Origin of the sequence: Bradyrhizobium sp. CCBAU 11386 (assembly GCF_028128955.1) — a bacterium.
Classification (GTDB): domain Bacteria; phylum Pseudomonadota; class Alphaproteobacteria; order Rhizobiales; family Xanthobacteraceae; genus Bradyrhizobium.
Genome location: NZ_LBKA01000240.1, coordinates 1 through 55,908, shown reverse-complemented (window position 1 = coordinate 55,908; position 55,908 = coordinate 1). Strand labels below are relative to the sequence as shown.

The 55,908-nt window shown below is 65.2% G+C and carries 57 protein-coding genes (1 of these 57 only partly in view); 27 read left to right on the top strand and 30 right to left on the bottom strand.

All coding sequences use genetic code 11. From position 1 onward, the window contains the following. The 7 genes from XI09_RS26445 to hemJ form a co-directional block, all read right to left on the bottom strand. Positions 1-418, bottom strand: the 5' end (the start) of a protein-coding gene (locus XI09_RS26445; RefSeq protein WP_271569453.1) for a ParB/RepB/Spo0J family partition protein. Its footprint begins 467 nt before the window's first position; the window shows 418 of its 885 coding nt (coding positions 1-418); its start codon is at positions 416-418; its stop codon lies beyond the left edge, outside the window. 158 nt (positions 419-576) lie between these two features. Further along, positions 577-1,443 carry a ParA family protein gene (locus XI09_RS26440; protein ID WP_271569452.1) on the bottom strand — a complete coding sequence of 289 codons (867 nt, stop codon included), beginning with the start codon at positions 1,441-1,443 and terminating at the stop codon, positions 577-579. Between the two features lie 28 nt (positions 1,444-1,471). Further along, entirely contained in the window at positions 1,472-2,155 is a 684-nt protein-coding gene (gene rsmG, locus XI09_RS26435; RefSeq protein WP_442869620.1) for a 16S rRNA (guanine(527)-N(7))-methyltransferase RsmG, read from the bottom strand. Between the two features lie 99 nt (positions 2,156-2,254). Then, complete coding sequence (gene mnmG / locus XI09_RS26430; protein ID WP_271569451.1) at positions 2,255-4,135, bottom strand: tRNA uridine-5-carboxymethylaminomethyl(34) synthesis enzyme MnmG; 1,881 nt, start codon at positions 4,133-4,135, stop codon at positions 2,255-2,257. 523 nt (positions 4,136-4,658) lie between these two features. Next, positions 4,659-6,017: a tRNA uridine-5-carboxymethylaminomethyl(34) synthesis GTPase MnmE gene (gene mnmE / locus XI09_RS26425; protein ID WP_271569450.1), complete on the bottom strand. Its 1,359-nt coding sequence runs from the start codon at positions 6,015-6,017 to the stop codon at positions 4,659-4,661. Between the two features lie 314 nt (positions 6,018-6,331). Beyond that, positions 6,332-7,597 (bottom strand): transcription termination factor Rho, encoded by a 1,266-nt coding sequence (gene rho / locus XI09_RS26420; RefSeq protein ID WP_011083462.1) that lies wholly within the window; start codon positions 7,595-7,597, stop codon positions 6,332-6,334. Between the two features lie 249 nt (positions 7,598-7,846). Further along, the gene (hemJ, locus tag XI09_RS26415; protein WP_271569449.1) at positions 7,847-8,269 is read right to left on the bottom strand and encodes a protoporphyrinogen oxidase HemJ; all 423 of its coding nucleotides are present in this window, start codon (positions 8,267-8,269) and stop codon (positions 7,847-7,849) included. A 520-nt stretch (positions 8,270-8,789) separates the two neighbouring features. Here hemJ and XI09_RS26410 point away from each other — a divergent pair. Genes XI09_RS26410 through dnaQ form a run of 4 tightly spaced genes read left to right on the top strand, consistent with a single transcriptional unit; the run spans position 8,790 to position 11,616 of the window. Then, positions 8,790-9,629: a pyruvate, water dikinase regulatory protein gene (locus XI09_RS26410; protein ID WP_271569448.1), complete on the top strand. Its 840-nt coding sequence runs from the start codon at positions 8,790-8,792 to the stop codon at positions 9,627-9,629. Positions 9,630-9,638: 9 nt separating this feature from the next. Then, positions 9,639-10,247 carry a Maf family nucleotide pyrophosphatase gene (locus XI09_RS26405; RefSeq protein WP_271569447.1) on the top strand — a complete coding sequence of 203 codons (609 nt, stop codon included), beginning with the start codon at positions 9,639-9,641 and terminating at the stop codon, positions 10,245-10,247. A 23-nt stretch (positions 10,248-10,270) separates the two neighbouring features. Continuing rightward, positions 10,271-10,870: a dephospho-CoA kinase gene (gene coaE, locus XI09_RS26400; RefSeq protein WP_271569489.1), complete on the top strand. Its 600-nt coding sequence runs from the start codon at positions 10,271-10,273 to the stop codon at positions 10,868-10,870. A gap of 26 nt (positions 10,871-10,896) precedes the next feature. Continuing rightward, complete coding sequence (dnaQ, locus tag XI09_RS26395; protein WP_271569446.1) at positions 10,897-11,616, top strand: DNA polymerase III subunit epsilon; 720 nt, start codon at positions 10,897-10,899, stop codon at positions 11,614-11,616. Here dnaQ and secB read toward each other — a convergent pair. Continuing rightward, on the bottom strand, positions 11,613-12,098 hold the full coding sequence (gene secB / locus XI09_RS26390; protein ID WP_027543786.1) for a protein-export chaperone SecB: 486 nt from the start codon (positions 12,096-12,098) through the stop codon (positions 11,613-11,615). The genes dnaQ and secB overlap by 4 nt on opposite strands. Before the next feature lie 416 nt (positions 12,099-12,514). On the opposite strand from secB, the gene XI09_RS26385 reads away from it, so the two are divergent. Genes XI09_RS26385 through XI09_RS26375 form a run of 3 tightly spaced genes read left to right on the top strand, consistent with a single transcriptional unit; the run spans position 12,515 to position 15,328 of the window. After that, a complete protein-coding gene (locus XI09_RS26385) occupies positions 12,515-13,210 on the top strand; it encodes a Tim44/TimA family putative adaptor protein (protein WP_271569445.1) in 696 nt (231 codons plus the stop codon). Next, positions 13,188-14,741: a murein transglycosylase A gene (gene mltA, locus XI09_RS26380; protein ID WP_271569444.1), complete on the top strand. Its 1,554-nt coding sequence runs from the start codon at positions 13,188-13,190 to the stop codon at positions 14,739-14,741. Before XI09_RS26385 ends, mltA begins: the two co-directional genes overlap by 23 nt. Further along, positions 14,738-15,328, top strand: coding sequence for a Smr/MutS family protein (locus XI09_RS26375; RefSeq protein ID WP_271569443.1), 591 nt, complete (start codon positions 14,738-14,740; stop codon positions 15,326-15,328). The genes mltA and XI09_RS26375 overlap by 4 nt, the downstream gene beginning before the upstream one ends. On the opposite strand, the gene XI09_RS26370 is transcribed toward XI09_RS26375, so the two are convergent. From XI09_RS26370 to hslV, 5 genes are all read right to left on the bottom strand, one after another. Then, complete coding sequence (locus XI09_RS26370) at positions 15,325-16,449, bottom strand: hypothetical protein (RefSeq protein ID WP_271569442.1); 1,125 nt, start codon at positions 16,447-16,449, stop codon at positions 15,325-15,327. The genes XI09_RS26375 and XI09_RS26370 overlap by 4 nt on opposite strands. A gap of 179 nt (positions 16,450-16,628) precedes the next feature. Continuing rightward, positions 16,629-17,933: an ATP-dependent protease ATPase subunit HslU gene (gene hslU, locus XI09_RS26365; protein WP_271569441.1), complete on the bottom strand. Its 1,305-nt coding sequence runs from the start codon at positions 17,931-17,933 to the stop codon at positions 16,629-16,631. A gap of 52 nt (positions 17,934-17,985) precedes the next feature. Next, positions 17,986-18,603: a DUF2585 domain-containing protein gene (locus XI09_RS26360; RefSeq protein WP_271569440.1), complete on the bottom strand. Its 618-nt coding sequence runs from the start codon at positions 18,601-18,603 to the stop codon at positions 17,986-17,988. Then, positions 18,600-19,085, bottom strand: a complete 486-nt coding sequence (locus XI09_RS26355; RefSeq protein ID WP_271569439.1) for a GNAT family N-acetyltransferase — start codon at positions 19,083-19,085, stop codon at positions 18,600-18,602. The genes XI09_RS26360 and XI09_RS26355 overlap by 4 nt, the downstream gene beginning before the upstream one ends. Before the next feature lie 3 nt (positions 19,086-19,088). Next, positions 19,089-19,649: an ATP-dependent protease subunit HslV gene (hslV, locus tag XI09_RS26350; RefSeq protein ID WP_271569438.1), complete on the bottom strand. Its 561-nt coding sequence runs from the start codon at positions 19,647-19,649 to the stop codon at positions 19,089-19,091. Between the two features lie 191 nt (positions 19,650-19,840). Between hslV and hisB the strand changes: the two genes are divergently transcribed. The 7 genes from hisB to coaA all read left to right on the top strand — a co-directional run bounded on the left by hisB (position 19,841) and on the right by coaA (position 24,639). Continuing rightward, on the top strand, positions 19,841-20,434 hold the full coding sequence (gene hisB / locus XI09_RS26345) for an imidazoleglycerol-phosphate dehydratase HisB (protein ID WP_212431554.1): 594 nt from the start codon (positions 19,841-19,843) through the stop codon (positions 20,432-20,434). 65 nt (positions 20,435-20,499) lie between these two features. After that, positions 20,500-21,030 (top strand): DUF2628 domain-containing protein, encoded by a 531-nt coding sequence (locus tag XI09_RS26340; RefSeq protein WP_271569437.1) that lies wholly within the window; start codon positions 20,500-20,502, stop codon positions 21,028-21,030. Beyond that, positions 21,027-21,677, top strand: a complete 651-nt coding sequence (hisH, locus tag XI09_RS26335; RefSeq protein ID WP_271569436.1) for an imidazole glycerol phosphate synthase subunit HisH — start codon at positions 21,027-21,029, stop codon at positions 21,675-21,677. Before XI09_RS26340 ends, hisH begins: the two co-directional genes overlap by 4 nt. After that, complete coding sequence (hisA, locus tag XI09_RS26330; RefSeq protein WP_271569435.1) at positions 21,674-22,411, top strand: 1-(5-phosphoribosyl)-5-[(5-phosphoribosylamino)methylideneamino]imidazole-4-carboxamide isomerase; 738 nt, start codon at positions 21,674-21,676, stop codon at positions 22,409-22,411. The genes hisH and hisA overlap by 4 nt, the downstream gene beginning before the upstream one ends. 10 nt (positions 22,412-22,421) lie before the next feature. Further along, positions 22,422-23,195, top strand: coding sequence for an imidazole glycerol phosphate synthase subunit HisF (gene hisF / locus XI09_RS26325; RefSeq protein ID WP_092189207.1), 774 nt, complete (start codon positions 22,422-22,424; stop codon positions 23,193-23,195). A 79-nt stretch (positions 23,196-23,274) separates the two neighbouring features. After that, a complete protein-coding gene (locus XI09_RS26320) occupies positions 23,275-23,598 on the top strand; it encodes a phosphoribosyl-ATP diphosphatase (protein ID WP_271569488.1) in 324 nt (107 codons plus the stop codon). Positions 23,599-23,682: 84 nt separating this feature from the next. Beyond that, the gene (coaA, locus tag XI09_RS26315; RefSeq protein WP_027543772.1) at positions 23,683-24,639 is read left to right on the top strand and encodes a type I pantothenate kinase; all 957 of its coding nucleotides are present in this window, start codon (positions 23,683-23,685) and stop codon (positions 24,637-24,639) included. Between the two features lie 60 nt (positions 24,640-24,699). Here the strand turns inward: coaA and XI09_RS26310 are convergent, their stop codons facing one another. From XI09_RS26310 to XI09_RS26290, 5 genes are all read right to left on the bottom strand, one after another. Beyond that, positions 24,700-25,758 (bottom strand): AI-2E family transporter, encoded by a 1,059-nt coding sequence (locus XI09_RS26310; RefSeq protein ID WP_271569434.1) that lies wholly within the window; start codon positions 25,756-25,758, stop codon positions 24,700-24,702. 112 nt (positions 25,759-25,870) lie between these two features. Then, positions 25,871-26,500: a histidine phosphatase family protein gene (locus XI09_RS26305; protein WP_271569433.1), complete on the bottom strand. Its 630-nt coding sequence runs from the start codon at positions 26,498-26,500 to the stop codon at positions 25,871-25,873. Positions 26,501-26,606: 106 nt separating this feature from the next. Then, on the bottom strand, positions 26,607-28,832 hold the full coding sequence (locus XI09_RS26300; protein WP_271569432.1) for a PAS domain-containing hybrid sensor histidine kinase/response regulator: 2,226 nt from the start codon (positions 28,830-28,832) through the stop codon (positions 26,607-26,609). A 126-nt stretch (positions 28,833-28,958) separates the two neighbouring features. After that, positions 28,959-29,426 carry a hypothetical protein gene (locus XI09_RS26295; protein WP_271569431.1) on the bottom strand — a complete coding sequence of 156 codons (468 nt, stop codon included), beginning with the start codon at positions 29,424-29,426 and terminating at the stop codon, positions 28,959-28,961. A 97-nt stretch (positions 29,427-29,523) separates the two neighbouring features. Further along, the gene (locus XI09_RS26290) at positions 29,524-31,062 is read right to left on the bottom strand and encodes a YifB family Mg chelatase-like AAA ATPase (RefSeq protein WP_271569430.1); all 1,539 of its coding nucleotides are present in this window, start codon (positions 31,060-31,062) and stop codon (positions 29,524-29,526) included. A gap of 224 nt (positions 31,063-31,286) precedes the next feature. Here XI09_RS26290 and XI09_RS26285 point away from each other — a divergent pair, with 224 nt between their 5' ends. Both XI09_RS26285 and XI09_RS26280 read left to right on the top strand, forming a co-directional pair. Next, a complete protein-coding gene (locus XI09_RS26285) occupies positions 31,287-31,532 on the top strand; it encodes a PilZ domain-containing protein (protein WP_130364001.1) in 246 nt (81 codons plus the stop codon). 78 nt (positions 31,533-31,610) lie between these two features. Continuing rightward, positions 31,611-32,387, top strand: a complete 777-nt coding sequence (locus tag XI09_RS26280) for a tetratricopeptide repeat protein (protein ID WP_271569429.1) — start codon at positions 31,611-31,613, stop codon at positions 32,385-32,387. A gap of 82 nt (positions 32,388-32,469) precedes the next feature. On the opposite strand, the gene XI09_RS26275 is transcribed toward XI09_RS26280, so the two are convergent. From XI09_RS26275 to rsmI, 7 genes are all read right to left on the bottom strand, one after another. Continuing rightward, entirely contained in the window at positions 32,470-33,759 is a 1,290-nt protein-coding gene (locus XI09_RS26275; RefSeq protein WP_271569428.1) for an AAA family ATPase, read from the bottom strand. Continuing rightward, the gene (locus tag XI09_RS26270) at positions 33,756-34,490 is read right to left on the bottom strand and encodes a CpaD family pilus assembly protein (RefSeq protein ID WP_271569427.1); all 735 of its coding nucleotides are present in this window, start codon (positions 34,488-34,490) and stop codon (positions 33,756-33,758) included. Before XI09_RS26270 ends, XI09_RS26275 begins: the two co-directional genes overlap by 4 nt. Before the next feature lie 56 nt (positions 34,491-34,546). Then, a complete protein-coding gene (locus tag XI09_RS26265; protein ID WP_271569426.1) occupies positions 34,547-36,064 on the bottom strand; it encodes a type II and III secretion system protein family protein in 1,518 nt (505 codons plus the stop codon). A gap of 10 nt (positions 36,065-36,074) precedes the next feature. Further along, positions 36,075-36,887 (bottom strand): Flp pilus assembly protein CpaB, encoded by an 813-nt coding sequence (gene cpaB, locus XI09_RS26260; RefSeq protein WP_271569425.1) that lies wholly within the window; start codon positions 36,885-36,887, stop codon positions 36,075-36,077. A gap of 534 nt (positions 36,888-37,421) precedes the next feature. Next, entirely contained in the window at positions 37,422-38,366 is a 945-nt protein-coding gene (gene gshB / locus XI09_RS26255) for a glutathione synthase (protein WP_271569424.1), read from the bottom strand. 10 nt (positions 38,367-38,376) lie between these two features. Then, positions 38,377-38,778: a YraN family protein gene (locus tag XI09_RS26250; RefSeq protein ID WP_271569423.1), complete on the bottom strand. Its 402-nt coding sequence runs from the start codon at positions 38,776-38,778 to the stop codon at positions 38,377-38,379. After that, positions 38,765-39,715: a 16S rRNA (cytidine(1402)-2'-O)-methyltransferase gene (gene rsmI / locus XI09_RS26245; RefSeq protein WP_271569422.1), complete on the bottom strand. Its 951-nt coding sequence runs from the start codon at positions 39,713-39,715 to the stop codon at positions 38,765-38,767. The genes XI09_RS26250 and rsmI overlap by 14 nt, the downstream gene beginning before the upstream one ends. Before the next feature lie 362 nt (positions 39,716-40,077). Here rsmI and XI09_RS26240 point away from each other — a divergent pair, with 362 nt between their 5' ends. Continuing rightward, positions 40,078-41,313 carry a penicillin-binding protein activator gene (locus XI09_RS26240; RefSeq protein WP_271569421.1) on the top strand — a complete coding sequence of 412 codons (1,236 nt, stop codon included), beginning with the start codon at positions 40,078-40,080 and terminating at the stop codon, positions 41,311-41,313. A 117-nt stretch (positions 41,314-41,430) separates the two neighbouring features. Here the strand turns inward: XI09_RS26240 and hemW are convergent, their stop codons facing one another. Genes hemW through rph form a run of 3 tightly spaced genes read right to left on the bottom strand, consistent with a single transcriptional unit; the run spans position 41,431 to position 43,932 of the window. Next, positions 41,431-42,585, bottom strand: coding sequence for a radical SAM family heme chaperone HemW (gene hemW / locus XI09_RS26235; protein WP_271569420.1), 1,155 nt, complete (start codon positions 42,583-42,585; stop codon positions 41,431-41,433). Then, on the bottom strand, positions 42,572-43,207 hold the full coding sequence (rdgB, locus tag XI09_RS26230) for an RdgB/HAM1 family non-canonical purine NTP pyrophosphatase (protein ID WP_271569419.1): 636 nt from the start codon (positions 43,205-43,207) through the stop codon (positions 42,572-42,574). The genes hemW and rdgB overlap by 14 nt, the downstream gene beginning before the upstream one ends. Before the next feature lie 11 nt (positions 43,208-43,218). After that, the gene (rph, locus tag XI09_RS26225) at positions 43,219-43,932 is read right to left on the bottom strand and encodes a ribonuclease PH (protein ID WP_092193461.1); all 714 of its coding nucleotides are present in this window, start codon (positions 43,930-43,932) and stop codon (positions 43,219-43,221) included. Positions 43,933-44,095: 163 nt separating this feature from the next. Between rph and hrcA the strand changes: the two genes are divergently transcribed. Next, entirely contained in the window at positions 44,096-45,184 is a 1,089-nt protein-coding gene (gene hrcA, locus XI09_RS26220) for a heat-inducible transcriptional repressor HrcA (RefSeq protein ID WP_027543757.1), read from the top strand. 97 nt (positions 45,185-45,281) lie between these two features. Further along, positions 45,282-45,899: a nucleotide exchange factor GrpE gene (gene grpE / locus XI09_RS26215; protein ID WP_271569418.1), complete on the top strand. Its 618-nt coding sequence runs from the start codon at positions 45,282-45,284 to the stop codon at positions 45,897-45,899. A gap of 60 nt (positions 45,900-45,959) precedes the next feature. On the opposite strand, the gene pncA is transcribed toward grpE, so the two are convergent. Both pncA and XI09_RS26205 read right to left on the bottom strand, forming a co-directional pair. Next, a complete protein-coding gene (gene pncA, locus XI09_RS26210) occupies positions 45,960-46,685 on the bottom strand; it encodes a bifunctional nicotinamidase/pyrazinamidase (RefSeq protein WP_271569417.1) in 726 nt (241 codons plus the stop codon). Between the two features lie 294 nt (positions 46,686-46,979). After that, entirely contained in the window at positions 46,980-47,921 is a 942-nt protein-coding gene (locus tag XI09_RS26205; RefSeq protein WP_271569416.1) for a hypothetical protein, read from the bottom strand. 397 nt (positions 47,922-48,318) lie between these two features. On the opposite strand from XI09_RS26205, the gene dnaK reads away from it, so the two are divergent. From dnaK to XI09_RS26165, 8 genes are all read left to right on the top strand, one after another. Beyond that, the gene (gene dnaK / locus XI09_RS26200) at positions 48,319-50,220 is read left to right on the top strand and encodes a molecular chaperone DnaK (protein WP_271569415.1); all 1,902 of its coding nucleotides are present in this window, start codon (positions 48,319-48,321) and stop codon (positions 50,218-50,220) included. Between the two features lie 245 nt (positions 50,221-50,465). Continuing rightward, on the top strand, positions 50,466-51,599 hold the full coding sequence (gene dnaJ, locus XI09_RS26195; protein WP_271569414.1) for a molecular chaperone DnaJ: 1,134 nt from the start codon (positions 50,466-50,468) through the stop codon (positions 51,597-51,599). An 88-nt stretch (positions 51,600-51,687) separates the two neighbouring features. Then, positions 51,688-52,287, top strand: coding sequence for a class I SAM-dependent methyltransferase (locus XI09_RS26190; protein ID WP_092190255.1), 600 nt, complete (start codon positions 51,688-51,690; stop codon positions 52,285-52,287). A 57-nt stretch (positions 52,288-52,344) separates the two neighbouring features. Further along, complete coding sequence (locus XI09_RS26185; protein ID WP_027543752.1) at positions 52,345-52,923, top strand: NADPH-dependent FMN reductase; 579 nt, start codon at positions 52,345-52,347, stop codon at positions 52,921-52,923. A 6-nt stretch (positions 52,924-52,929) separates the two neighbouring features. Then, positions 52,930-53,640: an orotidine-5'-phosphate decarboxylase gene (gene pyrF / locus XI09_RS26180; RefSeq protein WP_271569413.1), complete on the top strand. Its 711-nt coding sequence runs from the start codon at positions 52,930-52,932 to the stop codon at positions 53,638-53,640. A gap of 23 nt (positions 53,641-53,663) precedes the next feature. Next, the gene (locus tag XI09_RS26175) at positions 53,664-53,969 is read left to right on the top strand and encodes a DUF1330 domain-containing protein (protein ID WP_271569412.1); all 306 of its coding nucleotides are present in this window, start codon (positions 53,664-53,666) and stop codon (positions 53,967-53,969) included. 266 nt (positions 53,970-54,235) lie between these two features. Then, the gene (gene dapB / locus XI09_RS26170) at positions 54,236-55,051 is read left to right on the top strand and encodes a 4-hydroxy-tetrahydrodipicolinate reductase (RefSeq protein WP_271569411.1); all 816 of its coding nucleotides are present in this window, start codon (positions 54,236-54,238) and stop codon (positions 55,049-55,051) included. 23 nt (positions 55,052-55,074) lie between these two features. After that, positions 55,075-55,698, top strand: coding sequence for a 2,3-bisphosphoglycerate-dependent phosphoglycerate mutase (locus XI09_RS26165; protein WP_027543748.1), 624 nt, complete (start codon positions 55,075-55,077; stop codon positions 55,696-55,698). The last annotated feature ends 210 nt before the right edge of the window (positions 55,699-55,908 follow it).

Below are 55,908 nucleotides of genomic sequence, written 5' to 3'. Positions count from 1 at the left end.
AGCCCTGCGCCTCCTCCATCGGATTGAGGTCTTCGCGCTGCACGTTCTCGATGATCGCGAACTCCAGCGCATCGCTGTCGCTGATGTCGACCGGCACGATCGGCACTTCATGCAGGCCGGCCATTTGCGAAGCGCGCCAGCGCCGTTCGCCGGCGATGATCTCGTAGCGATCCTGCGCGCCCTTCACCGGACGCACCACGATCGGCTGGATCACGCCGTGCTGCCTGATGGAATCGCTGAGCTCCTTGAGCTCGGTTTCCGAAAAGGTGCGGCGCGGGTTGCGCGGATTGGGCTTGATGAATTCGATCGGCACCTTGCGCTGCGCGCGCGGACGATCGACGTGCTGAGCCTCGCCGCCGACGTCACCGATCAGACTTGCAAGACCCCGGCCCAGTCGCGAACGCGCTTCGTCGGCCATCGCCAGCTCCCTTGGATTCACGGTGCAGCACTCCAGAACTGAATTTCGAAATCGTCGAATCGTAGGGTGGGTTAGCGCAGCGTAACCCACCACTGGTTAGCTCGGGGCGAGAGACTTGGTGGGTTACGCTGCGCTAACCCACCCTACGGACAGCAGCGTCAATGCGAGACACGCAGCTCGCGCTCGCGCTGGATCACTTCGGTGGCGAGCCGCAAATAGGCTTCGCTGCCGACGCATTTGAGATCGTAGACCAGCACCGGCTTGCCGTAGGACGGCGCCTCCGAGATGCGCACGTTGCGCGGGATCATGGTCTTGTAGACCTTCTCGCCCATGAACTGGCGGACGTCGGCAACGACCTGGTTCGAGAGGTTGTTGCGCGAGTCGAACATGGTCAGCACGATGCCGTGGATCGACAGGTTCGGATTGAGCGTCGAGCGCACCTGCTCCACCGTCTGGAGCAATTGCGACAGACCTTCCAGCGCGAAGAACTCGCACTGGAGCGGCACCAGGATCGCATCGGACGCCGCCATCGCGTTCACCGTCAGAAGGTTGAGCGAGGGCGGGCAGTCGATCAGCACATAGGTGTAGTCGGCATCCGGCGAGACGTTGTTGTTGAGCGCGCCGATCGCATCGCGCAACTTGAAGGCGCGGCCGGGCGTGGTGCCGAGCTCGAGCTCGAGACCGGAGAGATCCATGGTCGAGGGCGCGATGTGCAGCCGCGGCACCGCGGTCGAGACCACGGCTTCGCGCAAGGCCGCTTCGCCGACCAGCACGTCGTAGGTCGAACAGGAGCGGTTGCGGCGATCGATGCCGAGACCGGTCGAGGCGTTGCCCTGCGGATCGAGATCGACGATCAGGACGCGCTCGCCAATCGCGGCGAGCGCCGTGCCGAGATTGATCGCTGTGGTTGTTTTTCCCACGCCGCCTTTTTGATTCGCCAGCGCGAGGATGCGCGGATGGCCCTGCGGGACCACAGCCTGTTCCTGGGCGGTCTGCTCTTGCTGCGGCCCGTCAATCACGCTCATCGCAATTCCCCATTCGCCCCTGAACGTCTCAGCTGCGCCGTTCGGCGGCATTGAGCTCCACGATCCAGCCGTCACCCGTGCGGCTTTGGTGGAGCTGCGGCTGAATATTCCAATATTTAGCGGCTTCGGTCAATTCAGCCTCTACATCTTGACCCTTCGGAAATAACGCCTTTGCGCCCTGGCGCATCAGCGGCTCCGCAAAGCCGATGAGTTGATGTAGCGGAGCCAGCGCACGCGCGGTGACGCAATCGACGGGACCGGTGATTCTATCCACATTATCCCCGATCTCAGCGAGATGTACGACTCCCGGAGATGCGGTGATGCGAATTGCTTCGCGCAGGAACGCCGCCTTCTTGGCGATTCGCTCGACGAGATGGACACGCGCGCCCGGTGTCTCCGCCATGGCGCAGGCCAGGACGACGCCCGGAAAGCCACCGCCGCTTCCGAGGTCGGCCCAGCGCTTGGCCGATGGGGCGAGATCGACGAGCTGAAGCGAGTCGGCGATGTGCCGGGTCCAGAGGTGCGGCAGCGTCGAGGGGGCGACGAGATTGGTCTTCGCCTGCCACTCCCGCAGCAGCGCGATGTAACGATCGAGCCGGGCCTCGGTTTCACGTGAAACGGGTGCGAGCTTCAGTGCTGCGACTTTGTCGGCGGCGATGACGGTGTCCAGCGATTGATCGTTCGCGCTGGCCTTGTCGATTTTCGGTGCGATCGGTGCAAGTTCGGCTCGGCGTCGAGCACCCTCACCCGCCGAGGGTTTCCCTGATGACGGTCTGCCGCCGGCCGGTCCGCGCTGTTTCACGTGAAACGCCTATGCAATTGCTTTGGAAGTCTTCCGTGCTTCGCGCCGGAGATAGGCCGCGAGGATGCCGAGCGCCGCCGGCGTCATGCCGTCGATGCGGCCGGCCTGGCCGACGGTGAACGGTCGCGCCTTCTCCAGCTTGGCCCTGACCTCATTGGAGAGACCGGGGACCAGCTGATAGTCGACCTCTGACAGCACCAGCCCCTCGTCGCGCCGGAAGGCTTCGACGTCCGCACTCTGACGCTCCAGATAGACGTCGTATTTGGCGTCGATCTCGAGATGGGTGGCGATCACGGGGTCGATCGCCGACAGCTCCGGCCAGATGGCGCGGACCTGGCTCCAGCCGATGTCCGGATAGGCCATCAGCTCGAAGACCGAGCGGCGCTGACCATCCCGGTTCAGGGACAGGCCGTGCTTGATCGCCTCGTTCGGGGTCATGGTCAGGGACTTGGAGAGCGTCCGGGCCGCATTCAGGGCGTCCATCTTGGCGCGGTGATGCCGGGTTCGGGCACCACCAACGCACCCGAGCGCGATCCCCTTCTCGGTCAGGCGCTGATCGGCGTTGTCAGCCCGCAGAGTCAGCCGGTACTCGGCCCTGGAGGTGAACATCCGATAGGGCTCGCTGATTCCGCGGGTGACGAGGTCGTCGATCATCACCCCGAGATAGCCATCGGCGCGGTCGAACACCGTCAACGCGGCACCACTCGCCGCCAGCGCGGCGTTCAGGCCGGCGACGATGCCCTGGCCGGCAGCCTCCTCGTATCCGGTGGTGCCGTTGATCTGCCCGGCCAGGAACAGGCCGCGCAGACGCTTGGTCTGGAGGGTCGGATCGAGCTCGCGGGGATCGACATGGTCGTATTCGATGGCGTAGCCCGGACGCACCATCTCCACCCGTTCAAGACCGGGAATACTGGCGAGGATCGCGAGCTGGACCTCCTCCGGCAGTGAGGTCGAGATGCCGTTGGGATAGACGGTGCTGTCGTCGAGCCCTTCCGGCTCGAGGAAGATCTGGTGGCCATCACGATCGCCGAAGCGGACGATCTTGTCCTCGATCGAGGGGCAATAGCGGGGGCCGGAGCTCTTGATCTGCCCGGAGTACATCGGCGAGCGATGGACATTGGCCCGGATCACCTCATGGGTCTCAGGCGTGGTCCGGGTGATTCCGCACTGGATCTGCGGGGTCGTGATCCGCTCGGTCATGACCGAGAATGGCTCAGGCGGCTCGTCTCCGGGCTGCATCTCCACCGCGGACCAGTCGATCGTGGTGCCGTCCAGGCGCGGCGGCGTCCCGGTCTTCAGCCGTCCAAGGGTGAAGCCGGCGCGCTCGAAGGAGCCTGAAAGGCCCATCGCGGGGGCTTCACCGACCCGGCCGGCGGGCCAATTCTTCTCGCCGAGATGGATCAGACCGCGCAGGAAGGTGCCGGTGGTGACGACAATGGCCCCGGCCCCGAACTCCCGGCCATCGGCCAGGCGAAGTCCGGTCACCCGGCCCTCGACCACGATCAGCTCGTCCGCCTCGCCCTCGATGACGGACAGACCCTCGGTGTCCCGGATCGCGGCCTGCATCGCGGCGGCATAGAGCTTCCGGTCGGCCTGGGCCCGGGGGCCGCGGACCGCGGGGCCCTTGCGGCGATTGAGAACGCGAAACTGGATGCCGCCGGCATCGCCGACCCGGCCCATGAGACCGTCCAGGGCATCGACTTCACGGACCAGATGGCCCTTGCCGAGACCGCCGATGGCGGGATTGCAGGACATCGCGCCGACAGTGGAGAAACGATGCGTCACCAGGGCGGTCGTTGCGCCCATTCGGGCGGAGGCGGCCGCAGCTTCACAGCCGGCGTGGCCGCCGCCAATCACGATGACGTCGAAACTCTCTCGCTCTGTTCGCATGGGCCGATCTTCTAGCTCAGAGGCGAAGAAGCCGGAAGTGGAAACTCGGTGAGCCGGTTGTTTCACGTGAAACAGAGGCCGGTCGGTCAAAAGCAATTTTCTGAAAAACAACCCCATGCGCAGTAGAACCAGGTTTGAAATCATTACGTTTCACGTGAAACGAAATCGGACGGCGGGGGCGGGGTTTAAGGGCCTAGCGCCGCGGCACGTTGGCGTATCGAATGGGACGTTTACCGGCGACGCCTGTCATTGCGAGCGCAGCGAAGCAATCCAGGATCCTTCCGCGGAGACAGCCTGGATTGCTTCGTCGCAAGGGCTCCTCGCAATGACGGGGTTGAGGCGGCATACCCCTCACAACGGTCAGCGCAGGCGTTGGGAGATCGGATCAGCTGCACGAGCGCACAATCTCGGCGCACCATTCGAAGCCTGCCGTTGTTTCACGTGAAACAACCCTTCCCGGCCCGTTTCACGTGAAATCAACAAGGAATGGAACAAGCGCTAGTTCTACAATGAAGAACTAGCACTACTTTCCAATACAGAATTTCTGGAAGATCGCCCCGAGGACATCTTCGACGTCCACCCGGCCCAGCAGCCGACCCAGGGCATAGGCGGCGGAACGAAGTTCCTCGGCCGCCAGCTCTTCGCCCTCTTCTACAAGCTCGAGACTCCGGCGCAAGCTGTCTGATGCCTGGCGCAACAGATCGCGTTGGCGGGCCCGGGTCACCAATGCACCCTCACTGGTTCCAAAGAACTCGGCGGCGAACGTCACGAGGGCGTCGACCAGCTGGCGAATGCCATCGCCCCGGCTCGCCGAGATCCCGAACTCTCCCAGCCGTCCGGCTTCCCCGCCCCCGCCGAGATCAATCTTGTTGCGTACGACCCAGACCGAGCCGCCGGACGGATGGCTCCCCTCGCCGGACGTCCACAACGAACGCATCGCCTCCGGATCGGCGGCCTGCTCTCCCTCCACCAGCCACAGCACGAGGTCGGCGTCCTCGGCTCGGGCTCGCGCGCGGCGCACACCCTCCTGCTCCACCGGATCATCGGTCTCGCGAATGCCGGCGGTGTCGATCACCGTGACGGGATAGCCGTCGAGATCGAGCTGCACCTCGATCACGTCGCGCGTGGTGCCGGCATGCGGCGAGACGATCGCGACCTCGCGACGCGCCAGCTGGTTGATCAGCGTCGACTTGCCGACATTCGGCTCGCCGGCAATGGCGACCACCAAGCCATCGCGTAGACGTTCAGCTTGTCCCTGTGCCGCAAGGACTTCTGCAATTTCGCCGTGCAGCACCTTGATCGCCTTGACCGCCGGCGCCATCAACTCGGCGGGTACATCGCCCTCGTCCGAAAAATCGATGCCGGCCTCGATCAGCGCCGAGGCCTCGATGATGCGCTCGCGCCAGTCGCGCGCGCGGTTGCCGAGCAGTCCTTGCAATTGACGCAACGCCTGGCGGCGCTGGCGGTCGGTGTCGGCATGGATGAGATCGTCAAGGCCCTCGGCTTCGGTCAAATCGAGCTTGCCGTTCTCGAAGCCGCGCCGCGTGAACTCACCAGGCTCGGCCGCCCGTGTATTCGGAATTATAGAAATAGCAGCCAGGAGCGCCGCCAGCACCGCGCGGCCGCCATGGACGTGGAATTCGGCGATGTCCTCACCGGTCGCGCTCGCCGGCCCTGGAAACCAGAGCACGACCGCATCGTCGATCGGCTGGTTGGCGGCGTCACGGAGCAGCCGGCGACTGGCCTGCCGCGGTGCCGGCAGCTTGCCCGTGAGCCTCGTCAGCACCGGGCCGGCCTGGGCGCCCGAGACCCGCACCACGGCGATCGCGCTCGGCGGACGGCCGGACGACAGCGCAAAGATGGTCTGGTCTCGCGGATGCATGGCCTATTTGTCCAGCCGCCGGGGAAAAGGCAAATATCCGTTTCGGCCGATACGCCGGACGATTTTGCTGCACCTTTTCCCGCAGCAAAAGCGTTTATTGCATCGCAGCATAGCCGCAGCATTCTGTTGTAAAAGTCTCCTCGCCCCGGCTAAAAGACCCATCTAAATTCAAGTATTATTTAGTTATATCAAAATCTTAATATGAAATCAGATCAGACAGCGAACCTCTCGCCATGCTCCACCTTCGCTGCAACAAGGCTCCACAAAAGAAAAGGGCGCCCGAAGGCGCCCTCCAATCCTTTGCTGCACTGCACTCAGGTGTTCATCGAGTCGAAGAACTCCGAATTGCTCTTGGTCGAGCGCAGCTTGTCGAGCAGGAAGTCGATCGCGTCCATGGTGCCCATCGGGTTCAGGATGCGGCGGAGCACGTACATCTTCTTGAGCACCTGCGGATCGGTGATGAGCTCTTCCTTGCGGGTGCCGGAGCGCGAGATGTCGATCGCCGGGAAGGTCCGCTTGTCCGAGACCTTACGGTCGAGGATCAGTTCGGAGTTACCGGTGCCCTTGAACTCTTCGAAGATGACTTCGTCCATGCGGCTGCCGGTATCGACCAGCGCGGTCGCGATGATGGTCAGCGAGCCGCCCTCCTCGATGTTGCGGGCGGCACCGAAGAAGCGCTTCGGGCGCTGGAGCGCGTTGGCGTCGACACCGCCGGTCAGCACCTTGCCGGATGACGGCACCACGGTGTTGTAGGCGCGGCCAAGACGCGTGATCGAATCGAGCAGGATCACGACGTCGCGGCCATGCTCGACCAGGCGCTTCGCCTTCTCGATTACCATCTCGGCGACCTGGACGTGACGCACCGCCGGCTCGTCAAAGGTCGAGGACACGACCTCGCCCTTCACCGAGCGCTGCATGTCCGTGACTTCTTCCGGACGCTCGTCGATCAGAAGCACGATCAGATAGCATTCGGGATGATTGTGCGTGATCGAATGCGCGATGTTCTGCATCAGCACGGTTTTACCCGTGCGCGGCGGCGCCACGATCAACGCGCGCTGGCCCTTGCCGATCGGCGCGACGATGTCGATCACCCTTGCAGAAAGGTCTTTCCGCGTCGGGTCGTCGATTTCCATGCGGAAACGCTGGTTCGGAAACAGCGGCGTGAGGTTGTCGAAATTGACCTTGTGCTTGGCCTTTTCCGGGTCCTCGAAATTGAGCGTGTTGACCTTCAGCAACGCGAAATAGCGCTCGCCCTCTTTCGGGCTGCGGATGTGGCCTTCGATGGTGTCGCCGGTACGCAAGCCGAAACGGCGGATCTGCGAGGGCGAAACGTAGATGTCGTCCGGGCCCGGCAGATAATTGGCATCGGGTGAACGAAGAAAGCCGAAGCCGTCGGAGAGCACCTCAACGACGCCTTCGCCGACGATGTCGGTCTCAGCGAGCGAGAGCTGCTTGAGGATGGCGAACAGCAGCTCCTGCTTGCGCATGGTGCTGGCATTCTCGACCCCGTTCTCTTCCGCGAACGAGACGAGCTCGGCCGGGGTCTTCGACTTGAGGTCCTGGAGTTTAATTTCCCGCATTGGGGTGGTCCTGTGGGGTAACCTTAGGGAGGGGGTGCGAGGAGGCTCTGAAATGCGGACGTGAGAAGATAGGGTCCGCAGGTCTGGCAAGGTGAGTGCCGGTGGGGGCTTCAAACCTGATGCGGTATCCGGCCTCTGGAAAGCTCGGACACAACCACATCCGCCTGCGTTGGGTGGGATATCGCCAATATAGAAAATCGCCCTTCACTGCGCAAGCCGAAGCGCTGAGCGATCAATCGAGATCGCTGCCTAGAACGGTTTCACGATCACCATGATGACAATGAAGATCATCAGGACAGTCGGCACCTCATTGATAATCCGATAGAATTTCTGACTTCGCGGACGCCGGTCGGCAGCGAAATCCTTCAGCCAGCGCGAAAAAAAGCCGTGGACCGCGGACAGCGCCAGGACCAGTGCCAGTTTTACGTGCAGCCAACCGGATGCAAACCAATGGCCGGACCAGGCGAGATAGAGCCCGGCGAGCCAGGTGATGATCATGGCCGGGTTGACGATCGCCTTGAGCAGCCGGCGCTCCATGATCTTGAACGTTTCCGACTGCCTGGAGCCGATTTCAGCCTCGCAATGATAGACGAACAGCCGCGGCAGATAGAGCATGCCCGCCATCCAGGAGATGACGGCGATCACGTGCAGCGCCTTGATCCACTCGTACATGCCGGCGGCTTCCTTTTTCTTGTTTCGACGCGTTTTCGTGGGGCGAACCGGAATCCGCTTCGCTCGATAACGCTTCTGCTCACCAAACGGTGGATGGAATGAGCCCGGTAAGAGTTCATTCATAGATGGGAGGGCAGACTTATCCGAGCGCTCGGCTTATCTAAACCTAAACTTTTAGAATCTTAAGGTTTGAGTCTTAGTGACCGTGGATTGGACTCACACAATTCCGTCCGCCACTTCGTGTGCGCTTGTTCACATCCATCAACATATCCCGCGCAGGCCCTGGCTGTTCCGATAAGTCGTCCGGGCTCAAGGGCTTGCGTGCGCCTGTCTTCAGCTTATCAAGGGCGTTATCCGCGCAATCCCGCTTCGCTCTCGGCGGGCTGCCGGACTTGTTCTCACGGCCAGTGGTGTGAAGAAAATTGGCCGTTGTCCCGCCCCTGGTGTCGCGCAACCCTTTCCGAGGGGTTAAGCTCCACAGAAATCCACACACCACACCGCCCTCATACAAAGAGTTTTTGTGCCGACCTCGAGCAATTATTTCCATCTGCACCTCGTGTCCGACTCCACCGGCGAGACGCTGATCACCGTCGCGCGCGCCGTCGCCGCGCAGTACGCGAACGTAACGCCGGTCGAGCATGTCTATCCGCTGGTGCGCAGCCAGAAGCAGCTCGACCGGGTGCTCGACGAGATCGAGGAGGCGCCGGGCATCGTGCTGTTCACGCTGCTCGAGAAGGATCTGGTCTCCCGGCTCGAGGACAAGTGCAAGGGGATCAATGTTCCGAGCCTGTCGATCATCGGCCCGGTGATGCAGCTGTTCGAGGCGTATCTTGGCGCCGCGACGACGGGGCGCGTCGGCGCGCAGCACGTGCTCAATGCGGAATATTTCAAGCGCATCGATGCGCTGAACTACACGATGATCCATGACGACGGTCAGCATGTCGAAGGCCTCGACGATGCCGATGTGGTGCTCGTCGGTGTGTCCCGCACCTCGAAGACGCCGACATCGATTTACCTCGCCAATCGCGGCATCCGCACCGCCAACGTGCCGCTGGTGCCGGGCATTCCGGTGCCGGCGCAATTGGAAACGCTGACGCGGCCGTTGGTGGTGAGCCTGCACGCGACGCCGGAACGTTTGATCCAGGTCCGTCAGAATCGTCTGCTCTCCATGGGTGCCGACTCCAGCAGCGACACGTATACCGACAAGCAGTCGGTCGCCGAGGAGGTCGCGTTCGCCCGCAAGCTCAGCGCCAAGCACGAATGGCCGCTGCTCGACGTCACACGGCGCTCGATCGAGGAAACCGCCGCGGCGATCATGAAGCTCTACAGCGATCGCCAGCGCAACCGGCCCTCGGAATAGTTGCTCGCGATGGGTCTGTGGCGCGGCAAATCTCCGTTGATCCTGGCTTCGCAAAGCAGCGCGCGAAAGATGCTGCTGGCGAATGCCGGGCTGGAGTTCAAAGCGATCACGGCTGATATCGACGAGCGCGGCATCCAGGCGGCTTCAAAACTTTCCAATCCGCGCGAAATCGCTCTGCTGCTGGCCTGTGAAAAGGCGAAGGCCGTCTCCGCCCTTCATCCCGGAAGCTACGTGATCGGCGCCGACCAGACCCTGGCTCTGGGCGATCGTCTCTTCAACAAGCCCGCCGGCCGCGCGCAGGCGATGGCGCAATTGCGTGATCTCGCCGGCAATTGTCATGAGCTGAATTCGGCGGTGGCGGTGGCCCATGACGGCAAGATCGTCTTCGAGGACGTCTCGGTGGCCCGCATGACCATGCGACGGATGAGCGAGGCGGAGCTTTCGGCCTATCTCGACGCGGCCGGCGATGCAGTGACGACCAGCGTCGGCGCCTATCAGCTCGAAGGTCTCGGCATTCATCTGTTCGAGCGCATCGAGGGCGACCATTTCACCATTCTCGGCCTGCCGCTGCTGCCGCTGCTTGCGTTCCTGCGGCGCGAGCGGCTAGTTGCGGTGTGAATGACAGAGATGGCTGGGCGCTGATGCGGATCCTGGGACTGACCGGCTCGATCGGGATGGGCAAATCCACCACCGCGAAATTGTTCGCGGAGGCCGGCGTCCCCGTCTACGATGCCGATGCCGCCGTCCATCAGCTCTACGAGGGCGAGGCCGCGCCCGCGATCGAAGCCGCCTTCCCCGGCACCACCGCGAACGGCAAGGTCGATCGGACAAAACTGTCGGCGCGCGTCGTGCACGATCCCGCCGCGATCAAGCAGCTCGAGCAGATCGTTCATCCGATGCTCGGTGCCTCCCGGAAGAAATTCTTTGCCGACGCCGAAGCCGCCAACGCGCCGGTCGTGGTGCTGGATATCCCGCTGCTGTTCGAGACCGGCGGCGAGAAGCGGGTCGACGCCGTGGTCGTGGTGACGACTTCGCCGGAGCTGCAGCGCGAGCGGGTGCTGGCGCGGGGCACGATGGACGAGGCCAAGCTCGACGCCATCATCGCCAAGCAGACGCCCGACGCGGAAAAGCGCAAGCGGGCCGATTTCGTAGTGGATACGTCGCACGGACTTGAACCGGTGCGGGCGCAAATTGCGCACATCCTGGCCGAGGTCGTTAAGATGCCGCAGCGGCGAGCCTGATTCGCCGTCCCACACGGCTCCTGATCATGCGCGAAATCGTCCTCGACACCGAAACCACCGGCCTCGATCCGCTCCGCGGCGATCGCCTGGTCGAAATCGGCTGCGTCGAGATGTTCAACCGCATGCCGACGGGACAGACGTTCCACCGTTACATGAACCCCGAACGGGACATGCCGGCGGAGGCGTTTGCGGTGCACGGGCTGTCGGCCGAATTCCTGGCGACGAAGCCGTTGTTCCAAGAGGTCGTCGACGAGTTCCTGGAGTTCATCGGCGATGCGCCGCTGGTGATCCACAACGCCTCGTTCGACATCAGCTTCATCAATGCCGAGCTCGACCGGATCAAGCGCACCGCGATCCCGCGCGAGCGGCTGGTCGACACGCTGCTGCTGGCCCGGCGCAAGCATCCGGGCGTGTCCAACCGGCTCGACGATCTCTGCTCGCGCTATGCGATCGACAATTCCCACCGTACCAAGCACGGCGCGCTGCTGGACGCCGAGCTTCTGGCCGAGGTCTATGTCGATCTGGTCGGGGCGCGGCAGTCGCAGCTGCTGCTGGCTTCGGAAGCCGAGGAAATCCGCATCAATGCGGCTGGCGATGCGCCGCGGCGGCAGCGGCTGACACCACTTGCGCCGCGGATTTCCGACGGCGAGCGCGAGGCCCACAGGGCCTTCATCGCAACGCTCGGCGACAAGGCGATCTGGAACGAGTTTTTGCCCGCTCCAGCTGCCGTCGATCCGGCTGGTTAGGCCTGACCGGCCTGACCACCGGCGGCCATTTGCCGCTCCATGTTCTGGCGATAGAGACCGACGAAATCGACCGGGTCCAGCATCAGCGGCGGGAACCCGCCGTCGCGCACGGCCGTGGCGATGATCTCACGGGCGAACGGGAACAGCAGACGCGGGCATTCGATCATGACCAGCGGGTGCAGGTTCTCCTTCGGCACATTGACGATCCGGAACACGCCGGCATAGGCGAGCTCGAACGAGAACATCACCTTGCCCGCGGTCTCGGCCTTGCCTTCGACCGACAGCGTCACCTCGAATTCCTGTTCGCTGAGGTTATTGGCGCCGACATTGATCTGGATATTGATCTGGGGCGCCTGACCCTGCTGCTGCAGCGAGCTCGGCGCGTTCGGATTTTCGAACGAGAGGTCCTTGGTATATTGCGCCAGCACGTTGAGCTGGGGAGCCGGGGCCGCCTCGGGAGGGGTGCCGTTACCGTTGGTCATGAAAGTCTCTCCTTACCCGATTGGGGGCTGAATTTCGCGGCGGTTGGCTAACATAGGGCTACCTCGTTCCACAAGGACGAACGGTCCCGGACCGGGCGTCCGGGCTGCGGCCGGAACTGTGACGTTCTGCCCGGCCCCCCGGCCAAATCGCGCCTTAAACGATTGAAGATGCGCGATTTCCGGGCACGATCGGGTTTCCCCTTAAGCATAAAACGCGCTACACTCCGTGCTGTGCCAAAAGGCGCCATTGGCCGGGCAAGATTTCGTGCCTACATCCCACGGACCTGACGTGCGGACCCGAAATGGTGATGTAGACTTGCCGTTCCCGTATGGAACGGTCTACTGGCCGGATTGATTTTCCCGGCGACGACCTTCTAGGCGGCCCCTTCTAGAGAAGACCAGAAAGCGAATACCACGTGGACATCTACACCATCATCTTCCTGGCGCTGGCGGTCTTTATTTTTCTGCGGCTGCGCAGCGTGCTGGGGCAGCGCACGGGCAACGAGCGGCCGCCGTTCGACCGCAACGCGCTCCAGGGCGCCCAGGACAAGAACGTCGTGACCATGCCGGGCAAGGTGATCGACCAGGCCCCGCTGGCGCCGACGGTCGAGCCGACCCCGCCGTCCGATCGCTGGAAGGACCTGACCGAGCCGGGCACCGCGCTCGCGCAGGGTCTCGACGCCATCGTCGACAAGGATTCCACCTTCGACCCGCGCCATTTCATCTCGGGCGCCCGCGGCGCCTATGAGATGATCGTGCTGGCCTTTGCCAATGGCGACCGCCGCGCGCTGCGCGACCTGCTGTCGTCGGAGGTCTATGAAAGCTTCGACGCCGCGATCAAGGAGCGCGAGAAGAACGAGCAGAAGACCGAGACGCGCTTCGTCTCGATCGACAAGGCCGAGCTCGTCGGCGCCGAGCTGCGTGACCGTACCGCCCAGCTCACCATCCGCTTCGTCTCGCAGATGATCTCGGCCACCCGCGACAAGTCCGGCAACATCGTCGACGGCAGCGCCGATACGGTCGCCGACATCACCGACATCTGGACTTTCGCCCGCGACACCACCTCTCGCGATCCGAACTGGAAGCTGGTTGGCACCGGAAGCGCGAATTAAGGTCTTCCTGAAGACCAGCGCGACGGCGCTTTGCGCGGGTGTCGTCGTGCTGTCGTCGTTTTCGCTCGGCGCCGAGGCGGCGCGGCGCCACTACCGCAGCCACCATCATCACCTTCCGGAATTGCCCGCCATCCCGCCCCGGGCCTTGCCCTATCCGCAGCTCCCCCTGCCGTTCGAGATTCCGGGCGCGCAATACCTGCCGCTAGCCTGGGCCGACGTAAAGGGCTGGAGCGACGACGATCATCTCGCGGCCTACAAGACGTTCCGCGCGAGCTGCCGGTCGATCAACGCGCAGACCGGCGCTCCCGAGCCCAAGAGTGAATACAAGGCGCTGGGGGCATCGCTGAGCGAGCCGTGCCGGGCCGCCAAGACGCTCGAGCTCAGCGACGACGCCAAGGCCAAAACCTTCTTCGAGGAGAATTTTGCGCCGCTGCGCATCTCCCGCCTCGGCGAGCCCGATGGTTTCGTCACCGGCTATTACGAGCCGGTGCTGGAGGGATCGCGGACGCAGACCGACGTCTACAATGTCCCGGTCTATCGCCGGCCATCGAACCTGTTCGTGCGCGGCTACAAGCAGGATTCGGTCAGCCTGCCCAACAAGGGCCCGGTCTATCGCAAGATCGGCCGCCGCAAGCTGGTGCCCTATTACGACCGCGGCGAGATCGAGGACGGCAAGATCGCCGGCCGCGGGCTGGAGATCGCCTGGCTGAAGGATCCGACCGACCTGTTGTTCGCGCAGATCCAGGGCTCGGCGCGGATCAAGTTCGATGACGGCACCACGCTCCGGCTCAACTATGACGCCTATAACGGCTATCCCTACACGGCCGTGGGGCGCATCCTGATCGAGCGCGGCATCATTCCAAAGGAAGAGATGTCGATGCAGAAGATCAGGGAGTGGATGGCGCAGAACCCCGATGGCGCCAAGGAGCTGCGCCGCCAGAACCGCGCCTACATCTTCTTCCGCGAGGTCAATCTCTCGGACAAGGACGAGGCGGTCGGCGCGCAGGGCATTCCGCTGACGGCCGGCCGCTCGATCGCGGTCGACAAATCGCTGCATGTCTATGGCACGCCGTTCTTCATCGAAGGCGAGCTGCCGATCGACTCCGAGCGTTCCAAGACGCCGTTCCATCGGCTGATGATCGCGCAGGACACCGGCTCGGCCATCATCGGCCCCGCGCGCGCCGATCTCTATTTCGGTGCCGGCGCGGATGCCGGCCGCGTCTCGGGCCGGCTGCGCCATCCCATGCATTTCGTGATGCTGGTGCCGAAGGGCCTCGATCCCACGGCGCGCGCAGCGCGGCTGCCGGTGCCGGATCCGCGGCCCTCGGCGAAGATTGCAAAGCTGTTTCCGCAAACCGAACCTGCTAAGGATCAGGCCAAGCCGGCGGCTCCGGCCGCAGCCGTGGCGCCAGGCAAAGGTGAGACGGTCGCTGTCGCCAGCCCTGTCCCGTTGCCGGTGCCGCGTCCCGTGATCGAGCCCGTTCAAGAGCCGCTGCGGCCGGTGAAAAATCGTTCCCATCGGCAGCAATGAAGCGATCGTCCCGTCCGCCCGTGCTGGAGCCTCGCCCCTCGCCGCGCCGCCGCGCGCTGAGCGAGGATGAGCGCGCGCTGTGGGATACGGTGGCAAAACAGGTCAAGCCGCTGAGGAAACATCGTGCGCCGAAGGCGCAGGCTGTGCCGCGTGCCGAGCTATCACCCGCCGCGCCGACTACGCGGCCAGCACCATCGCCGCGTCCGATTGCTGCGGCACCGGCGCCGCGTGCCGTCAAGCCGTCCGTTCCGCCTCTGGCGCCGCTCGGCAAACGCGAGCGCACAAAGCTGTCGCGCGGCCGCAGCGAGATCGAGGCGCGGCTCGATCTGCACGGCATGACCCAGACGCGCGCCCATCGCGCCCTCACCGGTTTCCTGCACCGCGCCCATCACGACGGCCTGACCTTCGTGCTCGTGATCACCGGCAAGGGCAGGAGCGGCGGCGAAAGCGGCGTGCTGCGCCGCCAGGTGCCGGAATGGCTGAGCCTGCCGGAATTCCGCGCCTTCGTCGTCGGCTTCGAGACGGCGCATATCAGCCATGGCGGCGAGGGCGCGCTTTACGTGCGGATCAGGCGGGCCAGATTCTAGAACGGCCTCACGATTCCGACGCGCGGGATCAGCGTGACGACCAGGCCGAAGATGTTTGTGTTGCGATCCCAGGCTGGGATCAGCGGGGGTTCCTGTTTGGCCGGCAGCATCTTCACCGCATGCAGGATCAGGAACATGCAGACCGCCCAGTTCGAGATCCAGCGCGAATAGTCGAACACCATCGCGAACATCACGAGATAGGCGAGGCTGACGCCGATCAGTGCGGCGACGACGAGGCGCCGGTGCGTCTCGCTTGCGAGCGCGCCGATCAGGCTCGCAAAATAGCGCCATAGCGGCATGTGCAGCCAGATCAAGAGCGCAAACACGGGCACGCCGAGGATGTTGTGCGGCAGGCGGCCCCAGGTGTCCGAAATCTCCTTCGCCAGCGGCTGGTACCAGATGTAGCTGAATTGCAAGAGCTCGGTGCGGGAGGGATCGACCATCCGGGTCTTCAGATACGCGACGAAATCCGCTTCCGGGATCGGCATCGTTCCCAGGAATTGTGCCGCGAAGAACAGCGCTGAGACGAGGAGGAAGGCGATGGTACCGAATGCAACGTTGCTGCGATTGCAGCCGCAGACGAGATAGTGCCTGATCACGACGATGGCGATGATCGTCGGCACGTACATCAAGAGATGGATGTGGTGGATCAGCACGAGCACGATCGAGAACAGCGCGGCCATTGCCACGAACAGCAATGAGCCCGCCGGCATCAGCAGCAGGATGATTGCCAGCGCGCAGCCATAGATGTCGAAATGGCCGAGCGTGTGCATGAAGTTCTTCAGGAAGAACGGCGAGCCCGCGGTGAAGACGAACAGCGGCAGCGTCTTGGCAGTGAAGCCGAAGGTTTTTTGAAACAACCTTACGAATAGCGCCAGCGTCACCAGCCACGTCACCCCGCCGAGCGCGAACACCAGCCAGACCGGCACCTTGTTCGTGAACAGCGCGACGACCGCCCCGATCAGCGCGCGCTTGATAAAGCCGAAATGATAGTCGACGAGCAGGTGGATGTAGGGGACGTAAGGCGGCAGCTGGATCTTGTGGACGAGGACGCCGACGATGATTGCTGCGTTGATCGCGAGCAGCAGGCGCCACGGGTTTTTCAAAACGCTAGCGGGCACGCGGCACCCGACGCGCGTCAACCTCCGCCGTCGTCCCGGCGAAGGTCGGGACCCATAGCCGCGAATGTTCGTTTTGAGCCAACGCTGGGGCCGCTATCATTTCCAACAAGGACCACCGGTGATGATGGGTCCCGGCTTTCGCCAGGACGACGGCGGATAGATAGCTGACCCCGGCCGAATTACAAAATGAACCGGCTGAGGTCCGCGTTCTTGGCGAGGTCGCCGACGTGCTTCTGCACGTAGTCCGCATCGATCCGGATGGTCTCGCCGCTCCGATCGGGCGCGCTGAAGGAGATCTCGTCCAGCACCCGCTCCATCACGGTCTGGAGCCGCCGTGCGCCGATGTTCTCGACGGTGGAATTGACGGCGACCGCGACGTCGGCCAGCGCATCGATGGCGTTGTCGGTGATGTCGAGCGTCACGCCCTCGGTGTGCAGCAGTGCAACATATTGCTTGATCAGCGAGGCCTCGGGCTCGGTCAGGATGCGCCGCATGTCGTTGCGGGTCAGCGCCTGCAATTCGACGCGGATCGGCAGGCGGCCCTGCAACTCAGGCAACAGGTCCGACGGCTTGGCGACATGGAAGGCGCCAGAGGCGATGAACAGGATGTGGTCGGTCTTCACCGCGCCGTGCTTGGTCGAGACCGTGGTGCCCTCGATCAGCGGCAGCAGGTCGCGCTGCACGCCCTCGCGTGAGACGTCGCCGCCGACGCGGCCGTCGCGGGCGCAGATCTTGTCGATCTCGTCCAGGAACACGATGCCGTTGTTCTCGACCGCGCTGATCGCTTCCAGCGTCAGCTGCTCGGTGTCCAGCAGCTTGTCGGATTCCTCGTTGACGAGGATCTCGTGCGAGCTTTCCACCGTCAGCCGTCGCGTCTTGCTGCGGCCGCCCAGCTTGCCGAAGATGTCGCCGATCGAGATCGCGCCCATCTGCGCGCCCGGCATGCCCGGAATCTCGAACATCGGCATGCCGCCGCCTGACGACTGCGTCTCGACCTCGATTTCCTTGTCGTTCAGTTCGCCCGCACGCAGCTTCTTGCGGAAGGATTCCCGCGTCGCCGCGCTGGCATTGGCGCCGACCAGCGCGTCGAGCACGCGCTCCTCGGCGGCGAGCTGGGCGCGCGCCTGTACGTCCTTGCGTTTGCGCTCGCGCACCTGGGCGATCGCGACCTCGACGAGATCGCGCACGATCTGCTCGACGTCGCGGCCGACATAGCCGACCTCGGTGAATTTCGTCGCCTCGACCTTCAGGAACGGCGCATTGGCGAGTTTTGCCAATCGCCGCGCGATTTCCGTCTTGCCGACGCCGGTCGGCCCGATCATCAGGATGTTCTTCGGCAGCACCTCCTCGCGCAAGGAGCCGTCGAGCTGCTGCCGGCGCCAGCGATTGCGCAGCGCGATCGAGACGGCGCGCTTGGCATCGGCCTGGCCGACGATGAAACGGTCGAGTTCGGAAACGATTTCGCGGGGAGAGAAGTCTGTCATGGGACCTTAGCTAGGGTCAGATGCGGGCCGGGACAAGTCGCTTTTTCAGCCGTCAGATGATCGGTGGCCCCGATTGCCACTGCTTCACGGCCTCGATCGGATGGACCAGCATCAGAATATTCAGCGTCAGATTGTCGCGAATGTGGAGCGCCAGCATGATCTCGAAGGCGAACCCGAGCAGGACGGTCGCCGTGCCAGGCAGCACGCGTGCGGTAAGGAACCCCAGCACCATGAACAGCGTGTCCGACACCGAATTGACGATGCTGTCGCCAAAATAGTCGAGCGAGATCGTGCCGGCGCGGTAGCGCTCGATGATGAATGGCGAGTTCTCGACGATCTCCCAGGCGCCTTCGATCAGCATGGCGACGATCAGCCGTGCCGGCCACGACAGAGGCAGCAACGGCAGGCGCGCGAACAGCAGAAAGGTCAATCCGTAGAACAGGAAGCCGTGAAGGACGTGCGAGAAGCTGTACCAGTCGGCGATGTGCTGGGAGTTCTCCGAGCTGTTCACCACGCCATGCCACAGCTTGACGTAACCGCAGGTGCAGATCGGCACCCGGCCCATCGCGAACAGGATCGAGGCCTGCAGCGCCAGCAGCAGCAGCGCGATGCCGACCCAGGCGAATGCTGGCACCGCGGCTTTGCTTTCGTGCGCGCTGGTCAGTGTCATGGCTCGCGCACCATCAACAGTGCCGGCCCGTCGGGCGTCTCGACCATGCGGTCGCGGACGAAGCCCGCCTTCTCGTAGGCGCGCAGGGCTCGCAGATTGAGCGGGTCTGGATCGGTGACCATGCGCGGCAGGCCGTGCCGCAGCTGCTCGTCGACGAATTGGCGGATGAAGGCCGAGCCGTGGCCGCGCGCGATCATGTCGCTTTCGCCGATGAACTGATCGATCCCACGCGTGCCCTCCGGTTGCGACCCGAAGCCCGTATTCCAGGCGGTCAGGCGGTAGCACTGAAGATAGCCGAATGGCTTGTCGCCGGCCAACACGATGAACTGGTCCATCGCCGGCTCATCGAGGTCGCCGCTCACCAGCGCAAGCTGCTCGCCCGGATCGCCCCACCATTCCCGCACATGCGCCTCGCCCAGCCATCGCCGGATCCGCGGCAGGTCAGCCGCGGTCATCGGGCGGAAGGCGTAGGCGGGCGTCATGGCCTAGCCGGTCGCCAGGCTTTCGATGGTCACATTGCGGTTGGTGTAGACGCAGATGTCGGCGGCGATGTCGAGGGAGCGGCGGACGATGGTCTCGGCGTCCTTGTCGGTGTCGAGCAGGGCCCGCGCAGCCGCCAGTGCATAGTTACCGCCGGAGCCGATCGCCATCACGCCGGCCTCGGGCTCGAGCACGTCGCCGGTGCCGGTCAGCACCAGGGAGACGTCCTTGTCGGCCACGATCATCATGGCCTCCAGCCGCCGCAGGTAACGGTCGGTGCGCCAGTCCTTGGCGAGCTCGACCGCGGCCCGGGTCAACTGCCCCGGATATTGCTCGAGTTTGGCTTCCAACCGCTCAAAGAGCGTGAAGGCGTCGGCGGTGGCGCCGGCAAAGCCGCCGATGACGTCGCCCTTGCCGAGCTTGCGGACCTTCTTGGCGTTGGACTTGATCACGGTCTGGCCGATCGAGACCTGGCCGTCGCCGCCGACCACCACCTTGCCGCCCTTGCGGACCGTCAAGATCGTGGTGCCGTGCCAGCCCGGCGATCTGTTCTGGGAATCCTGCATGAAGTACCTCATTGTCCGACCTGATTTAGGCGGTCGGGGGCGAGGGCACAACGGGCCGCTCCGGGCCCAATTTCGCTCACCATAGGCAGAAGTAGAGGCCCGGCCAGCCGTTCCCGCAGTAGCGAAGGCGTCATGGGGCTGTTAAAAGACCCCCGTTTTCGGCCCCCGAACTAGGATGAAAGCTAGTTTTGATGCGCACCGCGACGATCAAGCGCAAGACCAAGGAAACCGACATCGAGGTCACCGTGAACCTCGATGGCACCGGCGTGTCCAATATCGCGACCGGCATCGGCTTTTTCGACCATATGCTCGATCTCCTCGCCCGCCATTCCCGCATCGACCTCACGGTCAAGGCGGTCGGCGACCTGCACATTGATCATCACCATACCACCGAAGACACCGGCATCGCGCTCGGCCAGGCGGTCAAGCAGGCGCTCGGCACCATGGCGGGCATCACCCGCTATGCCGGCGTGCACATGCCCATGGACGAGACGCTGTCGCGCGTCGTGATCGACATCTCGGGCCGCCCGGTCCTGGTGTTCAAGGTCGACTTCCCCCGCGACAAGATCGGCGAGTTCGACACCGAGCTGGTGCGCGAATGGTTCCAGGCCTTCGCCATGAACGCCGGCGTGACTCTCCACGTCGAGACCCTATATGGCGATAACAGCCATCATATCGCCGAGTCCTGCTTCAAGGGTCTGGCGCGGGCGCTGCGGGCGGCGGTTGCGATCGATCCGAAGGCGGTGGGCGAAATCCCGTCCACCAAGGGCTCGCTCGGCGGCTGACATCTCCGTTTCGGTGGCAAATGCTGCCGGCGGCATCACTGAATTCTTGAGAACGGGGCATCACCATGCCTGTCTACACAGTTCATGCTCCTTTCCCTGGCGGAGCCGATCTGCGCGCGACCGACAAGTTCGTCTTCGTGCGCGACGGCTTCCATTTCTGGGCGATGATCTTCGGCCCGTTCTGGCTGTTGTGGAACCGGCTGTGGCTGGTGCTGATCGGCTGGCTGGTCTTCGTCGCCGCGTTCAATGCCGGACTGTCCAGCCTCGGCATCGGACGCAGCGCGATCTTCTTCGCCGATATCATCGTTGCGCTGCTGATGGGCTTTGAGGCCTCCAGCCTGCGCCGCTGGACGCTGTCGCGCGGCAAGTGGCGGCTGCTCGATATCGTCGTCGCCGACGACGATGACACCGCCGAGCGCCGCTTCTTCGAGCGCTGGAGCCAGAAGCAGCACGGCATCGTCAACGATCAATGGGCTGTCGATCGCGGTGGCCCGCCGCCGACCCGCAACACGCCGGGTCAGCAATTTTCGAACCCGCCGCCGCTTCCGGCCGGCGGCATCATCGGATTGTTTCCAGAACCGGGAGGGTCAAGATGAGCATCGCCATCATCGATTACGGTTCCGGCAATCTGCATTCCGCCGCGAAAGCCTTCGAACGCGCCGCGCGCAGCCTGGAGAACCCGCAAAAGGTCTTCGTCACCAGCGATCCGGACCAGGCCTACAGCGCCGATCGCCTGGTGCTGCCGGGCGTCGGCGCCTTCGCCGATTGCCGGCGCGGGCTGGACGCCGTCAACGGCATGGTCGAGGCGATCACCGAAGCGGTGCGCGTCAAGGCGCGGCCGATGTTCGGCATCTGCGTCGGCATGCAGCTGTTCGCCACCCGCGGCAAGGAGCATGTCATCACGCAGGGCCTGAACTGGATCGCCGGCGACGTTGAGAAGATCACGCCGCGCGACGAAAGCCTGAAGATCCCGCATATGGGCTGGAACACGCTCGACGTGCTGCGCGAGCATCCGGTGCTGAACAAGCTGCCGCTCGGCCCCAAGGGCCAGCACGCCTATTTCGTGCACTCCTACCACCTCAACGCCGCCAATGAGGCGGACGTGCTCGCGCGCGCCGATTACGGCGGACCTGTCACCGCGATCGTCGCCAAGGACACCGCCATCGGCACGCAATTCCACCCCGAGAAGAGCCAGCGTTTTGGGCTCGCCCTGATCTCGAACTTTTTGCGATGGAAGCCGTGATTCTCTTTCCCGCCGTTGACCTCAAGGACGGCCAATGCGTGCGCCTCGAGCAAGGCGACATGGCGCGCGCGACCGTGTTCAATCTCAATCCCGCGGCGCAGGCGCAGAGCTTTGCCGAGCAGGGCTTTGAGTATCTCCACGTCGTCGACCTCGACGGCGCCTTTGCCGGCAAGCCGGTGAATGCGCAGGCCGTCGAGGCGATGCTGAAGACGATCAAGATCCCGGTGCAGCTCGGCGGCGGCATTCGTGACCTCGCCACCGTCGAAGCCTGGCTCGAAAAGGGCATCACCCGCGTCATCATCGGCACCGCCGCGGTGCGCGACCCCGAACTGGTGAAGGCGGCTGCGAAGAAATTCCCCGGCCGCGTCGCGGTCGGGTTAGACGCCCGCGACGGCAAGGTCGCGGTCGAGGGCTGGGCGGAAACCTCGCAGGTGACGGTGCTGGAGATCGCACAGCGCTTCGAGGATGCCGGCGTTGCCGCCATCATCTTCACCGACATCGCGCGCGACGGCCTGCTCAAGGGCCTGAACCTCGATGCGACCATTGCGCTGGCCGACGCCATTTCGATTCCCGTGATTGCCTCCGGCGGCCTCGCCTCGATCGAGGACGTCAAGGCGATGCTGACTCCGCGCGCATCGAGGCTCGCCGGCGCGATCGCAGGCCGTGCGCTGTACGACGGCCGGCTCGATCCTGCCGCCGCCCTCACCCTGATCCGCAACGCGCGCGCCGCCTAGGAGACATCAGATGTTCAAGGTGCGCGTGATCCCCTGCCTCGACGTCAAGGACGGAAGAGTCGTCAAGGGCGTCAATTTCGTCGATCTGCGCGATGCCGGCGATCCCGTCGAAGCCGCGATCGCCTATGACGCCGCCGGCGCCGACGAGCTCACTTTCCTTGACATCACCGCGACCCATGAGAACCGCGGCATCATGCTCGACGTGGTCCGGCGCACGGCGGAGGCCTGCTTCATGCCTGTGACCGTCGGCGGCGGCGTGCGCGAGGTTGACGATATCAAGACGTTGCTGCGCGCCGGCGCGGACAAGGTCTCGATCAACAGCGCCGCGGTGTCGCGGCGCGAGTTCGTCAAGGAGGCGGCCGAAAAGTTCGGCGAGCAGTGCGTGGTGGTCGCGATCGACGCCAAGCGGGTCAAGCGCCCGGGCGGCGACCGCTGGGAGATCTTCACCCATGGCGGCCGCAACTCGACCGGCATCGACGCCATCGAATATGCCCAGGAGGTGGTCTCGCTCGGCGCCGGTGAAATCCTGCTGACCTCGATGGACCGCGACGGCACAAGGCAGGGGTTCGACATCCCGCTGACCCGGGCGATCGCCGACAGCATTCCCGTTCCCGTGATCGCCTCGGGCGGCGTCGGCAATCTCGACCACCTCGTCGACGGTATCCGCGACGGGCACGCCACGGCGGTGCTGGCGGCCTCGATCTTCCATTTCGGGGAATTCACCATCCGCGAGGCCAAGGAGCACATGGCGCGGCGCGGCCTGCCCATGCGCCTCGATGCCTGACGACTCCCGCTCCTAGAAATGCTACACAAGCCGGCGGGGAATGGCCGCCGTGGCCTTATGTGTTTTTCGAGTAATTCCGATGCCGCGTTTCACGATCCACGATCTGGCCGAGACCATCGACGCCCGCGCGGCGGCCGGCGGCGAGGGCTCCTATACCCGCAAGCTCCTGGACAAGGGCGCTGAGCATTGCGCCAAGAAGTTCGGTGAGGAAGCAGTCGAAACCGTAATCGCAGCAGTCGAAAACGATCGCGCGCATCTGATCGCCGAGGGTGCCGATCTGCTCTATCATTTCCTTGTGCTTTTGAAGGCACGCGGCATAAAGCTGGAAGAGGTCGAGGCCGCGCTCGGCAAGCGAACCTCGATGTCAGGGTTGGAAGAAAAGGCGTCGCGCAAGAGCGATTGAGGGTTATTGTTTGAGCATGATCTTTTCGGAAAACCGCTTCACACTTTTCCGGATCAAGCTCTAGAGCAACGGAAAGGCGGCGTCATGGATATCCGCGCACCCGAGCAGCAGTATAATCCGTACCGCGTCTATACGCGCGAGCAATGGGCGCGGTTGCGCGACGACACGCCGATGACGCTGGAGCCGGGCGAGTTCGACCGGCTGCGCTCGCTGCACGATCGCCTCGATTTGCAGGAGGTCGAGGACATCTACCTGCCGCTGTCGCGCCTGCTGTCGATCTATGTCGATGCGATGCAGCGCCTGTATTACGCGGAGCGCCAGTTCCTCAACATCCGCGACCGCAAGATGCCCTACATCATCGGCGTCGCCGGTTCGGTCGCGGTCGGAAAATCAACCACCGCCCGCGTGCTCCAGGCGCTGCTGGCGCGCTGGTCGCCGCGCCCGAAGGTGGATCTGATCACGACCGACGGTTTTCTGTACCCGAATGCCGTGCTCGACCGGCAGGGCATCATGCAGAAGAAGGGTTTTCCGGAGAGCTACGACCTGCCGCTGCTGCTCGGCTTCCTCTCCGACATCAAGGCCGGCCGCCGCCACGTCCGCGCGCCGGTCTATTCGCATCTGACCTACGACATCGTGCCGAACCAGTGGGTCGAGATCGACCAGCCCGACATCCTGATCGTCGAGGGCGTCAACGTGCTGCAAACCGGCAAGCTGCCGCGCGACGGCAAGGCGGTGCCCGTCGTCTCCGACTTCTTCGATTTCTCGGTCTATATCGATGCCGACGAGGCGGCGCTGCGGCGCTGGTACATCAAGCGCTTCCTGGCGCTGCGCGACACCGCGTTCACCAATCCCAAATCCTACTTCAACCGCTACGCGCTGCTGTCCGACGAGGAAGCCACCGCCACCGCGATCGCGATCTGGGAGCGCACCAACCTCGCCAATCTCGAGGACAACATCCTGCCGACCCGCCCCCGCGCGACACTGATCTTGAAGAAGGGCCCCGACCACGTGGTGGAGAGCGTGGCGCTCAGGCGGCTTTAAGCGCGCCGGCCTTCGGAAGCGCGAGGGCTCCATGGTTGACCGTCACGCCGCGTAACGGCGTCAATTCCGGACCTCCTGTCGCTCTTTCGAGCCGACGAAGATGTGCCACGCGGTCAGAAACATGGCGGCGACGAGCGGGCCAATGACGAAGCCGTTCGCGCCGAAAGTCGCAAGGCCGCCCAGGGTGGCGAGCAGCACAACGTAGCTTGGCATTCGGATCGACTGGCCGACCAGGACAGGGCGGAGAAAGTTGTCGGCAAGACCGATCACGAAGGTGCCGAAAGCGAGCAGGATCATTCCCTTCGTGACTGCGCCTGCCACGAGCAGGTAGAGGCCGACCGGAACCCAGACCAGGGCGGAGCCAAGCACAGGCAGAAGCGAGAGCAGCGCCATGAGGGCGCCCGCCAGCAGCGGTGCAGTCAGGCCGAGCAGCCAGAAGATCAGCCCGCCAAGCGCGCCCTGGATCAGGGCAACCAGTATGATCCCTTTGATCGTCCCGCGAACCGAGAGGGTGAACGCATCCAGAATCGCGGCGGTGTGGCTCCTACGCAGCGGGAGTGCGTCGCGGATGCGTAGATTCAGCTCGTCGCCGTCGCGCAGGAAAAAGAACAGCAAGTATAGCATCACGAGCAAGCTTGCGACGAACTCCACTGTCAACTGACCGATGTTGATCGCGTGCCCGGCCAGTTGCTGGCCGGCCGGGACGACCAGGCTCGAGAGGCGTTCTTTCAGGGCCGAAAGATCAATGCCGGCCAGACGGTCCGAGACGGAAACCGCCCAGTCAGGCAGCGCGGATTTCAGTTGCTGCAGGGGATGAGCGAAACTGATCTCCCCGGTCTGAACGCGCTGATACAGCTCCCCTCCCTGGTCGATGAGCGAGGCGATCACGACGGCCACGGGGATCAAGACCATGACGACCACGACGAGGACGGTGGAAAGTGCGGCAAGGTTGCGCCATTCCGGGAACGTTTCCAGGCAAAGTCGATAGAGTGGCGCGAAGATGATCGCCAGCAGCGTGGCCCACAACAATGCGCCGGAGAACGGCCAAAGCAGCCAGCCGAACGCGACGGAGATTGCCGCAAGCAAGACGAGGAATGAGCGGTCTTCCGATGTTCTCACGTGTCGCCGGCCTTTCAGTCGCTCCTCACGGGACGTTGGTATCACAGGACTGTGGCGGGGCGGCAAGTCACGCCCGTCTCGTCGCGCCGGCCGCCGGGTTGGATGCGGTCTGTCACCTGCCGGCCTTCGCACTCCAGTCCGCAGGCTTGATGCGCCCCGCAAAGACCGCGGGGTCGGAGCCGCTGGTCTTGTAGACGAAAGCTTCGCCCTCCTGCACGTCGCCGGCGTCCTTGCCAAAGGCATCGGCGATATTCGTCTTGTGGGTGACCAGGAAGACGTTGGTGCCCGCCTTCGGCGGCGCATCGACGAGCTGTCGCACGGCCTGTCCGGCCTTTGCATTTGCACCGGTCGGGTTTGCCATTCCCGCCGCGCTGGCGTTGCTGCTGTCCGTCAACGCATCGACCGGCTTGACCTCGCGGCCGGAGATCAGCTTGCCGGTCTCGATCGCGCGGTTCAGCCGGCTGGTGTAGACATCGCCGATCGGGATCGCGAGCTCCTTGATCGCCGTCCCGATCTGGCGTGCCATGTCCCTGCCCTTTTCACTGAGCTGACGCTGGGCGCTCATGTCGTCGAACCTGAAGGGATAGACGTCCTTTTGGCTGTCGTCGGTCGCGGTGTGCCGAAAGACCAGGACGTAGCCGCCTTGCTTGAGCGATGAGATCAGCTCCGGCGTGTCGCCTGCGGCGGATCCGGAGAGTCCAGCAAAAAGGACAGCGACTGCGAGGCGGCAAAGCAAGTTCATGCTCGAAATCCTCTATCGCAAATGCCCCCCCGAGGATGGTGACGCGCAACGCGGTCGATTTCAATTATCGATTGCGGCCGAGATGAGGTTCCCGTGAAATTCTGGATCAGACCGCCAGTTGCCGTGACGCCGCCAGTCCCGCCAGCGCTTCGTCCAGCTTGTCGCGGTCGAGCGGCTTGATCAAAAACCCGTTCATGCCCGCCTCGAAGCAGGCGTAGCGATCTTCCACCAGCGTGTTGGCGGTGAGCGCGAGGATCGGGGTGTGATGACCGCCGGTGGCGGCCTCGTGCGCGCGGATGCGCTTGGTCGCCTCGATGCCGTCGAGCTGAGGCATCTGGATGTCCATCAGCACGAGATCATAAGGCGTGCCGGCCGAGCTGGCTGCCAGCCAGGATTCCAGCGCGGCCTCGCCATGGACGGCGATGACGACGCGATGGCCGAGTTTCGTCAGCAGCGAACGCATCAGCAGCGCGTTGATCTCGTTGTCTTCCGCAACGAGGATGGAAAGCCCCTTTGCCGGTGTCGCGCTCGTGGAGTCGGCCGGCGGCTCCGGCGCGAGCTCGGGCGATGCGACCTGCGGCGTCAGCGCGAGGCGTGCCGCGAGCGAGGCCGCCCGCAGCGGCTTCACCAGAAAGCCGGTGAAGGCCGTCGACAGCTTTTCATGGCGCGAGCTCGACGTCAGCAGCACCAGCCGTTGCGGCGCATGGACGCGGGCCACTTCGCCCAGCCGATCGGCAATTGCGGGGCCGATCGCGCGATCGACCAGCACCGCGTGCCATGAGCGTTCCGGCAGCAGCGCTTCCGCGACAGTGGCGTCAGTCACCAGGCAGGTCTGGCTGCCCCAGCGCTCCAGGCGCCGCGCGATCAGCGAAGCCTCGATGCCCTCGGCAATCAGGAGGATCGACTTGCCCGTGAGGTCGGGACTCGGGAACGCGGTCTGCCCCGCGCCTCCTTGCGATGGCGCGAGCGGCACCGCGACCTCGAAGGTCGCGCCCCTGCCCGGTTCGCTCGTGAGTGTGATCCGGCCGCCCATGCGCTTGACGATGCGTTCGCTGATGGCAAGGCCGAGGCCGGTGCCGCCATAGGTGCGGGCGACGCGCTCGTCGGCCTGCTCGAATTCGCGGAAGATGCGTTGCTGCGCTTCGGCTGCGATGCCGATGCCGGTGTCGCGGACGAGGAAGCTGATCTCGCTCGGCCAGATGCCGGGCTCGACGATCAGTGCCACGCCGCCGCTCGCGGTGAACTTGATGGCGTTGCCGGCGAGGTTGAGCAGCACCTGGCGCAGCCGCGCGGCATCGCCGACCACCTCGAGCGGCAGGCGCTCGTCGACATAGGCGGCGATCTCGAGCGCCTTCGCCTGCGCGCGCGGCGCGAGCAGCTCGGTGATCTCCTCGATCAGGGGCGAGAGCGCGAAGGGGCGTTGCTCGAGGTCGAGCTTGCCGGCCTCGATCTTGGAATAATCGAGCATCTCCTCGATCAGCGCCATCAGCGCTTCGCCGGAGGTTTTCACGGCCTTCGCGTAGGTCGCCTGCTCCGGCGTCAGCGTGGTGTCGAGCAAGAGGCCGCCCATGCCGATGATGCCGTTGAGCGGCGTGCGGATCTCGTGCGAGGCCATCGCGAGGAAGCGCGATTTGGCGCGGTTGGCGGCATCGGCCTGGTCGCGGGCGTCGGACAATGCGCGCTCGGTCTCGGTGCGGTCGGTGACGTCGCGTCCCACACTCTGCAACTCGGCCGGCTGGCCGGCATCGAGGCGGACATAACCCTCGCGCCAGGCGATCCAGCGCGCGCCGATCGGGGTTGCGATCTTCTGATCATGAACGCGCGTGCCATTGCTTTCGCGGGCATTGTCGCCCTGCTCCAGCACGTCGAAATCGAAGCGCGTGCCGACCAGTGCGGCGCGCGCCTGCCCCGCAAGCGCGCAATAGGCGTCGTTGGCAAAGGTGATACGGCCGTTTGTGTCGCGCAGCACGATCAGGTCGCCCTGCTGTTCGAACAGGCTGCGGGCGCGCTCCTCGGCTTCCTTCAGCTCCCAATTGCGGTCGATCAGCGCCTCGTTGTGAGCGGCGAGCTTGCGCAGCCGCTTGTTGACGAAGCGCAGCCGCATGCTGAGCGTGGCCAGGCCAAGGCAGGCGAGCGCGAACAGGAAGCTCGCGCCGATCGCAAAGGCATTGGGATCGTAGCCGGAGTTCTCCGAGCGGCTGCCGGAGACGAAGCCATAAGCGCCGCCGAACGTCGCCGAGAAGATCATGAAGGAGCGGATCGCGAAGGCAATTCTCGGATGCTGCCGCCTGAAGCGGCGCATGCGCACCTTGATCCGGAACGTCCGACCCATCGCCACCGACCCCGACTCTTGTCTTAGAACCCCGTACTCGCCGCGTGCGACGATGTCCCGCCGACCTTGCAAACAGCTTGAGGCTTTGGCGCCGCCTCCAAACAGGGTTGACGAGGTGTTAACGTCTTAAAGCGAGGCGGCCTGGAACGGGCGGTGACCGTCGTGGGCGCCGACGATCAGCGCCGCCGCCTCGCGCTGCGAGAACGTCTTCGAGCGCACATAGATGCGGTAATCGGCCGGGCCGTCGGTGGAGAGGTAGATCACCGGCCCGCCGTCGACCGGCTGCGCGGCAATCGTGATGAGCCGGGTCTGCGGACTGGCCTGGCAGGAGTCCGGCTCGGAGCCGAGACCGTCGTCCACCACCGCGAAGTCCGCACCGTCCGCATCGTCGGTGATCTGAACCCTGACCGTGGCCCGCGTCGGATCGTCGGTGAAGGCGACATGGACGCCGGCGGTCCAGAACAGCGATGTCAGCTCGACGGAGGTTTCGCCCAGGGCGATGCAGGGATGCGAGACCGATCCGATCTCGCTGCGGGCAAACACCGCAGCCGCCAACAGGGGAACGACCGAGGCCAGGATCTTGAAACGCAACATGACACTCTACTCGCCAGGCCCGTACGGGAACTTGTGAGCCTTATGGTTTGCAGAGCGTAAAGGAAACTCGTTACCGCCGGGTTGATGCGCGGAGTGATCACGCCATCTGGCGCACATCCTCTGCGAGTGCGCGGTAGGACAGCGCTTCGGCGAGATGCAGCCGGCCGATCTTGTCGGCGCCATCGAGGTCGGCGAGCGTGCGCGCCACCCGCAGCACGCGGTGATAGCCGCGCGCCGACAGCCGCATGGTCTCGGCGGCGTCGCGCAGCAGCTTGGCGCCCTGCGCGTCGGGCTTGGCGATGTCTTCCAGCACCGAGGCCGGTGCCTCGGCATTGGTGCGGACCCGCGGCAGGCCGATCGCCGCGTAGCGCGCAAGCTGGATGTCGCGCGCCGCCGCGACGCGTGCGGCGACCTCGGCTGATCCTTCCGCCGGCGGCGGCAGGATCAGGTCGGCTGCGGTCACCGCCGGAACCTCGATGCGCAGGTCGATGCGGTCCATCAAGGGCCCTGAGATGCGCGCCTGGTAGTCGCCGGTGCAGCGATCGATGCGGCCGCGCTTGCAGGCATAGCCGGGTTCGAACGCGTTGCCGCAGCGGCAGGGATTCATCGCCGCGACCAGCATGAAGCGGGCAGGGTAGGTGACGCGATGATTGGCGCGGGACACCGAGACCTCGCCGTTCTCCAGCGGCTGGCGCAGCGAATCCAGAACGCGCGGATCGAACTCCGGAAGCTCGTCGAGGAACAGCACGCCCTGATGCGCCAGCGAGATCTCGCCGGGCTTGGCGCGCATGCCGCCGCCGGTGAGTGCGGCCATGCTGGCGGAATGATGCGGCGAGCGGAACGGGCGCCGCGACGTCAGCGCGCCGCCCTCGATCTCGCCGGCAACGGAGGCGATCATCGAGACCTCGAGCAGCTCGCCCGGCGACAGTGGCGGCAGGATCGAGGGCAGGCGCGCCGCCAGCATCGACTTGCCGGCGCCGGGCGCGCCAATCATCAACAGGTGATGTCCGCCGGCGGCCGCGATCTCCAGCGCCCGCTTGGCGCTTTCCTGGCCCTTGATGTCGCGCAGGTCGAGCGGCGAGGCGGCGGCCTCGTGCACCCTGGGCGAGGGCCGCGACAGCACCTGCGTGCCCTTGAAGTGATTGGCGATCTGGATCAGCGATTGTGCGGCGATGATCTGGATGTCCGGGCTCGCCCAGGCCGCTTCCGAGCCGCAGGCGGCCGGACAGATCAGGCCTTCCTCGCGCACATTGGCGCCGATCGCGGCGGGAAGAACGCCGGCCACCGGCGCGATCGAGCCGTCGAGACCGAGCTCGCCGAGAACGGTGAAGCCGGTCAGCGCATCCGGCGGAATGGCGCCGATCGCCGCCATCAGCCCGAGTGCGATCGGCAGGTCGTAATGGCTGCCTTCCTTCGGCAGGTCGGCCGGCGCCAGATTGACGATGATCCGCCGCGCCGGCAGCGCCAGGCCTGAAGCGATCAGCGCCGAGCGGACCCGCTCCCGCGCCTCGGACACCGCCTTGTCCGGCAGGCCGACGATGGCAAAGGCCGGCAGGCCCGGCGCGACCTGCACCTGCACGTCGACCGCGCGGGCCTCGATCCCCTCAAAGGCGACGGTAGAAACCCGTTGAACCATGCCGAACCAACCTGCCCTCTTGCACAATCGAGGGTAGCAGAGCCGGCCACCCTCCGCAAGAACAATACGGGAACATATCTAGCGCCGCCCAAGCCCTAACCAATCGTAAACGAGACGCGAACACTACGTCTCGAATGCGAGCGGCAGTCCTCAGCACATTCCAACGAATGTCCGCTACTTCTAGGGCTGCGGGATGGGCCGTGATCTAACAAGTGAACAAGCAAATGCTGGTAAATCGCCGGAGAAGCGAACGTCGGGTATGCAGCCGGCTCGCCAAGATCCATTTTGGCGCGGGCTCGCTGCCGCGGGATTGCACAATCACGGATATCTCGGACGGGGGCGTGAAAGTGGTGGCGGAATTTCTGGAAGTGCCGCCGCAATTCACCATCATCTTCGCACCCGACTATTCCCGCCAGTGCCGGCTGCGCTGGCGCATCGGCTGCGAATTCGGTGCCGAGTTCACCGATTAGGCTGCGGGGCTGACTTCCTTAACGGGAATTTAGCGTTAATCGGTAAGCATCTCTGATCAGTCGCCGAGTGATCAGAGTATGCCCAAGCGTTTGTCCCGTGCCTCTCGCCCGGCGAGATATCTGTTTTCCGCGCTTCTGATCCTTGCCCTCGGCGGCTGCCAGACCACCGGCATCGAGGACATCACCGGCGCGCTCGGCGGCAAGTCGGACGCCGCGAGCAAGGCCGACGCCAAGCCGGACATGGATGCGTTGCGCGAGCGTTATCGCGCCAAGCCCAGCGATCCCAACATCGCGCTCGAATACGGCAAGGCGCTGCGCGAGACCGGGCAGCGCGCCCAGGCGGTCGCGGTGCTCGAGCAGGCCGTGCTCGGCCATCCCAGCAACAAGGCGCTGCTCGCCGGCTACGGCCGCGCGCTCGCCGACAACGGCAATTTCCAGCAGGCTTTCGACGTTCTGAGCCGCGCGCATTCGCCCGAGGATCCGGACTGGCGTATCCTGTCGGCGCAAGGCGCGGCGCTCGACCAGCTCGGCCGCAACGAAGAGGCGCAGCAATACTACGCGACCGCGCTGAAGATCGTGCCGGACGAGCCGCAGGTTCTGTCCAATCTCGGCCTGTCCTACGTGCTGCAAAACAATCTGCCGAAGGCCGAACAGGTGCTCGGCCGCGCCTATCAGCGCAATCAGAACGATGCGCGGGTCCGTGCCAATCTCGCGCTCGTGCTGGGATTGCAGGGCCGCGAGGCCGAGGCTGAAATCCTCGTGAAGGCAGATTTGCCGCCGGACCAGGCCGCGGCGAAGGTCACGGCGCTACGCCAGCTGCTGGCGAAGAAGCAGCAGCAGCGGGCGGACAAGTAGCCCGCCGTCCGCCTGAATTCCTGTCCTGACGCGTTTTCCTGACGCGAACCGGCATCCGCTTCGCTCGAAAACGCTCTGGCGCTTATGACGCCTTGCGATGCGGGGCGGATGCGCGGCCCGATCGGCCCTTCAGCTTCTTCAGGAGCGGTGCGAGCAGCGAGCGCTTCGGCTTCTTCACCTCGCCGCGCCCGGCGAGGCGGTTCGCCATGTTCTGGAACAGCTCGGTGGTGCGGTGGCTCTTGGAGACCTCCGCGATCATCTGGCCGTTATTGGCCGCGGTCGAGAACAGCTTCGAATCGAACGGGATCACCGCGATCGGCTGGCTCTCCATGGTCTTGGCGAACGACTTGACGTCGATCTCCGCGCGCTTGTGCATGCCGACCTGGTTGATGCAGTACAGCGGCGGCCGGTCGTTCGGCCGCGCCGCCTTCAGCACGTTCAGCATGTTCTTGGTGTTGCGCAAGTTGGCGAGATCGGGCTCGGCCACGATCACGATGTCATCGGCGTTGATCAGCGCGCGCCGCGTCCAGCCCGACCATTGATGGGGGACGTCGAGCACGATGCAGGGCGTGGTCATGCGCAGCGTGTCGAACACCGCGTCGAAGGCTTCCGCGCCGAAATCGTAGACCCGGTCGAGGGTGGCAGGCGCGGCCAAGAGGCTGAGGCGCTCGGTGCATTTGGCGAGCAGGCGCTCCATCAGCGCCGTGTCGGGCCGGTCCTGCGACAGCACCGCGTTGGCGATGCCCTGCACCGGGTCCTGGTTGTAGTCGAGGCTCGCGGTGCCGAAGGCGAGGTCGAGGTCGATCACGACGGAATCGAGCGCGAGGTCGCGAGCGATGGTCCAGGCCACATTGTGCGCGACGGTGGACGCGCCGACGCCGCCCTTGGCGCCGACCACCGCGATGACGCGGCCGGTGATGATGGCTTCGGACGCCGAGAACAGGCTGCAGATCGAACGGACCACGTCGAGCGTTTCGACCGGTCCCACCACATAGTCGTTGACGCCGCGGCGCACCAGCTCGCGATAGGGCGCCGTGTCGTTGGGGTTGCCGATCACGACCACGCGGGTGCCGGGATCGCAGACGCCGGCGAGATCGTCCAGGCCCTCCAGGATGTCGCGCGTGCCGTCGGATTCGATCACGATCACGTTCGGCGTCGGCATCGATTCATAGACTTCGATCGCCGCGGCGAGGCCGCCTTCCTTGGCGGTGAGATGTGCCTTGGCGAGCCGGCGATCCTGCCCGGCCGCCGTCACTGCGGCGAGCGTCTGGTCGGTCTCGCAAAAGGCTTGCACGGAAATGCGAGGAACCGGCGCAATATGCTCCTCGGGGTGCCGCGGATGGTCCGCTTCTTCGTCGTTGACGCTCGTCATCTGCCTGTGTCGCTGAGCTTGGCCTTGTCGGCCTCGGGGTTGGGAGTCGCGACCGGCGTGCCCTTGCGATAGCGTTCGAAGGCGATGTCGCGACGTGCGGTATAGACCGGCGTTTCGGCTCGCGGCTGCTCGAGGTCGGCGGGATTGTCGATCATCGCCGCGAGATTGCGCTGGCTGGCGCAGCCCAGATTGAAGTACGGCTGGTTCTCGTTGTAGCCGGGGTCGAGGATGGACGGACCGATGTCTTCGGGCCACAGCCCGCAGGGGCCGGCGACCGCGGCGATGCGGGAATAGCTCAGGCGGATGGTGGGCAGCAGTCCGGGATCCTCGGGCCGATAGGGATGCTGGACGATGGCACGCGACGGCACGCCGCCGGATGCGAGCACGGAACGGATTTCCCGATAGGTCGCCGCGGCGGAACGCGAATTCGCGGCGTCGATCGGCACGTCGACGACGACGGAGCCGGTGCCTTCGCGCACCCAGTCCCGGGCGATGCCCGCGACGTCGGCGTGCTGTGCGGCCGAGAGGCCGCCTCTCGCCTTGCCGACGAAAATCACGATCGACTTCTTGGCCTCCTGCACCGCGATCGGATGGCGCTGGCGGTAATCGGTCGGCACCGTCTGGGTGACGATCTCGCCCGTGGTGTTGCACGCACCCAGCATGACGGAGAGCCCCGTCAGCACCAGCGCGACGCTTAAGCCGCGACGTCGATCGGCCATGGTCTTCGTCATCGCTTGATCCCCTCTTGCCCCGATCCTTGCCCCGTTCCCCAAGCCGTCCGTCGGTCTCAGTCGATGATGAAGCCGAAATCGCCGCGGGCGCCGTCAATCGGATCGACGCGGCGCGCGATGCCATAGAGGCGGTTCATGCGGCCGAGCAGCGCCGTCTGCGCGTCCGAGGCCGGCGCGAAGCCGTCGTCGGGCCGCGACAATTCCTTCTGGGCGACCGCGCGCACCACATAGGGCGTCACGATCACCATCAGCTCGGTCTCGTTGTTGACGAAGTCCTGGCTGCGGAACAGCGCGCCGATGATTGGCACCTGGTCGACGCCGGGCAGGCCGTTGATCGCCTGCTTGGTCTGCTGCTGGATCAGGCCGGCCATCGCCATCGAGCCGCCCGAGGGAATTTCGAGCGTGGTCTCGGCGCGGCGGGTCTGGATCGAGGGGATGGTGATCGAGCTGGTCTGGCCCGCGGACACCGCCTGCGTCACAGAGATGGCGTTCTGATTCGACAGCTCCGAGACTTCGGTCATCACGCGCAGGCTGATACGTCCCTCGCTCAACACGACCGGCGTGAAGTTCAGGGAGATGCCGAATTTCTTGTAGGTGATCTGGGTGGTACAGACGTGAGTGACCGGATCGCAGGAATAGCCCGCAGGGATCGGGAATTCGCCGCCGGCAATGAAAGTGGCGGACTCGCCGGAGATCGCCGTCAGGCTCGGCTCGGCCAGCGTCCGCATCACGCCGGCGCTTTCCATCGCGCGCATCGTTGCGTTGACGGTGGCCACGCCTTTTGCCAGTCCGGTAAGACCGAGCCCGTTGCTGCTGACGAGCGGGCCGCCAGAGACCGAGAACGGGTTGGAATTGTTGAAGTTCACGACCGCGGTGCCGGCATTCAGGCTGGCGCTGAGATCGACGCCCAATTGCTTGACGATGTCGCGGCGCACTTCGCCGACGACGACCTTGAGCATCACCTGGTCGCGGCCGCGCACCACGATGTTGTTGACCACCTTGTCGGAGCCGCCGACCAGCTTGGCGGCGACGTCGCCGGCCTGCTGCGCCTCGACCGGGCTCGACACCGAGCCGGTCAGCATCACGCTGTCGCCGACGCCTTCAATCTGCACGCCCGGCAACGACTGGCGCAGCGCGGCACGCATGCCGTTGAGGTCGCGCTTCACAGCGATGTCGTAGGCGGCGACCTGCTGGCCGTCGGCGGTGAAGAACACGACGTTGGTCTGGCCGACCTGGCCGCCGATGATATAGGCGCGCTGGGCCGAGCGGATCACCGCGTTGGCGATCTTGGGATCGGCCACCAGCACATCCTTGACATCGCGGGGCAGGTCGATGACGACCGACTTGCCGACGCCGAGCGACAGGAAACGCGTCTTCGCCGGCGCGATCGTCCCGACCGACGCCACGCCGAGATCCGGCGCCTGCATCGGCGCCTGGTCGCCGACCGGCGTTTCGGCGGCGCTGACCAGGCTAGGCGCTGCGAGCAGCCCCAGCGTCAACATCGCCCCCACCCAGAACGTGCGTGCGCGATTCCCCCGAATGCGCAAGCCCGCCCGATCATCCCCGTAGTTCATTGTGTCCCCATCACTTCTGTGACGTCTGTTGTCGCACCTGTACGCCGTAGCGGATCACGTTGACGCCGCCGGAACGCTTGATCGCCACGTCCTCGGCCGTGAGCTCGGTTGCGTTGGCATCGACGATGCTCCGCAGCGCAAGCTGGAGCGTGCCGCCCTGGCGCGCCGCGGCGAGCGTTGCGACCTGATCCGGCTTGAGCTCGAGCGTGACGGTCTTGCCGAGCACGGCGTTCTGTCCGTCCTTTTCCTTCGGCGCCTGGTCGATCGCGAGCACGCGGATGTTGCTCAGGATGACCTCGGACAGGATGAGGTCGTTGCCGCCGGTCGTGCCGTTGGGGTCGGGATTCTTCAGGCGGCGGGTCAGGACGATGTCGACGCGGTCGTTCGGCAGGATGAAGCCGCCGGCGCCGGTCTCGGCTGAAATCTCGGTGGAAACGGCGCGCATGCCCGACGGCAGTATCGCGGCCATGAAGCCGGAGCCTTCGGCCTTGACCAGCTTCTGCTCGCGGATCGGCTCGCCCTGCATCAACGGCACGCGCGCGATCGAGCCGACGATCTGGTTCTGCGCTTCGGGCCTGCTGTCGCGGCGGATGAAGGCGCCGCTCGCAGTCGCCGCCGGCCATACCTGCCATTGCAGGTCCTCCGGCTTCACATACTGGCCGAGCCCGATGTCGTTCTTCGCGACCAGGATCTCGACCGTCGGCAGGTTCTCGGCGACGGGCTGAACGGGCGCGGGCTTGCTGTCATAACCGCTCGCCAGATACGCAGCGACGCCGCCGGCGCCCAGCGCGATGACGAGAACGACAATGCGTGCGGTATTCATACGCCTCTACTCTTACGCGGGGCACTCGAACCGCACGTGGCGGGTTCCCCTGTGTCGATGAGTAGGGAGTAAAAGTATAAGGGGTGTTGCGAGGCCGAATGCGATGACCGGCCACGGCCCGAGTTCTGGGCAGATGGTGAACGGCGCGTTATTCGGTCGGCCAGCGGCCCCGTAGATTCACGCAGTACGAGACGTTCGTCCGAACGATGCGCGCGGCGTCATGGTGAACGGGTGGTTAGTGATGGTGGTTTGAAGCCATGCCGTCATGGCAGCGTGTCGCTGTATCCGCGACAACGCTGGTGGTCCGTCATCCTGAGGTGCTCACCTTGCGATGCTACGCATCGCAAGGTGAGCCTCGAAGGATGCACGGCCGGGATGCAGCCGGGCCGTCGCCCTTCGAGGCTCGCCCAGCAGCGCAATTGCGCCGCTAAGCTCGCACCTCAGGGTGACGGTGATGGATTGGCGTCGCGGGACTCCTGAGTGTGTGGCCCGGATGGAGCGCAGCGCAATCCAGGCCACGAAGCGACAGGCGCCTTACTTCCCCCGCTTCTGCTCGATCGTGTCCCAGACCTTCGCCGCGACGTCCGGGCCGCCGAGCCGCGCGATGGCGCGGATGCCCGTTGGCGAGGTCACGTTGATCTCGGTGAGGTTGCCGTTGATGACGTCGATGCCGACGAACAGGAGGCCGCGCTCACGCAGCGCCGGGCCGAGGGTGGCACAGATCTCGCGTTCGCGCGGGGTGAGCTCGGTCTCCTGCGCCGCGCCGCCGCGCACCATGTTGGAGCGGAGGTCGTCGGCGGCGGGCACACGGTTCACCGCGCCGGCGAACTCGCCGTTGACCAGGATGATGCGCTTGTCGCCGTGCTTCACCTCGGGGATGAACTGCTGGATCACCCAAGGCTCCTTGAACGTGACCGAGAACATGTCGAACAGCGAGCCGAAATTCATGTCCTGCGGCATCACGCGGAACACCGCCGCGCCGCCATGGCCGTGCAGCGGCTTCATCACGACGGCGCCGTGCCTGTCCCGGAACGCGTTGATCTCATCCAAGTCGCGCGAGATCAGGGTCGGCGGCATCAGCTGCGGGAAGTTCATCACGAACAGCTTTTCCGGTGCGTTGCGCACCGAGGCCGGATCGTTGACGACCAGCGTCTTCGGATGGATGCGCTCCAGGAAATGCGTCGAGGTGATGTAGGCGAGGTCGAACGGCGGGTCCTGGCGCAGCAGCACCACGTCGAAGCCGTTCAGCGCCTCGCGCTTGGGCTCCCCGAGGGTGAAATGATCGCCCGGCTCGTCGCGCACGGTCAGCAGCTGCACCGGCGCGACCAGCTCCTCGCCGACCATCGAGAGTTTGTCGGGCGTGTAATAGGACAGGCCGTGGCCGCGGTTCTGCGCCTCCAGAAGCAGCGCAAAGGTGGAATCGCCCTTGATATTGATGCGAGCGATGGGGTCCATCTGGACGGCGACGTTCAGTTTCATGGTCTGCCTTTCAGGTCGAGGCGTCGAATGCTGCCAACACATGGCGCGGAAGTGATCGCGGCGCAATCAGCATGGCGTCGAATCGCAATTCGAATTCGGCATGCTCGGGATGCGCTACGAGCCAGCCTTGCGCGGCGTCGATGATGCGCTGCTGCTGGCGCGGCGTCACGGCGAAGGCGGCATCGTCCAGGCTCGCGCGGGCCTTGACCTCGACGAAGGCGATCAGGTTGCGCCGGCGCGCCACGATGTCGATCTCGCCATGCGGGGTGCGATAGCGCTTGGCGAGGATGCGATAGCCCTTGGCCATGAGATAGGCGGCGGCGCGGCTCTCGGCCGAGATGCCGGTGCGGAACGCGGCGACGCGCTCGGGCGAGGGGACCTTCGGTTCCGCTCCGCCCTCAGTCTTCGCCATCGCCGCCCCGCAAATCTCTTGCGAGCTCGAGTGCGCGGGCATAGACCTCGCGCCGCGGCCGGCCGGACAGCTCGACGGCATGGGCCACGGCGTCCTTGACGCTGTGCGTGGCCAGCTGCGCGCGCAGGAGATCGTCGAGCGCATCCGATGTCAGCATCTCGGCGTCTGCCGCAGGCGGCGCGATCACCAGCACGAACTCGCCGCGCGTCTCTAGCGTATCCGCTTCGCGTGCCAGCTCGTTCAGCGTCGCGCGCGAAATCTCCTCGTGCAGCTTCGTCAGCTCGCGGCAGATCGCGGCCTCGCGCGTCCCCATGATCTCGGCGAGCTCGGCGAGCGTGTCCTGCACGCGGTTGCCGGATTCGAACATCACCAGCGTCGCATCGATGCGGGCAAGCTCGGTGAGGCGGCTTCGCCGCGCGGCGGATTTCGCCGGCAGAAAGCCCTCGAAGAAGAAGCGGTCGGTCGGCAGCGCCGCGACCGACAGCGCCGCCAGCACCGAGGACGGGCCGGGCAGCGCGTAGACGGCATGGCCGGCGGCGCAGACCTCGCGCACCAGCTTGAAGCCGGGATCGGAGATCAGCGGCGTGCCGGCGTCCGACACCAGCGCGACCGAGCCGCCTTGTGAAAGCCGCTCCAGGATCTTCGGGCGCGCGGCCTCGGCATTGTGCTCGTGGTAGGGCTTGAGCTGCGCGGAAATGTCGTAGCGCTCGGTCAGGCGCCGCGTGATGCGGGTGTCCTCGCAGGCGATGACGTCGACGCCGGCGAGCGTCTGAAGCGCGCGCAGCGTGATGTCGCCGAGATTGCCGATCGGGGTCGCGACCAGATAGAGCCCCGCGGCCGCTTTCGGCGCCGCAAGACGATGGGCATCGATGGAGAAGCCGCGCGGGGCGGCGTCTGTGCCTTCAGGCGTATTTATCGGAGCCGGCTTTGCGCGCATAATGAAACGAACTTAGGCATGATCCACGGGGCTGGGAACCGGTCCTCCGAAAAAGATCGTGCCGGGGCAAGAGGTCAAGCGAGGGGCGGGGCAAGGGTTGAAGAGGACGGGAATGTGATCCATCCGGGATCACATTCGAGAGGGGATCAAGCGCCAGCGCCATATTCGCGGCGGAAACGCCGCCTTGATGCTGGGTGACGAACGGCGAACAGCTAACCGGGAATTGATGTGCGGCGGCGTTAAGCGATCATTATCCTTTTGTTTTGGTTAACTATTTGCCGACAATATGCCTGAATCCGCGGCTTCTGTCGCGGCAAGTTTGTGTGACCGGCTGGCGACGGCAGGTCAGAAGAGAAGCTGCCATGCTGGGCCCGCGTCATCCAACGTCTTCCGATCCGGGGCCCCAATCGTCGGGTGCGACCCGGCGGAGCGCGCTCGGCCTGTTGCTCGGCGCGCCGCTGCTGTCGGCCTGCGCCGGCGTGCAGCAGAGCCTCAGCCAGTTCTCCAATCCCTTCAGCAGCTCCTCCGCGCCCCCGGCTCAGCCGGCCGGCCCGCCGCAACAGGCCACGACCGCCGGCACCGGCGGGGTGAAGGTTGCCGTGATCCTGCCGCTCTCGGCCGCCGGCAACGCCGGCCTCGCCGCGCAGTCCATGCGCAACGCCGCCGAGATGGCGCTGGCCGAATTCCAGAATCCGAACATCCAGCTGCTGATCAAGGACGACAATGGCAGCCCGCAAGGCGCGCAGGCAGGTGCGCAGCAGGCGGTCGACGAGGGCGCCGAGATCATCCTGGGACCGCTGTTTGCGCAGTCGGTGCCGGCGGTGGCGCAGGTCGCGCGCACGCGCGGCATTTCCGTCATCGCGTTCTCGACCGATTCCAGCATCGCCGGCCGCGGCGTCTATCTGCTGAGCTTCCTGCCGGAGTCCGACGTCAACCGCATCGTCGAATATTCCGCCAGCATCGGAAAGCGCTCCGTCGCCGTGCTCGTGCCCGACAATGCCTATGGCAACGTGGTCGAGGCCGCGGTGAAGGCGGCGGTGCCGCGGCGTGGCGGCCGCATCGTCGCGTTCGAGAGATACGGTGCCGATCGCGCCACGCCGGCGCGCACCGTGGCGCAACAGCTCGGCAGCGCCGATGCGCTGTTCATCGCCGATGACGGCGACGCCGTCGTCACGGTGGCGGATGCGATGACCGCGGCGGGCGCGAATTTGCGCAACATCCAGCTGCTCGGTACCGGCCTGTGGGACAGTCCGCGCGTCTATGCGAGCTCGGCCCTGCAAGGCGGTCTCTATGCCGCGCCGGATCCGGCCGGCTTCCGCGCTTTCTCCGGCCGCTACCGCACCAAATACGGCGCCGAGCCGATTCGTACCGCAACGCTCGCCTATGATGCGGTCGCCCTCGTCGCCGCGCTCGCGCGCACGCAAGGCACCACGCGCTTCTCGTCCGACGTGCTCACCAACCCCTCCGGCTTTGCCGGCATCGACGGCCTGTTCCGCTTCCGCGCCGACGGCACCAACGAACGTGGCCTCGCGGTGATGAAAGTGACGACCGGCGGCGGCGTCGCGGTCGCGGGCTCGCCGAAGAGTTTTGGGGCGTGATGGCTTCGTAGCTATCGTAGGGTGGGCAAAGGCGCACTTGCGCCGTGCCCACCATCTATCCGCAAGTTGCATCGAGGCGGTGGGCACGCTTCGCTTTGCCCACCCTACGGCAACTCGCTAAGCCGCCAGATCCGCGACCACCGCATCGAGCACCGGGAATCCGCTGCTCGTCACGCGCAGCCGTCCCGTCGCGTCGACAATGATCGCGCCTTCCTCGCGCAGCAGCGCGATGCGCTTGGGATCGAGCGGGCGGCCGGAGAGGGCGGTGTAGCGCTCGGGGTCGATGCCTTCGGCGAGCCGGAGTCCCATCAGCAGGAATTCGTCGGCGCGCTCCTCGCTGTTGAGGAGATCGTCGGTGACGACGCCGTGGCCGCTGGTCTCGACCCGCATCAGCCAGGCTTCGGGACGCTTCTCGGTGGCGGTGGCGTGCCTGATACCGTCGATGTCGAGCCGGCCGTGCGCGCCGGGGCCGATGCCGGCATATTCCTCGCCGCGCCAGTAGACCAGATTGTGCCGGCACTCGGCGCCGCGCCGCGCGTGATTGGAGATCTCGTAGGCGGGCAGGCCGAGCTTGTCGCAGGTCTCCTGCGTGACGTCGTAGAGCGCGCGCGCGACCGCCTCATTCGGCGTCTTCAATTTGCCGGCCTGGTGCAGGCCGAAGAACGGCGTGCCTTCCTCGATCGTCAATTGATAGAGCGACAGATGCTCGGCCGCTTCCTCGATCGCGAGACGCAGCTCATCGGCCCACATCGCCGGCGTCTGGTCGGGGCGGGCGTAGATGAGGTCGAACGAATAACGGTCGAACGAGCGGCGCGCGATGGCGACCGCATCCAGCGCTTCGCGCGCGCTGTGCATGCGGCCCAGCGCCTTCAGCGAAGCATCGTCGAGCGCCTGCACGCCGAGCGAGACGCGGTTGACGCCGGCGGCGCGATAGCCGGCAAAGCGCGTGGCCTCGACGCTGGTCGGGTTTGCTTCCAGCGAGACCTCGACGTCCTTCGCCACCGTCCAGTGCTTGCCGATCGCATCGAGCACGGCGCCGACGGTCGCAGGCTGCATCAGGGACGGCGTGCCGCCGCCGAGGAAGATCGAGGTGACCTCGCGGCCGGGCGCGCGCTGCGCGGTCGTTTCGATCTCGCGCGCGAAGGCGGAGGCGAAGCGCGCTTCGTCGATCGCGACGTGGCGGACATGGCTGTTGAAGTCGCAATAGGGGCATTTCGACAGGCAGAACGGCCAGTGCACGTAGACGCCGAAGGCTTCCTTAGCGCGGCTCAAGGCAGATCTCCGCCAGTTTCACGAAGGCGCGGGCGCGGTGCGACAGGCCGAGGCCGAGCGGCGGCAGCCCGTGCTTCTCGATGCTTTCCATCTCGCCAAAGGTGCGGGTGTGACCGTCGGGCAGGAACATCGGATCGTAGCCGAAACCGGATGTGCCGCGCGGCGGCCAGACCAGCGTGCCGTCGACGCGCGCCTCGACCTCTTCGAGATGATCGTCGGGCCAGGCGACGCAGAGCGCGGAGACGAAGTGCGCCTTGCGCTTGTCGGGCGTGGTCGCGCCGCGCTCCTGCAACAGGCGCTCGATCCGCGTCATCGCCGCAGTGAAATCCTTGGTCGGGCCGGCCCAGCGCGCACTGTAGATGCCGGGCGCGCCGTCGAGCGCGTCGACCATGATGCCGGAATCATCGGCGAAGGACGGAAGCTTGGACGCCCGCGCCGCCGCGATCGCCTTGATCGCGGCGTTGCTGCGGAAATCGTTGCCGGTCTCGTCCGGCTCGTGAAGGCCGAGCTCGCCGGCCGACACCGCCTCGATGCCGTGAGGCGCCAAAAGCTCCTTCATCTCGGCGAGCTTGCCGGGATTGTGGGTGGCGATGACGAGCTTTCCGGTGATTCGGCGGTGCATGGGCCTATTGACTACGCGACAGCCAGTTTCTGCAAGTCCACGAGGCGCGCGACGCCCTTGCGCGCCAGCGCCATCAGCGCCAGGAACTCGGCTTCGGTGAACGGCTCCCGTTCCGCGGTGCCCTGCACCTCGATGATGCGGCCGTCGCCGGTCATGACGAAATTGGCGTCGGTCTCGGCCTCGGAATCCTCGGCATAGTCGAGGTCGAGCACGGGGTTGCCGTTGTAGATGCCGCAGGAGATCGCGGCGACGTTGTCGCGCAGCACGTTGGCCTTGACCATGTTGCGCGCCTTCATCCAGTTGACGCAGTCGGCGAGCGCGACCCAGGCGCCGGTGATCGAGGCCGTGCGCGTGCCGCCGTCGGCCTGGAGCACGTCGCAATCGACCGTGATCTGGCGCTCGCCGAGCGCTTCGAGATTGATGATGGTGCGCAGCGAGCGGCCGATCAGGCGCTGGATCTCGACGGTGCGGCCGCTCTGCTTGCCGGCGGAGGCCTCGCGGCGGGTGCGTTCCGAGGTCGCACGCGGCAGCATGCCGTATTCGGCGGTGACCCAGCCGCGGCCCTGGCCCTTCAGCCACGGCGGCAGGCGGTCCTCCAGCGTGGCGGTGACCAGCACATGGGTGTCGCCGAATTTCACCAGGCAGGAGCCTTCCGCATATTTGACCACGCCGCGCTCCAGCGTCACGGGGCGCAATTCGTCGGGCGCACGGCGGCTTGGCCGCATGGAAAATCCTCCAAAACTCACGTGAATAGGCTGTTCGCGGTGCTTGTAGGTGGGGTGAGGGTGAGCGGCAAGGCCTTTTCGGTCCCCAGCCAAGTGCAAAACCACGCTTGTCATGGACCTCCCGGATGGACAAATTATAAGCATCTGAGAGGAGTTGCCGTCTGTGGCCCATCACGATCCGATCCATCTGATCGCGCCGCGCGCAGGCCTCGCCCAGCTGAATGAGCGTTCCCGCGACATCTTTCGTCAGATCGTCGAAAGCTACCTCGCGACCGGCGAGCCGGTGGGCTCGCGGAACATCTCACGCCTGATCGCGATGCCGCTGTCGCCGGCCTCGGTCCGCAACGTCATGGCCGACCTGGAACAGCTCGGCCTGATCTATGCCCCTCATACCTCCGCCGGCCGGCTGCCGACGGAACTCGGCCTGCGCTTCTTCGTCGACGCCTTGATGCAGGTTGGCGACCTCAATGACGCCGAGCGGCAGTCGATCCAGAGCCAGCTCACCTCCGTCGGTCAGGCGCAGTCGGTCGAGGCGGCACTGGACCAGGCGCTGACCCGGCTGTCGGGCCTGACCCGCGCCGCCGCAGTGGTGCTGACGCCGAAATCCAACGCGCGGCTGAAACACATCGAATTCGTCCGGCTGGAACCGGAAAAGGCGCTGGTGATCCTGGTCGGCGAGGACGGCCAGGTCGAAAACCGCGTGCTGACGTTGCCGCCCGGAGTTCCCTCTTCGGCGATCACCGAGGCCGGCAATTTCCTCAACGCGCGGATTCGCGGCCGGACCCTGGCCGAGGCGCGGCTCGAGCTCGAGACCGCGCTCGCGGAAGCCCGTGCCGAGCTCGATCAGCTGACGCAGAAGGTGATTTCGGCCGGGATCGCCAGCTGGTCCGGCGGCGAGAACGAGGACCGCCAGCTCATCGTCCGCGGCCACGCCAATCTGCTGGAAGACCTGCACGCGCTGGAGGATCTGGAGCGGGTGCGCCTCTTGTTCGACGATCTCGAGACCAAGCGCGGCGTGATCGACCTGCTCGGCCGCGCCGAAACCGCCGAGGGCGTGCGCATCTTTATCGGTTCGGAGAACAAACTGTTTTCCCTGTCGGGCTCCTCCACCATCATCTCGCCCTATCGGGATGCCGCCGGCCACATCGTCGGCGTTCTGGGCGTGATCGGGCCGACACGGCTGAATTATGCCCGCGTGATCCCGACCGTGGACTACGCCGCCCGCATCGTCAGCCGCCTTCTGGGGGGCTGACCGGCGTTTGAGCCGATCACGGGCGCTTGATTTTCGGCGCCCGAAGCACGATATCCGGGCCAGAAAAATCCCTGAGACAAATTCGAAAAGAGAGCCGATGACCGATCGAGACCGGCAACCCGAAGACACGACCGAGCCGACCAGCGAGCCCGTGGTGTCGAAGCCCTACATCATGCCCGACGATCCCGAGCCGGGCTCGGTCGAACTGTTGCAGAAGGAAGCCGCCGAGGCGCGCGACCGCATGCTGCGGACGCTGGCGGAGATGGAGAATCTGCGCAAGCGCACCACCAAGGAGGTCGCCGACGCCCGTCTCTACGGCATCACCGGCTTTGCCCGCGACGTGCTCGACATCGCCGACAATCTCCAGCGCGCGCTCGACGCGGTTCCGGCCGAGGCCCGTGCCGCGGCCGATCCCGGCCTGACCTCGCTGATCGAGGGCGTCGAGCTCACCGAGCGCTCGCTGCTCAACGCGCTGGAAAAGCATGGCGTGAAGAAATTCGACCCCTCGGGCCAGAAGTTCGACCCGAACTTCCAGCAGGCGATGTTCGAAGTGCCGGATGCGTCGGTGCCCGCAGGTACGGTCGTGCAGGTCATGCAGGCCGGCTACACCATCGGCGAGCGCGTGCTGCGTCCGGCTCTCGTCGGTGTCGCCAAGGGCGGCGCGAAGGCTGCGGCCGCGGCGAACAACAACGAGTCGAGCGGCGCGCCGAACTGAGTTTTGGCGTCATTCCGGGTTCGATGCTTCGCATCGCCCCGGAATGACAGCGCGAAACGCTTACGCGCCGGCCGCGATATCCGCAGACTGAATCCGCTTCACGCCGGCCTTGGCCATGTCGGCCCAGGCTTTTGCCAGCGAGCCCTGCGTGTCGATGCCGCGGCAGGCATCTTCCACGACATAGACCTCAAAGCCCGCCTTGCGCGCGTCGAGCGCGGTCCAGGCGACGCAGAAATCCGTCGCGAGGCCAGCGACGAAGACGCGCTTGATCTTGCGGCCCTTCAAATAGCCGGCGAGGCCGGTCGAAGTCTTGCCGTCGGCTTCGAGGAAGGCCGAATAGCTGTCGACGTCCTTGTGAAAACCCTTGCGGATGATGAGCTCGGCATGCGGGATCGAAAGGTCCTTCGACAGCGAGGCGCCGTCGGTGCCCTGCACGCAATGGTCGGGCCACAGCACCTGCTTGCCGTAAGGCAGGTCGATGGTCTCGAACGGCTTCTTGCCGGAGTGTACCGACGCAAACGAAACGTGGCCGGGCGTGTGCCAGTCCTGCGTCATCACCACATTCGAAAATGCTTTGGAGATCTTGTTGATGACGGGCACCACCTGCTCGCCTTCCTTCACCGCGAGGCTGCCGCCCGGCAGGAAGCAGTTCTGCACGTCGATCACGAGCAGCGCGGATGCGTCGTCCGGCTTGATCGACGCGGCTGCCAGAAGTGCGGTTGGCGCGAGCGTCGCCAGCGCCGTCGTTCCCAGCGCCGCCAACAAGATATGTCGCCGATCCAGCATCGTTCGCCTCCCTCCAGGATGATCCAATGGAGGGAAGCCTAGTTCCGTTCGTATACGAACAGAAGCCCGAAAATGCAGCCGGTTCTGTCCAGCGCTTGGGCGTGTTGCCCCAATCTCACTGTCGTCCCGGACAAGCGCGCCCAAAGCGCGCGTAGATCCGGGACCCATACCCCCAGGAAGATGTTTGGCGAAGACTCAGAGTTTGGTACTGCAACCGACCAAAGCCGCGAGATCACGCGGTATGGGACCCCGCCCTCGCGGGGACGACAGTTGAGTGTGTTGGAGCGCCTCGGGCTACCCCTTCGGCTGGATGCCGTCGCGCACGGCGCGGAAGCGGGTGAAGGCGGCGGACCACTGGTCGCGCGGGGCGCTGGCGATGATGCGCAGCGAGGCGCCGCCGCTTGAGAAGCGGATCCACTGCACCACGGTCACCGGGGTCTTGTCCTTGCCGCTGACGCCGTCGATTCGGGTCTCGAAACCCTGCTGGCCGTTGATGCGGATCGGCTCGGACATGGTGACGCGCGACTCGCGCACGCCGGGGATCTGGAGCGCCGCCTCCTGGGCAAAGCGGGCGCGGTCGTCGGCCTGCTGCGGGGTGGCGCCGATCAGGCCGAGGATCATGAACGGTTTCGATTCATAGCCCGTGCTCTCGTCGCCGTCGGCCAGGATGATGCTAGAGCCCGGCGCCAGCGTGCGGATGTCCTTGAAATTGGCGAGATCGGTGATCTTGAACGGCATCAGCGCGATCTGCTCCTCGGCCGAGACCTGCTTGCGGGTGACGGCGCTTGCAAACATCTGCCGCACCGCCTCGTCGGTGTAGATCTTGGTGGCGTTCTCCGGGATCTGCACCGCGACATAGCCGGAGAAGCCGGCGCCCGGCACGATCATCGAATAGCGCTTCACCGGGGTCTCGCCGGCCTTGCCGCTTTCGGTGGTGAAATAGGCAAGGCCCGCGGGGGTCTCGATCTTGTCCTGCCTGACACCGCTGGCGCCGGCCGGGTTGGAATTGAAGGCGCTCGCGACCTCGCCATAGGCGGCCGGCGGCAGCTCGGTGATCAGCACCTTGACGGTGCCGTCCTCGCTCTCGAAGCCCGGAAAGGTCTTGGCCGTGCTGAGGCCGATCAGCGGCACCATGCCGAGGCGCAAGCCGGGGGGGAAAACGGCGTCGGCCGCAAAGGCCGGAAGTGCGGAGGCAATGAGGAGGGCGAGCGCGGCGAGGGGGCGGGTCAGCTTCATGGGCACTCTGATTGGTTCATATTGAGGCCGTTCGATGGTGGGTCACTGGGCCGCTTTGTCGCGCGAAGCAGCCTCGGCGGCGGCTGTCCGGCCGCCCGCCTTTTAGCGGGTTTGGCCCCGGCGCAACAGGGCGGGACCGATCACGGTGGCGGGGTGCCGGCGAAGGACCGGACCTGTTAATAATTCCTCACCCGCAAGGGCGATCCAGCCCGGATATGTTCTTCCAAAACCCAATGTTTTCACGGCCGAAACTTGCGTTCGGTCCTTGCGGGCCCCTCCCCCCCTCCTATATGAGCCTCAATCATCGCAATATCGCGGATGTTTGATCTTAGGGGGTTTCGGTTCGGGTGCCTTCTGGGCCCAGCCAGCCTGCCGCAAAAACAAGGATATCAGGACCATGGGAAAGGTCATTGGGATCGACCTCGGCACCACGAATTCGTGCGTCGCCGTAATGGATGGCAAGAACGCCAAAGTCATCGAGAATTCCGAGGGCATGCGCACGACGCCTTCGATCGTCGCCGTCACTGACGACGGTGAGCGCCTCGTCGGCCAGCCGGCCAAGCGCCAGGCCGTCACCAATCCCGAGCGCACCTTCTTCGCAGTGAAGCGCCTCATCGGCCGCCGCTACGACGACCCGATGGTCGAGAAGGACAAGAAGCTCGTTCCGTACAAGATCGTGAAGGCTTCCAACGGCGATGCCTGGGTCGAGGCCGACGGCCAGACCTACTCGCCCTCGCAGGTCTCGGCGTTCATCTTGCAGAAGATGAAGGAGACCGCGGAAGCCCATCTCGGCCAGAAGGTCGACCAGGCCGTCATCACCGTTCCCGCCTACTTCAACGACGCCCAGCGCCAGGCGACCAAGGACGCCGGCAAGATCGCGGGCCTCGAAGTGCTGCGCATCATCAACGAGCCGACCGCGGCCGCGCTCGCTTATGGTCTGGACAAGACCAAGGCCGGCACGATCGCCGTGTACGACCTCGGCGGCGGCACGTTCGATATCTCCATTCTCGAAATCGGCGACGGCGTGTTCGAGGTGAAGTCGACCAACGGCGACACCTTCCTCGGCGGCGAAGATTTTGACATGCGCCTGGTCGGCTATCTGGCCGACGAGTTCCAGAAGGAGCAGGGCATCAACCTGCGCAACGACAAGCTCGCTTTGCAGCGCCTGAAGGAAGCCGCTGAAAAGGCCAAGATCGAGCTGTCCTCGACCACGCAGACCGAGATCAACCTGCCCTTCATCACGGCGGACCAGACCGGGCCGAAGCATCTGACGATGAAGCTCACCCGCGCCAAGTTCGAGGCGCTGGTCGACGACCTCATCCAGAAGACCGTCGAGCCCTGCCGCAAGGCACTGAAGGACGCCGGCGTCACCGCCGGTGAGATCGGCGAAGTGGTGCTGGTCGGCGGCATGTCTCGGATGCCGAAGGTCCAGGAAGTCGTGAAGCAGCTGTTCGGCAAGGAGCCGCACAAGGGCGTCAATCCCGACGAGGTCGTCGCGATCGGCGCTGCGATCCAGGCCGGCGTGCTCCAGGGCGACGTCAAGGACGTGCTGCTGCTCGACGTGACCCCGCTGTCGCTGGGCATCGAGACGCTGGGCGGCGTGTTCACCCGCATCATCGACCGCAACACCACGATCCCGACCAAGAAGAGCCAGGTGTTCTCGACCGCCGAGGATAACCAGAACGCGGTCACCATCCGCGTCTTCCAGGGCGAGCGTGAAATGGCGGCCGACAACAAGATGCTCGGCCAGTTCGACCTGATGGGCATTCCGCCGGCCCCGCGCGGCATGCCGCAGATCGAGGTGACCTTCGACATCGACGCCAACGGCATCGTCAATGTGTCCGCCAAGGACAAGGCGACCGGCAAGGAGCAGCAGATCCGCATCCAGGCCTCCGGCGGTCTGTCCGAAGCCGACATCGACAAGATGGTCAAGGACGCCGAAGCCAATGCGGCCGCCGACAAGAAGCGCCGCGAGGCGGTCGACGCCAAGAACCATGCCGATGCGCTGGTGCATTCCACCGAGAAGGCGCTGGCCGAGCACGGTTCGAAGGTCGCCGAGACCGAGCGCCGCGCCATCGAGGATGCCGTGAGCGACCTCAAAGAAGCGCTGAAGGGCGACGATGCCGAGGCGATCAAGGCCAAGACCAACACGCTGGCCCAGGCTTCGATGAAGCTCGGCGAGGCCATGTACAAGCAGCAGGCCGAGGCCGACGCCAAGAAGGATGCGGCCAAGGACGACGTCGTCGACGCGGAATTCACCGAGGTCGACGACGACAAGAACAACAAGAAGTCCGCCTAGAGCCCGCGAGGGTCATGATGCGGACGGCTTGGACCCCACACACCTCTTCAGCCTCCCCCTTCGCGGGGGAGGCTTCCGTGTCCAGGTCGACGGGCGCCGCTCCCGTTACGATCGATCAATTTCCAGCCGTTATTCTCAACACTGCCATGCTGCCCTCTGCCGCAAAGCGGAGGGGCGCCTATATCGTTGCGTGGCAACGTTGTTTCGCCCCGGTTTGAATCGCGATTGGATAGACCGAGTTCAACATGTCCACGTCCACCAAGCGCTGCTACTACGAGACCCTCGAAGTCGAACGTGACGCCGACGAATCCAAGTTGAAGTCGTCGTTCCGCAAGCTCGCGATGAAATTCCACCCCGACCGCAATCCCGGGGACGACACCAGCGAGGTCAAGTTCAAGGAAATCAACGAGGCCTACGAGGTCCTGAAGGACAAGGACAAGCGCGCGGCCTATGACCGTTTCGGCCATGCGGCCTTCGAGCAGGGCGGTCCTGGCGGCGGTGCCGGTTTCGGCGCGGGCTTCGCCTCCTCCTTCTCCGATATTTTCGAGGACCTGTTCGGCATGGCCGGACAGCGTGGCCGCGGCGGCCGCGAGCGCGGCGCCGACCTGCGCTACAACATGGAAATCACGCTCGAGGAAGCCTTTGGCGGCAAGACCGCGCAGATCGAGATCCCGGTCTCGGTCACCTGCGAGGCCTGCTCGGGCATCGGCGCCAAGGCCGGCACCAAGCCGAAGACCTGCTCGTCCTGCGGCGGCGCCGGCCGCGTGCGGCAGTCGCAGGGCTTCTTCACGCTGGAGCGGACCTGTCCGGGCTGCCAGGGCCGCGGCCAGATGATCGAGGACGCCTGCCCGTCCTGCTCGGGCCAGGGCCGTGTGACCCGCGAGCGGACGCTGTCGGTCAACATTCCCCAGGGTGTCGAGGACGGCACGCGGATCAGGCTCGCCGGCGAGGGCGAGGCCGGTGTCCGGGGCGGCCCGCCCGGCGACCTCTATATCTTCCTGTCGCTGGCCCAGCACCAGTTCTTCCAGCGCGACGGCGCCGATCTGCATTGCCGGGTGCCGATCTCGATGGTGACGGCCGCCCTTGGCGGCGAATTCGAGGTGCCGACCATCGAGAAGGGCAAGGCCAAGGTGAAAGTGCCCGCCGGGACCCAGTCCAACCGTCGATTCCGCATTGCATCAAAAGGCATGCCGGTGCTGCGCTCGCGCCAGACGGGTGACATGTACGTTCAGGTCGTGGTCGAAACCCCGCAGAATCTCACCAAAAAGCAGCAGGAATTGCTGGCCGAGTTCGAAAAGCTCTCCTCCGGCAACACCCAGCCGGAATCCGAGGGCTTCTTCGCCAAGGTCAAGGATTTCTTCGGTAATCGGGCGAATTGACTCGTCTTGACCGTATCGCCTTCGGCCTATACGTCTTTATGACCATTTTCTGACACGCCGCGGTCGCGCGGTCCCGTCCGGTCCAGACATGCCATTGCCATCGTCCGCGCGTGCGTTGAAGAAGCCCCGTCTCGATGACGAGGTGCGCTTTCTCAGATCGTGGATTGAAAAGCCCCTCCACATGGGCGCAGTGATGCCGTCGGGCAAGCTGCTGGCCCGGACCATGGCGCATTACGTCGACGTCAACTCGGACGCACCTGTGGTCGAGCTCGGCCCCGGTACTGGCGCCATCACCTCGGCCCTGGTCGAACGTGGCGTCGACCAGAAGCGTCTCGTCCTCGTCGAGTACAATCCCGGCTTCTGCGCGCTGCTGCGCGACCGCTATCCGCAGGCCAAGGTCGTGCAGGGCGATGCCTATCGCCTGCGCGACACGCTCTGGAACGTGCTGAGCGCGCCGGCATCCGCAGTCGTCTCCGGCCTGCCGCTCGTCACCAAACCGATGCTGACGCGGCTGCGGCTCGTTCGCGACGCTTTCACGGCGCTCGCGCCCGGCGCGCCCTTCGTCCAGTTCACCTATGCGGTGGTGCCGCCGATCCCGAAATCGCTGCCCGGCGTGTCCACAGAGGCCTCGGAACGGATCTGGATGAACCTTCCGCCGGCCCGCGTCTGGGTGTATCGCAAGGATTAATTCCGCCGGCATTCGTCTTTGCGCGGCGGGCTCGTTTCGCCGAACGCATTGGATCGGATGTCCGCACCCAAAATCCTGGTCATTCCCGGCTCGCTGCGCACCGGCTCGCACAATGCGAAGCTGGCCGCGGTCGCCGCCTATGAATTCGCCCAGGCCGGCGTCGACGTCACCCGCATCTCGCTCGCCGATTTTCCGCTGCCGATCTACGACGGCGATCTCCAGGCCAAGTCAGGCGTGCCCAAGCACGCGATCAACCTCAAGCGCATGATCGGCGCGCATCATGGCGTGCTGATCGTTTCGCCCGAATACAATGCCTCGGTGCCGCCGCTGCTGAAGAATGCGATCGACTGGGTCAGCCGCGTGCACGAGCTGCACGAGGCGCGCGGCGAGGTGTTCCGCAACCGCCCCTTCGCGCTCGCCGGCGCCTCGCAGAGCCGGCTCGGCACGGCCCGCGCGCTCCAGGCGTTGCGGCTGATCCTGACCTCCTGCCACGCCAATGTGATTGCCAGCCAGCTCACGCTCGCCTTTGCCGGAGAGGCCTATGACGATATGGACAGGCTGAAGAACGAGGGCGATATCGCCGCGTTGAAGGAGCTGGTAGCGCAGTTGATCGACGTTTCCCAACGCATGATGTGAGGTGACATGACGCCAGCCGAGATCGCCCCGAAGGACCGCCTGATCGTTGCGCTCGATCTGCCGAGCGTCGATGCCGCGGAGGCGATGATCGCAAAGCTCGGCGACAGCGTCACGTTCTACAAGATCGGCTATCGCCTCGCTTATGCCGGCGGCTTGCCGCTCGTAGCCAGGCTCGCCGACAAGGGCAAGAAGGTCTTTCTCGATCTCAAGCTGCACGACATCGGCAACACCGTGGCGCAAGGCGTCGAGAGCATCACCAGGCTGGGCGCGACCTTCCTCACCGTGCACGCCTATCCGCAGACCATGAAGGGCGCCGTCGAAGGCCGCGGCAGCTCGAACCTGAAGATCCTCGCCGTCACTGTGCTGACCTCCTACAACGAGGACGATCTCCACGCGGCAGGTTTCCGGCTCGGCGTCTCCGAGCTCGTCGAAGCGCGCGCGCAGCAGGCGCAGGTGCTTGGCATCGACGGGCTGGTGTCGTCGCCCGAGGAAGTGGGCGCCTTGCGCAAGATCGTCGGCCACCAGATGAGCCTCGTCACGCCCGGCATCCGGCCGGCGGGCTCGGCAAGTGGCGATCAGAAACGCATCATGACGCCGGGCCGTGCGATCACCGCGGGCGCCGATTATCTCGTCGTCGGGCGCCCGGTGGTGGAAGCCACCGAGCCCAAGGCGATTGCAGAAGCCATCCAGGCCGAGATCGCGCAGGCGCTGGGCTGATCAACAACACAGGGAGAAGAACAATGGCAAAAGGCTACTGGATCGGGCGCGTCGATGTGAACAATGACGAGGGCTACAAGCCTTATGTCGTCGCCAACGGTACGATCTTCAAGAAATGGGGTGGCCGCTTCGTCGTCCGTGGCGGCAAGTTCACCACCGTCGAGGGCGCCAGCCGCACCCGCAACGTCGTGATCGAATTCCCGGACTACGAGACCGCGATCGCCTGCTACAACTCGCCGGAATATCAGGCCAACATCAAGGTGCGCCAGCCGCACTCGGTCGCCGACCTCATCATCATCGAGGGCTATGACGGCCCGCAGCCGGGGTAGGATTTGAGGCGCGATCTTTCTCTTGCCCTCCCCTGGAGGGGGAGGGTCGCTGAGCATGCAGCGAAGCGGAATGCGCAGCGGGGTGGGGTGATCTCTCCACTCGGGCACTGTTCGTCGCGGAGAGACCGTCACCCCACCCCGCTCGCGCTGCGCGCGATCGACCCTCCCCCTCCAGGGGAGGGCAAGAGCGGCTGCTCGGCCTAATCCCTCCCTCGGTTGCCGGAACTGCATCCCCCCGCTACAACGGCTCCGAAGAGGATCACACCATGTCCGACATGCGCTTGATTGTTGCTGGAGCCGGCGGCCGGATGGGCCGGGCGCTGACCCGGGCGATTGCGGAGAGCAAAGGCGCGGTGCTGGCCGGCGCGCTGGAGGCGCCGGGCTCCGAGCTGCTCGGCAAGGATGCCGGCGTGCTCGCGGGCCTGCCGGCCAATGGCATCAAGGTCTCGGCCGATCTCTGGGCGATGTCGAAGGATGCCGACGGCATCCTCGATTTCACCGTGCCGGCCGCGACCATCGCCAACGTCGCGATCGCCGCCGAGCGCGGCATCGTGCATGTCGTCGGCACCACCGGGCTTTCGAGTTCCGACAACGCCGTGATCAAGAGCGTGACCAATCGCGCGGTCGTGGTGCAGTCCGGCAATATGAGCCTGGGCGTCAACCTGCTCGCCGCGGTGGTCAAGCGCGTCGCCATGGCGCTCGACGAGAGCTTCGATATCGAGATCGTCGAAACCCACCACCGCATGAAGATCGACGCGCCCTCGGGTACGGCGCTGATGCTGGGGCAGGCGGCGGCGGCCGGCCGCGGCATCTCGCTCGACGAGCATGCCGCGCGCGGCCGCGACGGCATCACCGGCGCGCGCCGGCCCGGCGACATTGGCTTCGCCTCCTTGCGCGGCGGCACCGCGGCCGGCGACCATAGCGTCAGCTTCCTCGGCCCGTTCGAGCGCCTGACGCTGTCGCATCAGGCCGAGGACCGCATGCTGTTCGCGCACGGCGCGCTGAAGGCGGCGCTGTGGGCGCATGGCAAGAAGCCGGGGCACTACTCCATGGCCGACGTGCTCGGCCTCTCCGACATCTGAACGAAAATAACGGAAAGTCATCAATGAGCGAACGTCTTCTCGTGCTCGTCCGCCACGGCCAGAGCGAATGGAATCTGAAGAACCTGTTCACGGGGTGGAAGGATCCGGATCTCACCGAGCTCGGCGTCGCGGAGGCCAGGGAAGCCGGCCGCAAGCTGAAGGCGCAAGGACTCGTGTTCGACGTGGCCTACACGTCAGTGCTGACGCGCGCGCAGCACACGCTCGATCTCATCCTCGGCGAGCTCGGCCAGGAGGGTCTGCCCACGGAGAAGAACCTCGCGCTGAACGAGCGCGACTATGGCGATCTCTCCGGCCTCAACAAGGACGACGCCCGCAAGAAATGGGGCGAGGACCAGGTGCTGATCTGGCGCCGCTCCTACGACGTGCCGCCGCCCGGCGGCGAAAGCCTGAAGGACACGCTCGCGCGCGCATTGCCGTACTATGTTCAGGAGATCCTGCCCAGCGTGCTCAACGGCAAGCGCACGCTGGTCGCCGCCCACGGCAACTCGCTGCGCGCGCTGATCATGGTGCTTGAAAAGCTGTCGCCGGAGGGCATCCTGAAGCGCGAGCTCGCGACGGGTGTGCCGATCATCTACCGGCTCAATGCGGATTCGACGGTGGCCTCGAAGCTGGATCTGGCGGGGTAAAGACGGTCGCGCGAGAGGCGGTGGAGCCGGCCAAACACTCGGTGTCGTCCTGGCGAAAGCCAGGACCCATAGCCACCGTCACCAGTTTTGCGATGACTGGTGGTTGGCAGTCGATGCCGCAACATCTCCCTGGGGTAATGGGTCCCCTGAGTTCACAAACGAAGTGCAACACTTCCAACTGGAGGTGTTGCCATGGGGCGGACTTACAAA

Bases quoted from the DNA above. Each gene is read 5' to 3' on its own strand.
- XI09_RS26405 (WP_271569447.1), top strand. From the start codon at position 9,639: ATGGGTCTGTGGCGCGGCAAATCTCCGTTGATCCTGGCTTCGCAAAGC.
- pncA (WP_271569417.1), bottom strand. From the start codon at position 46,685: ATGCTGGATCGGCGACATATCTTGTTGGCGGCGCTGGGAACGACGGCG.
- XI09_RS26270 (WP_271569427.1), bottom strand. From the start codon at position 34,490: ATGACGAAGACCATGGCCGATCGACGTCGCGGCTTAAGCGTCGCGCTG.
- XI09_RS26165 (WP_027543748.1), top strand. From the start codon at position 55,075: ATGAGCGAACGTCTTCTCGTGCTCGTCCGCCACGGCCAGAGCGAATGG.
- cpaB (WP_271569425.1), bottom strand. From the start codon at position 36,887: ATGAATACCGCACGCATTGTCGTTCTCGTCATCGCGCTGGGCGCCGGC.
- rsmI (WP_271569422.1), bottom strand. From the start codon at position 39,715: ATGCGCGCAAAGCCGGCTCCGATAAATACGCCTGAAGGCACAGACGCC.
- hisF (WP_092189207.1), top strand. From the start codon at position 22,422: ATGTTCAAGGTGCGCGTGATCCCCTGCCTCGACGTCAAGGACGGAAGA.
- secB (WP_027543786.1), bottom strand. From the start codon at position 12,098: ATGACCAACGGTAACGGCACCCCTCCCGAGGCGGCCCCGGCTCCCCAG.
- XI09_RS26340 (WP_271569437.1), top strand. From the start codon at position 20,500: ATGCCTGTCTACACAGTTCATGCTCCTTTCCCTGGCGGAGCCGATCTG.
- XI09_RS26355 (WP_271569439.1), bottom strand. From the start codon at position 19,085: ATGACGCCCGCCTACGCCTTCCGCCCGATGACCGCGGCTGACCTGCCG.
- dnaQ (WP_271569446.1), top strand. From the start codon at position 10,897: ATGCGCGAAATCGTCCTCGACACCGAAACCACCGGCCTCGATCCGCTC.
- pyrF (WP_271569413.1), top strand. From the start codon at position 52,930: ATGACGCCAGCCGAGATCGCCCCGAAGGACCGCCTGATCGTTGCGCTC.
- XI09_RS26280 (WP_271569429.1), top strand. From the start codon at position 31,611: ATGCCCAAGCGTTTGTCCCGTGCCTCTCGCCCGGCGAGATATCTGTTT.
- hslV (WP_271569438.1), bottom strand. From the start codon at position 19,649: ATGCAGGATTCCCAGAACAGATCGCCGGGCTGGCACGGCACCACGATC.
- XI09_RS26190 (WP_092190255.1), top strand. From the start codon at position 51,688: ATGCCATTGCCATCGTCCGCGCGTGCGTTGAAGAAGCCCCGTCTCGAT.
- rph (WP_092193461.1), bottom strand. From the start codon at position 43,932: ATGCGGCCAAGCCGCCGTGCGCCCGACGAATTGCGCCCCGTGACGCTG.
- XI09_RS26250 (WP_271569423.1), bottom strand. From the start codon at position 38,778: ATGGCGAAGACTGAGGGCGGAGCGGAACCGAAGGTCCCCTCGCCCGAG.
- XI09_RS26305 (WP_271569433.1), bottom strand. From the start codon at position 26,500: ATGAACTTGCTTTGCCGCCTCGCAGTCGCTGTCCTTTTTGCTGGACTC.
- mnmG (WP_271569451.1), bottom strand. From the start codon at position 4,135: ATGCGAACAGAGCGAGAGAGTTTCGACGTCATCGTGATTGGCGGCGGC.
- XI09_RS26320 (WP_271569488.1), top strand. From the start codon at position 23,275: ATGCCGCGTTTCACGATCCACGATCTGGCCGAGACCATCGACGCCCGC.
- mnmE (WP_271569450.1), bottom strand. From the start codon at position 6,017: ATGCATCCGCGAGACCAGACCATCTTTGCGCTGTCGTCCGGCCGTCCG.
- XI09_RS26285 (WP_130364001.1), top strand. From the start codon at position 31,287: ATGCTGGTAAATCGCCGGAGAAGCGAACGTCGGGTATGCAGCCGGCTC.
- gshB (WP_271569424.1), bottom strand. From the start codon at position 38,366: ATGAAACTGAACGTCGCCGTCCAGATGGACCCCATCGCTCGCATCAAT.
- hemJ (WP_271569449.1), bottom strand. From the start codon at position 8,269: ATGTACGAGTGGATCAAGGCGCTGCACGTGATCGCCGTCATCTCCTGG.
- dnaK (WP_271569415.1), top strand. From the start codon at position 48,319: ATGGGAAAGGTCATTGGGATCGACCTCGGCACCACGAATTCGTGCGTC.
- XI09_RS26375 (WP_271569443.1), top strand. From the start codon at position 14,738: ATGAAGCGATCGTCCCGTCCGCCCGTGCTGGAGCCTCGCCCCTCGCCG.
- XI09_RS26265 (WP_271569426.1), bottom strand. From the start codon at position 36,064: ATGAACTACGGGGATGATCGGGCGGGCTTGCGCATTCGGGGGAATCGC.
- coaA (WP_027543772.1), top strand. From the start codon at position 23,683: ATGGATATCCGCGCACCCGAGCAGCAGTATAATCCGTACCGCGTCTAT.
- coaE (WP_271569489.1), top strand. From the start codon at position 10,271: ATGCGGATCCTGGGACTGACCGGCTCGATCGGGATGGGCAAATCCACC.
- XI09_RS26295 (WP_271569431.1), bottom strand. From the start codon at position 29,426: ATGTTGCGTTTCAAGATCCTGGCCTCGGTCGTTCCCCTGTTGGCGGCT.
- rho (WP_011083462.1), bottom strand. From the start codon at position 7,597: ATGCGGGAAATTAAACTCCAGGACCTCAAGTCGAAGACCCCGGCCGAG.
- rdgB (WP_271569419.1), bottom strand. From the start codon at position 43,207: ATGCACCGCCGAATCACCGGAAAGCTCGTCATCGCCACCCACAATCCC.
- hslU (WP_271569441.1), bottom strand. From the start codon at position 17,933: ATGACAGACTTCTCTCCCCGCGAAATCGTTTCCGAACTCGACCGTTTC.
- grpE (WP_271569418.1), top strand. From the start codon at position 45,282: ATGACCGATCGAGACCGGCAACCCGAAGACACGACCGAGCCGACCAGC.
- XI09_RS26290 (WP_271569430.1), bottom strand. From the start codon at position 31,062: ATGGTTCAACGGGTTTCTACCGTCGCCTTTGAGGGGATCGAGGCCCGC.
- hisH (WP_271569436.1), top strand. From the start codon at position 21,027: ATGAGCATCGCCATCATCGATTACGGTTCCGGCAATCTGCATTCCGCC.
- XI09_RS26275 (WP_271569428.1), bottom strand. From the start codon at position 33,759: ATGACGAGCGTCAACGACGAAGAAGCGGACCATCCGCGGCACCCCGAG.
- XI09_RS26175 (WP_271569412.1), top strand. From the start codon at position 53,664: ATGGCAAAAGGCTACTGGATCGGGCGCGTCGATGTGAACAATGACGAG.
- hisB (WP_212431554.1), top strand. From the start codon at position 19,841: ATGCGCACCGCGACGATCAAGCGCAAGACCAAGGAAACCGACATCGAG.
- dnaJ (WP_271569414.1), top strand. From the start codon at position 50,466: ATGTCCACGTCCACCAAGCGCTGCTACTACGAGACCCTCGAAGTCGAA.
- XI09_RS26300 (WP_271569432.1), bottom strand. From the start codon at position 28,832: ATGGGTCGGACGTTCCGGATCAAGGTGCGCATGCGCCGCTTCAGGCGG.
- dapB (WP_271569411.1), top strand. From the start codon at position 54,236: ATGTCCGACATGCGCTTGATTGTTGCTGGAGCCGGCGGCCGGATGGGC.
- XI09_RS26185 (WP_027543752.1), top strand. From the start codon at position 52,345: ATGTCCGCACCCAAAATCCTGGTCATTCCCGGCTCGCTGCGCACCGGC.
- XI09_RS26205 (WP_271569416.1), bottom strand. From the start codon at position 47,921: ATGAAGCTGACCCGCCCCCTCGCCGCGCTCGCCCTCCTCATTGCCTCC.
- XI09_RS26440 (WP_271569452.1), bottom strand. From the start codon at position 1,443: ATGAGCGTGATTGACGGGCCGCAGCAAGAGCAGACCGCCCAGGAACAG.
- XI09_RS26360 (WP_271569440.1), bottom strand. From the start codon at position 18,603: ATGACACTGACCAGCGCGCACGAAAGCAAAGCCGCGGTGCCAGCATTC.
- XI09_RS26240 (WP_271569421.1), top strand. From the start codon at position 40,078: ATGCTGGGCCCGCGTCATCCAACGTCTTCCGATCCGGGGCCCCAATCG.